The organism is Syntrophorhabdus sp. (assembly GCA_012719415.1).
Lineage (GTDB): Bacteria > Desulfobacterota > Syntrophorhabdia > Syntrophorhabdales > Syntrophorhabdaceae > Delta-02.
This window is the reverse complement of record JAAYAK010000204.1, coordinates 1-57,671: the sequence shown is the minus strand read 5'-3', so window position 1 is coordinate 57,671 and position 57,671 is coordinate 1. Positions and strand designations below refer to the sequence as shown.

The window sequence follows — 57,671 nt, the reverse complement described above, 5'->3', positions numbered from 1 at the left end:
CGATCTTTTTCATGTATCCCTCGGGGCCTATTTTATTATTTTCATTGCCTGAAGCAATTTCTTGAGCAGGTTAAAGAACCCGTAATATTTGAAGTAGAAGGCTATGCTGTTGGGGTTTCTCAACGCGAGCAGGACGCTTTCCCTCAGAAATATGGCAAATGTGTTGAGGTCTTCGAGACCCGCGGGCGAGTAGATATGTTCTTCCTTGCTCTTCGACAGAGGCATGACGAACTTGAATATGCTCTGAGGCATGTAATCCGCGGAAATCTCCCCGTCCCTCACGAGTTCGTTGAATATGGGCGTGCCGGGTATGGGAAGGAACTTCCCCAGGATGATGGCATCGATCTTCGACTTCCTGATCAACCGTATCGTCTGCCTTACATCATCCCTCGTCTCGCCCGGATAACCTATTATGAAGAAAGCCCTCACATCAAGACCCTGTTTCTTGATCCTCTTTACAACACCGGGCACCTTGTCGGGATCAAGGGTCTTTCTCATCCTCTTCAGGGTCTTTTTGGAGCCGCTCTCGGGGGCGATGGACAATCCCTTCCATCCGGCCTTTTTCATGAGCGCGATCAGTTCATCGTCGAGACTGTCTATCCTCACGCCATTGGGTGTCGCGAAATAGATCTTCTCGGAAAAATGCCCTCGTTCCCTGAGATCGATAACGGTCCTGCAGAATTCCTTCGCGTAGTCCATCTGAAAGGTGAAGTTGTCATCCACGAGGGCGAATTGCCTGATGCCATGCTCCCGGTACAGATGATCGATCCAGTTCATGATGTAGGGTATCGAGTGGCGCCTGATCTTTTTCCCGTTGATAAGTGATGCCGAGCAAAAACTGCAGCCGTAAGGACACCCCCTCGTTATCCATATCGGCGCGCTCTTTCCATAAAACCCGCCGTAGCTGTACCCGTTCCTTATATACTCATCGAGACCGATGTGTCTGTAATCAGGGTACCTGATCATGTCGATGTCCGCCTCGAGGTTGATGTCGTTGAGGACCACCCGGCCGTTCCTGCGGTACCCCAGCCCCTTGATGCCATCGAACCCTTCTTCGGTCCCCAACCGGTCCAGAAAGGCACCGAACATCAACTCGGCCTCCCCCCTGAATATGAAATCAAGATCTTCGTTCTCCATGACCTTTTCGCCGAAGATCGAAGGGTGGGCCCCTCCCATGACGGTGGCAATATCCCTGCTGACGGACTTGACCTTGCTGACGATGCGGACCGCCTCGCTGTATGTCTGCATCGATGCGGACACGCCCACCACATCGGGCCCGTACTCAGCGATCTCGCGCAGGAGGTCGGGAGAATCCGAAAACACCCCCTTGAGAGAGCAATCGTAGATCCGAACGTCATGATGGTCCGGGGCGTTGCTCTTGAGGAAACCAAGACCGAGCGGCAGGATGTAAAAAGGCAGGTTGCCGGCCGGTTCGATAAGGAGCACCTTCTTCCCTCTTATGCCCTGCATGGCCGTCACACTCCTCCCGCTGCTGTAGTCATATCTTCGCGTGAGAGCATCTCGCGGGCCAAAAGCAGGAACACGAGGACGATGCACAGGTATGCCAGGGCCGTCGCCGGGGCAATTCCGGGAGGCCTGAAGGTGAGCCTGACCACCGATACCCCCGCCGGCACCACAACGGCCTTGAAATTCTTCAGGGCCCTGAATATCATGGCATCCTTGCCGTTCACCGTCGCCTTCCAGTAGGGATGATACCCGTCACGAATGAACAGCAGGGCCGTCCCGTCCGTGCTGACATTCAGGTTTACCGACGAATAGGTCCTGTTCTCCTCCACCTTCCCGTCAGCAAACACTGCGGCCCTTTCAGGCCCGGGGTCCAGCCGCCGGTCCGATACCGATGCCATCTCTGGAACCTCTCTCTCCAGAGCCAGCGAACTGCCACGTGTCGCTTTTTCGAAATCGGTCTTCGAAACATCCTTCGAGACATGGGCATTTCCAAACAAGGCATAACGAGGCAGTTTATCCAATGTGATCCCTTTCTGCTGCAGATCCATGAGGGAGGACAGCGACAGTGTCGTATCGGCCTGTCCGTTGGCAACCCGGAAGGAAACGCCGATCCTGTCCGGGTTCTGGGCGTCGAAGCGCGAAGCCGCCCCCATCCTGGGGAAATGCGGATTCATCACCTGCCTGACATGCATGTGCGCCATCGTAGACACATCACACAGGACAAGCACCAGGAACATCCCTGTGATCGCATTCCTGTAGACATCGTCCTGTCCCCTTCTGAGCCAGAGAAGCACGATGACTGAACAAAATGTCATGAGCGCCCAGAATCCCATAAGAAAACCCAGGATCACAGGATTGTCCTTGCTCAGAAGCAGATAGATCAGGAACGAGACCGCCACGGACGCGATGAGCGTGAGCAAGGTCTTCCTGTAGAGATCGGTGCCTTTCAGCAGCGCCTCCAGTCCCATGCCCGCCCCCAGCACCAGCAGGACAAAACCACCGCTCCGGTAGAGCACGTCGTTGAAATGGCTGTTCTTCGTCAGAGGCGTATTCAGATTGAGGACCATAAGGAACAGGGGGCTATAATTGGCGACCATGACGACCCCGAAGAAAAGGATCAGCAAAATGAGGATCCTTAGCCTCCAATCGGACCTACCGTGGAGAAGACCGATGATGAGAAGGGGGATCGTCATCAACCCGAGATAGATATATCCCATGTACCCGCTCCCCACCACAACGGGATAATTGACGTAGGGTCCCTTACCGGTGTTCCTGCCGAAAAATCCCACTCCCGGAGTGCTCGACATAAGCGCCTCCAGAGGGTTCCCCGGCGAACCTTCCATATGCAGATACCTGTTGTCTTTCTCGGCGTACGTGGTCGTCCGGACGATGTCACCCTTCTGCAGGAGGGTCAGGAACGGAGGGGACAGGCAGACAATGACGAGCACAGCGACCACCGCCCACTTCCATTTTGAAACGCTCTTGAAGGTTTCCGATATCCTTGTCCTTGACCCGCGCGGGACCATCATCACGAAGAAAAGGGCGGAAAGAAAGAGGAGGTTCCAGATGATCAAAGCGTAGTTGATCGTAACGGCAAAGACGAGAAGCATGAGGACGAAGATCAGGAAACTCCTGTTCCCCGGTTTTTCAACAAACTGGATATATGAGGCCCCGAGCAGCAAGCCGTAGGCGGCGGCCTCCAGCAGACCGAGGTCACCGAGGTTGAGGAGCACACCCGGGGAAAATGCGGTGACTATCGCTACGAACAGTATGGCCGTCGTGGATGTGAGGATCCTTCTCGCGAAGAACCAGACCGACAGCGAGAATACGAAGGGCACTATAGCCCCGAAATACCAGATGTAAACGGGCATAATGTTGGTGACGTAAATGCCGAGCCTGCCGAGGGCCCAGAAGACCGCCGCGAGCGTGATGAACACGGGACTCAGGCAGTTCACATTGCCCAGGATGGAGTAGAAATAACCCGGGAACCCGAATTGATTGTGCGGGAACCACCAGGCGGGCGTGCCGAAGTAGTTCAACGATTGGAGATTGTCGTGAAAGAGACTGTAAAAGGACACGTTGTCATGAAAGGGAAAACCATCGAGAAAGAAATAGCCGCAAAGGGACTGAAAGCTGAAGGCCGTGAGAACGACGATCGCGTAATACTGCTTCAGCGTCGAAGAGACAACGTCTTCCCTGGCGCGGGAGCGAGCGAGGAAGGCCAGACCGACAGCCTTTCCAATGCAAAGGAACGCAACGGTGACCAGCAAAATCGTCAGGAAAGGTATCGTCCCGGGCGGAGATGACAGGACGATCCCGCCGACCATGAGTACAAGGCCCGCTGCCAGGCATATGATGCTTTTCGTGCTTGCTTTCAAATCAGTCTTTTCAACTCACTTCTGAAACTTAACAGCCCGTTGGTAAAGTGGGCCATCGCGCCCTATTCACACCCGATCGTCAGTCCTTCGCAGTCTCGGTCAGTCATTCCGGCGAAGGCCGGAATGACGTGGAAGCTTTTCCTATCAGCGGTCGGTCCTAGAGACCGTTAAGAAGCTTGCAGAACTGGAGGATCTTCGTTTCTTCCAGATCAGGGTAATTTCCGATGTAGTACCCGAAGAAATGAACGTGGTCGATCTCCGGATATTTCGTATATTCTCCCTCGGGCACGATCCCTGCCAGATATGGCTGCCTCAGCTGATTGCCTCCACCCGAGCTTCCCCTGCGGAACTCGACCCCCGCGCTTCTCATGGCGTCTTCCACCCTTTTGCGCAGTTTCACATCCGGGTTTTTCAGGACAAGGTTAAAGGCGTAGTTGCTGCTGCCCGTGAGGTCGAAGTCGGTCCGGTACTTCTGAGGGTCGAGATTGTCGAGGAACAACCTGAAATTTCTGCTGCGCTTCACGTTATTGTCGTCTAGCCTCTTCAACTGGCTCCTGCCGAGCACCGCCCCTATCTCCGTGTTGCGAACGTTATAGGCCGGATAGGCGAAGATAAAATCAGGCGACAGGTCCGGGTGTTCCCTCGTATATTTCCTTTTGGTCTTTTCGCTGGAGGCCTCCCTGACCATGCCGTGGGACCTCAGCATTCTCACGGTTTCGTAGATATCCTTGTCGTTGGTGCAGACCATGCCGCCCTCGATGGTGCTCATGTGATGGGCAAAATAATATGAGAAATTGGACACCATCCCGAATGAGCCCAGTCTCCGCCCTTTGAAGGTCGCTCCATGGGATTCACACACATCCTCGACGAGGGGGACGTTCTTTTTCTTGAGTTCCTTAAGGAGCTTGTCGCTGAGTCCATTGAAACCCTGCACATGGGTCAGGAAGACCGCCCGTGTTCTCTTGTTCACCTTGCGCAGCACCTCGTCCGTATTCATACAGAGGTTCTTCGGATCTATGTCCACAAACACGGGCTTCAAACCGTTCTGGATGACCGACGCGATATCGGAGACCCATGTCAGCGTGGGAACGATGACCTCTCCCGGTCCGAAGAGGTGCCGCACCGCCGCCATGGTGATGAGGTTGGCGGAAGCCCCGGAGTTGACGAATACACTGTACCGCACACCCAGCCAACGCGACCACTCCGATTCAAAGGCCTGGACGTTGCCTGATTGCGTGAGCCTGGGTCTTTGCCTGAGAAACTCTATGAGGACATCGATGTCCTCATCGGTGATGTTGTTCTCCATCAGGGGCCAGTTCAGCTCCATAGATCAGTCTCCCTTATAATGAACGGTTTTCAAAATGGCCTGCTTGATCTCATTCCTGTCTATATAGAAAGCATCCTCAAGCTCACATGCGGAAGGCGTGGGCACGTCGGGACAGGTGACGCGGGCTATGGGCGCTCTCAGGGAACCATACGCCTTTTCGGCGACCACGGCGGCTATCTCGGACGCCACTCCCCCCGTCCTCCAGCCGCAGTCAACAACGACCAGTCTTCCTGTCTTCGCCACGGAGGCGAGTATGATCTCCTCGTCCAGGGGCCTCAACGTCCGGGGGTCGACTAGCTCCACATCTATCCCCTCCGACTCCAGCTCCTGGGACACACGGAACGAGTCAATAACGAGGTGGGACATCGCGACCACCGTAACATCCCTGCCTTTCCTCCTGATCGCCCCTTTTCCGATGGGCACGTAATACATTTCCTCCGGCACCGGGCCAATCTGCTTGAAGTTGAAACGGTGATCTATTATCACGACTGGATTGTTGTCCCTGACAGCAGAGATGATGAGGCCCTTCGCGTCAAAGCATGTGCTCGGCATGATCAGTTTCAGGCCGGGAACGTGAAAGAAGAAGGCTTGAAGCGCCTGCGAATGCTGGGCAGCCGACCCCCAGCCGCGGCCGATGCAAGCCCACACGACAAGCGGCACAGAAACCCTTCCACCAAACATGTAGTACCACTTCGACGCGTGGTTCACGATCTGATCCATCGCGAGCGTGAGAAAGTCGGGCCTGTTGTGGAAATAGACGGGTCTCATGCCGGCAAGCGCCGCCCCCACGGCTATACCCGTCAGGGCCGTCTCGGATAACGGCGTGTCGAACACCCGGTCCGTCCCGAACTCGACATGAAGGTCTTTGGTCGTTCCAAACATGCCCGCGGGGTCATCAACCCCCTGGCCCATCACGAAAACCCTCCGATCAAGGGCCAGAGACTGCCTCAGGCCCTCACGGACCGCCTCGGAGTACGGTATCCTTCGTCCCTCTTCCCGATGATCCTTCAGGAATTCAGGTTCGTGATCTTCCGGTTTTATCTTTGACCAGGGCATCGCTCACTCGCAGAAAAGGTTCTTTTCAAGATCGCCCGAATCGGGTTTCGGGCTGTTCTTCGCGAAAACAAAAGCTTCTTCTATCTCTCCGGCAACCTCCTGTTCCATGCCGGCAACATCCTCCGGAGACAGGATGCCGCCCTCCACCAGGTCCGTCTTCAGCCTCTCCACGGGACACCGCGACCTCCATGCATCTATCTCCTCCTGGTCGCGATACCCGCTTGCATCCTGCGCTGCGCACCCGGCATGGGGCAGGATACGATACGTGAGGCACTCCAGGAACGAGGGCCCAAGTCCCTTCCTCGCTCTCTCCACGGCCTCGGTCGCCGCCTCGTAGACGGCCAGAGCGTCGTTCCCGTCTATCAGACCCGTAAACAAACGGTCCGGCGGGGCATAATGAAAGATGTTCCTGCCCTCCTGCCGCGCGGAGACACTGGAACACACCGACCACCCGTTGTTCTCCAGGATAAAGATCACGGGCAACCTCTTAAGCACCGCAAAGTTTATGCTCTCATAAAGGACGCCTTCATCCGCGGCCCCATCACCGAAAAAGACGGCACAGACCTGATCCGTCCCTTTCATCTTGATCGCGAGTCCCAGGCCCGTTCCTATGGATATGCATCCCCCGACTATCGAGGAGCTTCCCATGTGACCGACTGAAGTGTCGATGAGATGCATCGACCCGCCGAACCCCTTCGAGCATCCGTCCACCCTTCCGTGCAGTTCGGCGACGAGGGCCTTCAGATCGCCGCCTTTTGCAAGGTAATGCCCGTGGCCCCTGTGATTGCTCGCTATGTAGTCCTCACGTGTGAGGGCGGCACACACACCGGCGGCAATGGCCTCCTGGCCGACGCAAAGATGCACCGGCGTTTTCATCTCGTCCTCAAGATAACGGGACTCAATGCCTTCCTGGACCATCCTGATCCTCAGCATTGTGTGAAGGAGCATCTTTTTTGTCTGCGGAGATATCGTCATCGGAGAAGCTCAGTCCTTTACCGCCCCACCGTTCATGTGCTCGGCTTGTTCCTGTCTTTGTGAATCGCGGTCCTTTTCCACTTCACTGTAATCCTCTTCGGGAGGATCGTAGAGTATTATCTGGCTCCCCTGTGATTCAAAACGGAAAGGCACCAGAATGAGGTCGCTGAGCGCCTTCCTCACCCTCGCCTGCTCCGACACCGGTACGAAGAGCAGGAGAAATCCTCCTCCCCCGGCACCGAGGATCTTGCCCCCGATGGCCCCGTTATCGCGGGCCAGTTCGTAATACCCATCGACAACACCATTCGTGATCTCCGGGCTGATCTGCCTCTTCAGCATCCACGACTCGTGGAGCAGTTCGCCGAACTCATGGACGCTGCCGCTGTATTGAAGGATCTCGATCCCGTCCTTCACCATCGCCTGCATCTTCCTGAGAATGCCTTCCTTTTTCGCGAGATCGTTCACGTAGTTGCTCGCGACATCGGAGGCAGTCCTCGCAATGCCGGTATAAAAGAGCATCAGGTGCGAGTTGAGCTCTTTTTTCCTCGCAGATGTGAGTGTAACGGGTTGCGTCCTTATCCTGCCGCCCTCTCCAAAGATTATCCTGTTGAAACCGCCGTAAGCGGCCGCGATCTGGTCCTGGGATCCGATCGTCTCCTTCACCATGTTCTGCTCTATATGGATGCTCTCCATGGCCAGCTTCTCCTTGCTCACCATGACACCCTTCAGGGCGTAAATGGCATGGAGGAGGCAGACGGTGAAGGAGGAACTGGAGCCCATTCCGCTTCGCGCCGGCAGGTCTCCATCGTAGTGGATCTCGAGTCCCCTGTTGAAGTCCAGAAAGCGCAGGATCTCCCGCGCCGCCGGATGTTGGATCTGCCCGTAGGTCTCGCACAGTTCGATCTTCGAATAGGAAAGGCGGATACGATGGTCGAAGAATGGAGGGAGGTACCTCAGGGTAATGTAGCAGTACTTGTCTATCGTCGTTGACAGAATATCTCCGCCATTCTTCAAATACCACGAGGGGTAGTCGGTCCCTCCCCCGAAGAAGGATATCCTGAACGGTGTCCTGCAAATGATCATAACAATCCTTTCTGTTCTTTAATGGAGCCCCTGCCCGGCAGAACATCTGCCGCCAGGCGGTAGGACTCGGGGGTCCCTATGTCGATGAATCTGCCCGCCCAGCGATAGCCATAGAAGGAATGACCGATCAATCCGGGCAATACATCCCTCTCCAGGGAAACGGTCACGTCGGGAATAATCCCGGCCGCGATCTCTCTCTTCATTATGTAAACTCCGGCGTTGATAAGACCTTCGCCGGTGTCCTCACCTTTTTCCCTGAACGATGTCACCGAACCGTCATCTGCGATGGTCACCCTTCCATAGCGGCTCACATCGTCAACAGACGCGAGCAGCAGCCCCAGGTCCCTCTTCCGCTCATGGAACCACCGGAAGTATGCCGGCAGGTCGACATCAGCATAAGAGTCACCGTTCATAAGGACAAAAACATCGGATCGAACATGCCGAAGCGCGTTCCGTAAAGCACCTGCCGTTCCAAGCGGTCTCTTTTCAGGTGAATGGGTTATCCTCAGCGGACCGTACCCCAACCCTATCTCTCCAAGCACCACGTCGGCCATGTACCCTGTGCACAGGACAACATCCTTTACCCCTGAAAGGACTATCCGGTCAAGGAGAAAGGTTAAGAAAGGTCTTCCGTTCACCTGCGCCAGCACCTTCGGTCTGTCGGACACAACGGAATCGAGCCTCGTTCCCCGCCCGCCCGCAAGGATGACGCACGTGGTCCCATTCATCTCGAGGACCTGCTCAGACATTCGCGAAGGGGTTCACTTTCAATATCCTGTAGACCTTCAAGAGCTCGATGATGCCGTCGTCCAGCGAATGGTCCGGTTTCCAACCCACGGATTCGATCTTGTCGTTGCTCACGATGTAGTCGCGCTTGTCCGGATCCTCTCCCACCGGGGCAGAGTGAATGTAAAAGTCGGGCACGTGTTCCTTGATCTTTTCGCAGAGCTGCCTTTTTGTAAGATTCGCCGAGCTGAGCCCCACATTGAAGGCCTGGCCTTTCATCTGATCGTAGTGAGATATCCCGAAAATGAAGGCCTTGGCCACATCCCTTACATGGATGAAATTCCGTCGAAAATGCTCTTCAAAAAGAATGATGAAGCGGTCCTTGTATGCCCGGTAGGTAAAATCATTCACGAGAAGATCCATCCGCATCCTTGGGCTGGCCCCGAACACCGTCGCGAGGCGGAATGTCACGGCGTTTCCCCTCTCAAGCAGCTCCTTTTCAACGGCGACTTTCGTTATACCATACTCCGAAATAGGATTTAAAGGCGTCTCTTCGGTGCAAAAATCATCCTTCTCACCCACTCCGTACCCGCTGTTCGTATTCGGGAACAGGATCATCTGCGCCGGCGAGATCTTGTTTATGATGTTCATGTGAGCTTCGTAATTCACCAGGTTCGTGAGAGACGGGCTCACCTTGCATGCCGGCGCACCGACAAGGGCGGCAAGGAGGATAATGATATCGTGCTCCGGCACCAGCGTCGACATGAGGCCTTCATTGCAGATGTCCCCCCTGACAAAATCAAAGTTCCGGTTCGGGCAGCAATCGAGGAGTGAACTTTGATTGAACAGCAGCGAATCGACAACGGTGACCTTGTAGCCCTGCTCCAACAGTGCCGGGACCAGTATCGATCCGACATAACCTGCACCGCCTGTCACAAGAATCCTTTCCATCGTCATATTCTCTCCTGATTAATCATTGTGTACGCTGTACTGCCCATCCGATACCTGACACCCCTATTCCTTGCGAGCACGAACACGCAAGGAACCGATCATAGACATCACTCTCCATGGAAGCGAAAAGGGAGGAAATCTCGCTATAAACACGGACAGGCGAAAGCGATGACGTTTGTCAAGAAGCCCCAGGAATTCCTTCATCGCCATCAAATAAGCGAACCATTGTTTGAGAACCACCCTCTCAGACCTGAGGACGACCGAGTAATAGTCTCTGAAGCACCATTCAAGCAAGAGCGACAGGTTGTCCTGGAAATCCTCCTTCAGGGTATCATCCATGAGAACGGCCACGCTCTTCGTAATCAAATCATGTTGTGCCGAAAGGTAGGCATCAAGGTCCGCGCTGGTATACGAAATGGAGTTTGCATGGGTCCGGAAGAATACGAGTGGGACATCGATCAAAACGACGGTCTCACACAGGGCCTACCTGATTGCGAGCAAATTGTCGGAATACGGAGAGAAACCATTGCCCAGTCTCTCCATACCCCCGATCTTCCGCAGGTAGTTCGTGTCAAACAACCCGTAACAGCCTATTACCTTGAAGGAACGCTTCAGGTAACCGTTCAGAAACCTCCTCCCTGAAAGCACAAGAACCCGCGAGGACAAGCCTTCGCTCTCGACCTTGGGAGGTGTTTGCCCAATTGAGTAACCGGTGAAAAGCACCGGCGGAAAGTTCTGGCTCTTGAGCACGGCGTAAGCCAACGCAAGGAACTCGCGCGCGTATGTATCATCGTCAGCGAGCCACGTAAAATAGTGTCCCCGACTCTGCTCCAGTAAATGCCTCATGTTCCCCAGTTCACCGAGATTCTCGGCGTAGTTCAGAAAACGGGCCCTGGGGTCGCTGATACCGAGCAGTTCGTGCGAGATCCTTAGCAAAGGGTAGTCATTCCCGACGATCACCTCGAAATCGGAAAATGACTGGCTGAGGACAGAATCGATACACTCAGAGATGGTCAAGATCTTTCAGACACCCTCCAAGGGTTTTTAAGTGGTTTGGCCGCTTCAAGTTTCATACCGCCTCTCTCGCCTCCGGCAGCGTGGTCAGGTACACTTCGTCGGGCGTCCTGTCGCCAAGACCCTGATGGCGCCGCCGTGAGTTATAGCGTTCAAAGTACATCTTCAGTCCCTGCCTGACATCGGCTATGGAGCCATATGCCTTCAGGTATATGTCCTCGTACTTGACGGTCTTCCAGAGCCTCTCGATGAAGATGTTGTCCATCCAGCGGCCCCTGCCGTCCATGCTGATCCTTATGCCGTTCCGAGAAAGAATGTCCGTAAAGTCGAGGGAAGTGAACTGGGTTCCCTGGTCGGTGTTGAATATGTCCGGTGTTCCGTACCGTGTTATCGCCTCCTCCAGGGCATCGATGCAGAACGAGGGATCGAGCGTGTTGGAGAGCCTCCATGACAGCACCTTCCTGCTTGCCCAGTCCATGACGGCGGTGAGATAGCAGAAGCCCTTCGCTATGGGGATGTAGGTTATGTCCGAGCACCAGACATGGTTCGCATTCGTGATATCAAGCCCCTTCAGGAGATAGGGATAGATCCTGTGCCCCGGGTGGGGCTTCGAGAGGCGGGGCTTTTTGTAGATCGCCTCGATGCCCATCCTGCGCATGAGGGTCCTGACGTGGATCCTTCCGGATATGCAGCCTTTGTTCTTAAGCTCGCTTTTCATGCCCCTCGAACCGAGCCAGGGCATCTCGAGATGGATCTCGTCGATCAGGCGCATGAGTTCCCTGTCCCTGTCGGAGAGAGGGACAGGTGTATAGTAGACGCCTGACCGGGAGAGATCGAGCATCCTGCACTGTGTCGTCACGGGCAGGACATGTTCCCTGTCGATCATCTCTTTCCGCTCGGATCGCCGATGCGCCCGAGCGCTCCTGACAAAAAATCGTTCTCCATGGCAAGTTGCCCTATCTTCGCGTGGAGTTCCTTGATGTCGGGGCTCTTGTTGCCGGTCCCCCTGTCCTTCGAGAAGACATCCGCGGCGTGTTCCAGGAGCTGTTTCTTCCACTCCGTGATGAGGTTCGGGTGGACCTGGTAACGCTGGGACAGTTCAATGATCGTCTCTTCTCCCTTGAGGGCATCCAATGCTACCTTGGCCTTGAATGCCGGCGAGTGGTTCCTTCGTGGTCTCTTTGTCATCTTCGTCTGCTCCTTTCTGTTGTCATTATAGAGCAGCAAAACCACTTAAGTCGATGTCCGAATTTATTGTACCAGCTCTCCCAACCAGCATTTCCGTGCGGTTGTACGTGGTTACCCCAATGGAAAAGAAGGGTGCGGACGTCACGTCACACACCCTACTTCTTCGCCGATCGAACCATGATCATCAGGTCCCGGTCCCCTTTCCACCGATAGCGGGAGATCTCCAGTTCCTCAAAATCAAGGTGCCTGAGGATTCCACGTATCTTTCCAACCGTGTACGCATTCCTGTGAAACTGGCCTTCCCCGTTCTGGCTACCGAAGATCATTGCCATCAGGTAACCCGATCTTAAGAGGTTTCTCAACGAAAAGGGTGTGGGAGCCATGATCCATTATCCCCTGCCTGTTCATCTCCAGCCTGCATATCGGCGTCTTGTTGATGGCCGGTCTTCTCCGGTTGAGTTGTCGGGTAATAACTGCAGCTGGTCCGGCATAAGAAAGACCAGGTCCGCCGCCCGAAACTCCTCCTGCACATCCGCAAAATCGTTGAAAGGCCTATACCGGAAGACTTTCCTGTCGGGAAACTCTCCCGTCAGATATCTTTCGGCTATGTAGAGCGCCGGCGGAATGTCGGCCATGATGTACCGGACCCACGGCATCTTTCGGAGAAAGACGTAAGCGGTACGTCCGTACCCACCGCCAATCTCCGTGATAGTCCCTATATGACCAGTATCTGGAAGTCCTCGCAAAATAGAATGATACTCAAGAACTGAGTTTGCGAGGTCCTGTGAGATTTTTCTTCCATGCAGTTCTATAGCCGGTGGGTTTCCGGCGGCTGGCTCCTCCAGTTCCTGGAGCATCTCTCCTCCAACTGTCCCCCGGGTAAACTCCCACAGAAGATACGTCATCGTGTCGAAGAACGTTGACTGTTCCCTCGTCATGAACTCATGCGAGGGAAGGTTCTGTGCCCTCCTCCTTGCATCGGCAACGAAGTGTCCGGGCAAGTTGGTCGTGAGAAAGACCGCCTGAGGATCTTCCTTCCCCACAACCCACGTGAAGTAGTTAAGAGCAACAGTCTGCTTGAAGTTCTCGTATCCCATATGCAGCAGTTGCACAACATTCTTCCTGCACAGAATCGACCAATAGGCGGATGTGATTGTGGCCTCGCTCCTCCCGATGAAATCAATGAGCATGAGCTTGAGCCTGGGATCCATCCTGCTGTCACCGAGACAGAGATCCCAATCGGGGAGGTCGTCCGGCGGTGCCGGCTGAACGGACTCAGCGCCTCTCAGCCGATGATACAGGCTACTCAACCTTCGGAACATTTCTTCACTCAGCAAGGCGCGTGCCAATTGAGCTACTGATGACTTTAATGACATACGCTCAGGACCTCACCGATCTGAAAACCCTCCGCACCATGCGATGGAGCAGAGCCTCCCACCTTCCGAGACGATCCGAGGCGGCTTCCCGATCCTCTTCAAGGCGGCTGATAATGCCGTTGAGCCTAGCCAACTCCACTGTCTCCAAAAGTCGGATGAAGAGATTCGCACCAATCTGCTCCTCCATAAAACCATCTACCGCCGAGCCTGCCGGCCATATGACGCTGAGGCCATTGTGGATGGGAAAGGTCAGGATCTTCAATGCCAGATCTGTTGCCTGCACAAAATCCTCCGCTGCTGTCAGCACGCCGTTGCGTGGGCCCCCTTCCCTGTCCGCGTTCGCGTAGGGGTAGTTAATCATTCCGGCGACAAGGTCTTGCGACCACGGGGAGACTCCCTCCCAGTGATAAGTATTCACGGCGTCCACGGGAAGGCCCGAAGGGTTGTAATACATATCACGCCTGGCATAAGGCCACCCCGTCGCCCTGAGAAAGATGACGGGAAAAAACGCCCCGAGACGTGCGGCCATTGCTTCGATCCCAAGCAGATCATGGTAAACCGCGTAGTAATTCAGATCGCCCTCGAGCATTACGGCATCAACAGCTCCACCGAGAATCGACAAGGCATCATGACTGGTTCCCTCGAACAGCTCGATTCTGTCCGAACGGTCAACGATCTCCCGCAAAGAGGGTAAGACGGTAGGTTCGACTACGGTCAACCGGCCGGCGTGCAGGGCGCAGTATCCTTCGAGAAGGCGTGTATTATCCCCACGGTACGCCCCAATCTCCAACAGATTGAGGGCATTGCTGCAACGAAGGAGTGGTTCCACAAGATCCGGCCAAAAGAGAGAGAAACCACTGTTCGGATCGACCTGACGAAGAAACTCTACCTCTTCGTCGGAACGTTCATTGAAAGCTGGCGAGAGATACGAAATCATCGGAAACCCTCCATAAACTTGCGTTGAAAATTGTACTGACCCGACTCGACGAAGCGCCGAAGTGATGCAAGTATTTGGCCATGTCGGGACAACGAGAACTTTTCCATGAACCTTGCATAGCTTACCGATCCGTACTGTTGGTAGTAACCGCCTATCTCCTGAATGAAGCTATCGTAATCCTCAAACAACCAATCCTTCACGTTGTGCAGGAACGCCATATAGTAATACTCGTAGACTTCATTAAGGTCTATGTCCAACTTCTGGGCGGGAAGGTTCATAAGCATATCTCTGTACTCCTCAATCGAACGGGGATGTTTGTTGAAGGAATAGCGAATACGCGGGTTGCACAAAGATGCGTTAATGACGGGAATCCCGAGTGCGGCGTATTCGAACCCTATGGTCCCGTACACAGTGAGCCCGAAATTGATCCCTTCTTCCACTAGCTGAAGGTGGGACGTGTCGGAAGGTATCATTCTGAACCTCGGATACTTGCTTATGAACTCCTCTATGATAGGGATATTCCCCGGAAGAAAATCAGGATGCGTCTTGATGTACCATTCGTAATCGGTAATCTCCGATATGTCACCAAGGAAATAAAGCCATTCGTAAAAGTCAGGGAAGAGATTTACTCCGAAAGGGTGTGGACTATCGAAGAAGCAATGGGTGGCGACGAGTATCTTCGTCTTCGTGCCCTCGTTCAGCACCCGGTTTCTCCCGACCTTGCCGTAGGCCGATTTGGTGGAATAGTGCATGTCCACACCCACCTCACCGGAAAACCTTTTCTCCAGCCGCTCCTTTGCCAGATGGAGACCCTCCTCGCGCATCTCCTCCGGCAGTTCACGGAACTGCTCCGGATAGTAGAAGAACTCGTCATAGGCCCAAAGATCTTTTTCGGTCAGGTAATGCAGGTGGGTGGCGTTCGCATGATAGACGGGTATCTTACGTTGAACGGCCAGCCTCGTAACGATCCCCGAGGCAACATAAACGGTATGGGTAACGATCACACACCGGACATCGTGGGTGTCCAGATAATCGCGCCAGAAGACGTAGAATCCTATGGCACTTTTCAGCGACTCGTGAAAGCGCGGGTCCTCGAGAAGGACAGTGGGTACCTTGTATCGCATGCAGTGTGAATCGTAGAGGAGGTCTCCGATCCACACTCTCTCCAGACGGAGATCCTCGACGTCGCGCTTGGACCTCAAAGACGACAGGGCCTCAGCGAACAGGTGCTCCATCTCCCTCCGCTGGGAGGGTCTTAATTCGTGGTAGAGACACTCCGAGACATTGAACGACCGGTAGATCCTGTTGACTTTCCTGTTTGACCACTCGGTGATCATGTTTCTGCGACCTGCTGAGTACGCCACTATCCTGGTATGGTGGAGCATGGCCAACAAGTTCGCCAGGTAGCTGAAGGCGATGATGCTGGTCGACATCCTCGTCAATTCGAGAAGGATCTCACCGCCGTCGCGCTCTGCAGGATAGCCTTCCCAGACCTTCTCGTTATGCCTGATGAACGCCTTTTCCCTCTCGTCGAGACGGTCGGCGCCCAACACTGCCCTTGCGATATTCATGACCTTTCTCACGTTCGCCAGACCCTGTTTAATCATTTCTGTCCCATTTCCCGGCGTTTTCTGAACAGTGCCGAATGTATGACGTCGACCTCGACCCCGTCCAGTAGGGCCTGGCGTATGCGACGGCCGTCATCGGTCATTCCCGACTTCTCCATAATACTGAGCATCCCCTTGTTGGCGGCAAGCGTTCCAGCCGTCACCTTTCGGATACCGGCCTCGTCGAGCAAATAGCCGCATATCGCCCTCCAAGCCTCGAGCCCGTAACCCTTTCCCCACAAGGCACGCTCGCCGATCAGGATACCCACGTCGGCCACTGAATTCATCCTGTCCACATAGGCGTTTATGTTTCCGATGTGCCCCACCACGGGATCGAGTCCCACGATCGCCCAGAAAAAGTTGGGTGTGCCTGCGAATGACAGCCAGTACTGCCTGCACGAATCGAGGGTGTGCTTTCTGTGCCGTTGCTCACTGTACCGGACGACCTCGGGGTCATTGAGCCAGCCTGCATAACGTGGCGTCAGGTGCTTTTCAGAGAAGGGTTCGATACTGAGCCGTCCCGTCTCGATGATCCTTGACTCCGCCATCACACCATCCAGGCCCTTGTCATCGACGAACCTTGACGTGGTCTATTCACAACAAGGTTCTCTATAAACGCGGCTGTCCTGCCGAGAGGCCCGTAGGGGAACCTGGTCTCGATAAGAGTCACAGAATTACTTTCTCTTTCCTTCAACGACCTGGACAACACCTCACGGCGCTCTTTTCGCATCGGAATTCCCGCTGTAATGCCTGCCCTGACGGAAGGCATTAGCGTTGTTCCTCTCTCACGTCTTTTCGGGAAGCGCTTGACCGCTTCATCATTTGCTTCACCGGACGCCGTATCCATCGCGGAAGGGATCTCCAGACCCTGCCCAGGAGCATCACGCCCTCGGCTCGGACGAATTCGGCAAAGGACTCCAATGAAGCACCCGCTCTTTCACAACCTGAGAACACATCCGTACTGTAGATGGTTCTCTGCAGCATCAATTCCCTGTCCACGTAGGGAAACAGTATCTCGAATTTGTTCTCTATACCCAATGTCCGAGCAATATTCTTTATGCTTGTCGACGCCCCGCCCCAGCGTTTCGTCATAAGCGGCCTCGCTATCGTGACGAAGTCACCGTACAGGCACATACTGGAAAGCAGTATGTGGTCGATCGTTATCTTGTTTTGCAGCGGCATGGACCTCTCAAGGACATTGCGCCGGTACAGTCCATAAAACAGGCCTCCGACATACTTCCCCGCGTGTATGATCGACTTGTACTGCCTGAAGCGTTCGCGGGGAGATAATCCGGCCGTTGACAGACCGGTGTCGACGACAATGACCACATCGGTCAGTGGATCGATACACCTGCACAGGGTACCGGCAAGGACAACCTTTGCATCCTTTTCCAGCGCCTCGACACAAACCCGCAGGTATTCGGGCTCCCAATAGTCGTCATGTGCCGCCCACATGTAATACTTCCCTGAAGATAACTCGAAGACACGATTGTAATTCCAGACAGGCCCCATGTTCCGTTCATTGCGAAAATACCTGACCCGGGGGTCCCGGGAAACATATGACCGGCATAGGTCACCCGTTCCGTCCGTCGAGGAATTGTCCGAAATGATAAGCTCGAGATCACCGAAATCCTGTGACAGGATCGAATCGATCGCATGCGCCAGATATGCCTCGCCATTAAAGACAGGCAGCCCGACGCTCACGACCGGTGCACGGTTTGTCTTACCGTCGGGCATTGACCTGTGACGCGCCTTTCCCGGTCATAGCTTTCTCAGCCATGCCCCCGGCCAGTGGGTTATGTTCCGATCGAGAGCGCTTTCGTTGAAAGTCCAGGGAGGCTGCTCCAGCACAAAGTCGGAACGGGTCGCCAGGAAATCCCGGGCCGCCTCGAAGGGGTTATCGAAGGACCACTCCTTGCTGCCCCTGGGTACATCATGGAGGTCTTTCATTATGCCATCGGTCGCCACGATATATGACCCCGGGGACACGATGTCGCAATAAGCCTTCAACTCCGCGAGCACATGTCCCTTCGTATGGTTGGAATCGAGGATGACAAGAACCCTCTCATCCTTCCCTATACCGCCCTTTACCAGGGAAACGATCCCGGGATCGATCGAGCTTCCCTCGACCAGGGTGATGTAGGAGAACAGTTCGTGGTCTTCGATCGCCTTCCTATTGTGGGGACGGATTTCAATGTCGATCCCCACGACCCTGCCTTTACCCATCGCCTTACAAAGGCTGGCATAGAAGATCAGGGAACCTCCATGGGCCACACCCGTCTCGACTATCACATCGGGCTTTATCCTGTAAATGACCTCCTGGACCCTCATGACGTCTTCGGGAAGCTGAATTATGGGCCGGCCCATCCAGGAGAACGTGTACTCGTGCTTCAGACTCCACCCCAACCGGACCCACTGCATGCTCAGAAGCTCGAATGCCTCTTTCGAGTAGAGGTCGTAGATCGCCTCGTTGCCTGCATCGTCATATCGGACCAGCCTTTGCTCCGTCGTATCGATCAATAATCTCATATCCCCTCAGCAGATCAGATGAATGTTTATATGATTCTCCAGCAGCATGGCGCGTATTTCATCGTGATAGTTGGGGTTCATCAGGATGGCGCTCCTGACGTTCCTCTCCGGAAGATCTCTCCAGTCGACTATGGGATGCCCTGTACCGGGAACGTATCCACCCTGTTTTCCCGGGTTTATATCCACGACACAATCTATGAGCGTCACGTCAGGGTCCACGAGATTGGCCAGTGTAACACCCTTCGCGCCCGCCCCCCATAATGCGACCCTGCCCTTCCCGACAAGCTCCTCGATCTTATTTCTCCAGCTTTCGATCACACCCTGCTCGGCCTTTCGGAACTTTCCCGCCAGATCGGGCACCGCGCCCGGGTCGCAGGGCACGTCCGCGCCGACGGACCCGTCGGTGGCCTCGGCCCACAGATACTGTCCGTTGAACGTGTGCCTCAGTTCCTTCACCTCAAAACCCGCTCGCCGCAGGGCAAACCCTAACGACCCCGCCGTGAAGAGAGAGCAATGCTCGTAGAAGAAGTCCCATATTACCCTGTTATGGAGTATCCATTCCACACAGGGCGTCTCGAACACTATGAGGGGATGCTCGGCGGCTCCAATGGCAGCCCGGATCGCCCCGAGAAGCGTCATGGGTTCCGGCACATGCTCGATGACATGGCGGCAGATCACGACGTCGGCCCCGATCTCTCCCTCGTCGGGACCGTAGAAGCACCGCCTGAACTGGAGGCGTCCATCGCACAGGACCTCTTCTCCCTCGTAGCTCGGATCAAAACCATATCCCGTGTTCCCGGCATCAAGCGCTATGAGCCTCTTCAGGAAATCGCCCTTGCCGCAACCCACCTCCACGATCCTCTTGTTCCGCACGCCCTTCTCGTTCACCAGATACCGGGCAAGATCATCTACGTATCCCGCAAAGCAGGCGGAGCACGATTGCCTGTTATCGTAGGTCTCGCCGTACCGCATACGCGATCCCTCATAGGACCCGTTGAACACAAACCCACAGGCCCCGCAGAAATACATGGCGAGACTTCCCCGCTGTGAGTCTTTCGCGACCGCCATATCCCGCACGACCAGGTTCTGATGGACGGGAACACCTTCCCTCAGCAGGAAAAGCTCGGTAAGCGACCCCCCGCAGACAGGGCATGTACCCCTTACTTCCGTCCCCGTCATGGCCTTCCGCCCTCACCTGCGTTGAGCCACCGGATCGTCCTGTCTATGCCTTCATCGAGCGTGAAGCCGGGCGTGAAGCCCACCTCCTCCGACAATCGCCGGGTATCGCCAAAGACAACGGGCGCCTCATCCTTCGGCGACGGGATAGCGCCGAGCCGGATCAGTTCCCTTTTGCCCAGGGCATCGGCTATCCTGAAGATGATGTCCCTCACCCGCAGAGGGTCCCCGGACGCAATATTCACGGCTCCCTTCACATCGCTTTCCAGGATGCCGACAAAGGCACGCGCCACATCCTCCACATAGAGGTAGTCCCGTATCTGATTCCCGTGGGAGCAGTTCGCGTTCTCCCCGCGCAGAAGGTTTCGGATCACCGAGGACACTAGCCGCTCCGGCGCCTCGCGCGGCCCGTAGAGAAAGAACACGCGCCCCCAGGCGGCGCTGAGACCAGTCTCCTCGCAAAACGCCTTCAACAAGCCCCGCAATGCATTCTTGCATGTGCCGTAAAGGGACTGAGGGCCAAGAGGGGTCATGGATTCCGAGCAATACCCGTATCGCCAATCGTATTCCGCACAGGTACCGGCCATGACCGCACGCCGGCCTCCGTTGTCGCAAAAAGCGTTCATAAGGTTTATCCCGCTCTCGACCCACCTGAAATTCTCCCGTGATGTCCAGTATTCACCGGGCTTAGCGTACCACGCGAGGTGAAGCAGATGCGTGGGCGCAACCGAAGACATCAATCTCCCGACTTCCGCCTGGTCCAGAAGGTCCACCGTGTGCACCGACACATCTTTCGGCGGATCAGTCCAGGGACCCAGGTCCACGCAATGTACCTCGTAACCCTTCGATCTCAGGATGTCGAGACAATGGGACCCGATAAAACCTCCCGCACCGGTCAGGAGTATCTTCATACGGTCACCCGCCGGTCGCATTTCATGGAACCACGCTGACCTCAGGCACTGGCACGACAAATCTTCCGCCCCATTGCCGTATATAAGCAAGCTGTTCCATGATCTCTCTCTGGATATTCCAGGGCAGGATGATGACATAATCCGGCATTCGGGCCTTCAGAATATCTTCGCCGACCACAGGGATGTGGCTCCCGGGAAGGAATTTTCCCTGTTTGTAGGTAGACGCGTCGACGACGAACGATATGAGGTCCTTCCTGACACCACAGTAATTCAAAAGGGTGTTCCCCTTAGCAGCGGCGCCATAGGCCGCAACGGTCTTCCCACCTCTTTTCGCTCCGATGAGAAATTCCAGGAGATCGTCCTTGATCCCATCCGCCCTCTTCTGAAACCCGCGATAGTAATCCATGCCGGTCATGCCCAGCGCCCCTTCCCGGGCAATAAGAGCTGCCACGGCCGGACTCTCCGGTTTTGAGACATCCTCGGCATGTTTACCGAATATGCGCAGCGAACCGCCGTGTGTCTCCAGTTCCTCGGCATCAAAGATATCTAGCCCGTGGCGCTGGAATATCTTCCGTACCGTCGTGAACGACAGGTACGAAAAATGCTCGTGATATATCGTGTCAAACTGGTTCTGCGCCAGGAGCTGCATCACGTGGGGAAACTCCATGGTGATCACGCCGTCATCCTTGAGGATGATCCGGAGCCCTTCAACGAAATCATTGATGTCAGGCACGTGGGCAAGGACATTGTTGCCGATCACAAGGTCCGCCAGCCTGCCCCGGGCCCGAAGGTCTTCGGCAAGGGCCGTTCCGAAGAAATCGACTATCGTCTCGATCCCCTTCTTCCTGGCCTCCTCCGCCGTTCCTCCCGCGGGCTCGATGCCGAGGCAGGGAATGGCCCTGCCCTGAAAGAACTGGAGAAGATACCCGTCATTGGAGGCTATCTCGATAACCTGACTCCTGCCATCATAACCGAACCTTCGCAGCATCATTTCCACATATTTCTCAGCATGTTCGAGCCAGGTACGTGAGAAGGACGAAAAATACACGTAGTCATTGCTGAAGATCTCATCAGATCTCTTGTATTCGTCTATCTGGACGAGGAAACAGCCGTCGCAGACGTACAGCTTGAGGGGAAAGAAGACTTCAGGCTCGTTGAGCTGCTCTAAGGTCAAAAAGGAATTTGACGGCGGGGCATTCCCAAGGTCGATGAATTCCACGGAAAGCTCTCTTCCACAGAACCGGCAATTCATTGAGCTATCCCCGTGAAGTCCTCGCCCAGCATGGAGTAGCTCATATCTTTTCCGGACACGAGTGTGACCGGCAGTGGCCACCTTATGGCGAGCCGCGGGTCATCGAATCTCAAACCCCGCTCGTGTTCGGGGCTGTAGAACTCCGTATGGTGGTATATCAAGGCCGCGTTGTCCGCGAGCGCCTGAAAACCATGGGCGAACCCTTCCGGTATATATGCCATCCGCATGTTCTCCGCCGACATCTCGAACCCATACCACTTCAGGAACGTGGGGGAACTTGCCCGGAGATCGACCATCACGTCGAATACGGCGCCGTTGACGCATCGGATGATCTTCGTCTCGGCCGCCGGCGGGACCTGAAAGTGCATGCCCCGCACCGTTCCCCGCCTCGCGCTGATCGAATGGTTCACCTGGACGATCCTTCCGGTGAACCCGATGGCTGCGAACTCCCTGGCACAGAAGGTGCGTGCGAAGGTGCCCCGTTCATCGACAAAGGGGTCGAGCTCGATCACATACGCTCCGCCGAGCGGTGTTTCACCGAATCTCATCCACCACCCACTCGATGCCCTTCAACGCCGCGTCGTTGATATAGTCCCGCAAATGACCCTCGCTTTCCGTCATTCCCGACTCATAGTATGCCCGATACCACGCAACGGTCTTCTCGACGGTCCTCGCCGTATCCCAAACGGGTTTCCAGTGCAGCTGACTGCCCGCCTTCGTCGCGTCAAGCATCAGAACCTGTGCCTCGTGCGACCGGGTGGGGTCCTCGTCCACCCTGAAGGCGACCTTCGGCCACAGCCTCTGTATCTCGCCGACTATGTGGCCGACGCTGACGTTCCCCTGTGCATCAGGACCGAAATTCCATGCTTCGGCGAATTGCGCCTTCCCTTCGAGGAGCCTCTGCCCGAGGAAGAGATATCCGCTGAGAGGTTCGAGCACATGCTGCCACGCGCGGATCGCCCGGGGATTCCTGATACTCACCGTCTCCCCGGCCGCCGCCGCCCGCATTATGTCGGGAACGAGACGGTCCGCAGCCCAGTCCCCGCCCCCGATCACGTTGCCCGCCCTCGCGCTCGCCACGATAACCGCCGGTTTGAAGAAGGAGTTGCGCCAGCATCCCGTCACTATCTCGGCGCAGCCTTTTGATGCGCTGTAGGGGTCGTAGCCCCCCAGAGGATCTCCCTCTTTGTATCCCGTCCGCTTTTCCACGTTCTCGTAACATTTGTCACTCGTCACGTTGACGATCGCACGGACGCTCGGCGTCCGGCGGGCCGCCTCAAGAACGTTCACGGTTCCCATCACGTTCGTGGTGAAGGTCCCCACCGGGTCAGCGTAGGAGGACCTGACGATCGGCTGCGCCGCCAGATGGAAGACGATGTCCGGCTTCTGCTCTGCGAATGCGCGGTTGAGGTGGTCTTCGTCCCTGATATCGCCGATAACAGAGCGCATGTCCAGCCGGTGGAGGTCGAAGTGATTGGGCTGCGTGGGGGGCTCCAGGGAGTATCCTGTGACGCGGGCCCCCAGCTTCAAAAGCCAGAGGATGAGCCACGATCCCTTGAAACCCGTATGGCCCGTTACAAGGACATTTTTCTGCTTGTATATATCGGAGAACATAAAAACTGTGGAAGGATCATCCCGGCGGGAATGTTATTTCCATACCCGCCACGGAGCCATCCCGTCATCCCACATCCTGTTCAGGTATTCCATGTCCCGCATCGTATCCATACACGCCCAGAAGCCCTGATGCTTGTAGACCATCAATTCCCCCTGACCCGCTATCGTTTCAAGCGCCCCGATCTCGAGATCGCAGGAATCGTCGGTACTGAGGTAATCGAAGATGCGCCTGCTAAAGACAAAGAAGCCGCCGTTTATCAGCCCTTTCGTGTCACCGGGTTTTTCGGTGAAGGATTCCACGCGGTGGCCGTTGATCTTCAACTCGCCGAAGCGGGAAGCGGGGTTTATCCCGGTGACCGTCGCAAGTTTTCCATGAGAGATGTGGAAGTCAAGCAGCGAATCGATATCAACGTTGGCAATGCCATCCCCGTATGTCATCATGAACGTGTCGTCCTCGATGTACCTCTCCGTCTTCTTGAGGCGGCCGCCTTTAAGGGTCTTCTCCCCCGTATCGGCCAGCGTGATCTTCCAACCGCCTTCATCATGGGAATGGTGGATATGCATTCTCTCGGGTTGACCCAGTTCGATGGTCACGTCGTTGTTCATCAACTCGTAATGGCAGAAATAGTTCTTTATCATCTCCCCCTTATAGCCGAGGGCTAGAACGAATTCCATGTACCCGAAATGGGAATAGTATTTCATGATATGCCAGAGGATGGGGCGCGTCCCGATGTTGACCATCGGCTTGGGCCTGAATTCAGTCTCTTCCCGCAACCGCGTTCCCGTTCCACCGCACAGTATCACAACCTTGGTTCTCTTGTTCATCGGATGCCCTCACTGGATCCTTTTTTTACAGCAGCGTAGTGCTTGAATTGAAAACCAGAAAATCTTTAGACCCTATGAAATTGTCCAGGCAGGTGAGAATCCTCTGATACTCTTCCGGGGCAAGTTCATCAAGGAGCTTCTCCTAGGCAACGGATTTGATCTGGCGCACGAATCCCCCGCGTCAACCTCGACCCCGTTTTCAACCTTTTTCAACCTAGTCCTTTTGAGGCTTTTCTAGTCCGTGCTGGCGAGCGTTATGGGCCAGCCGGTTTCTCTATGATAATTATGGATATCCAGTTTGCCGGGTTTCCCTAGCACCATCGTGGTATCATTATTCCTAACCTCATAACAGCAGGAATAGTCCTTTGCCTTCTCGTTCTTGTACCCAAGAACGAGGGCAAAACATTGTACCTGTGGCGGGCATAGATCTTCATGATGTGCCGGAGAACGGAACGGGTTCCGATATTGACCATTGGTTCGGGGCAGGATTCGTCTCTCTTCTCAGGTATGTCCCAATTCCTCCGTAGTGTATGATAACTCGGCATTTCTTGATGTTATGGTTCTTCCCTTCCACAGAAGCGCTATGGTCTTGAATCGCCTACCACTCCCCTGACCTCTTTGATTCAGCCCAAAAAGTCTTGACGCTCAAATTAACGAGAAGTTTTCCGACCATAAAACCAAAATCATCACCGTACAATCCTCTGGCTTCATTTAAGACCGAGTCCATTTTCTCTTTATCGTAGCGCAGAGTATAGTCGGTTTTTCGATTATACTCGATCAGTTTCCTCTTGGAGTCTGAGCTATACCAGTCAGAAACATCGTACTCCAACACCAGATTAGCTCCACCAAATGACCGATCAAATGCGTTTGAAACTTTCCGTGCGGCACTTACCCATGCTTCCGCTGCCCTGAGTGCCTCAGATTCGTCTTCATCAAGCTCAGCGATACTGCCCAGCATAAAATAGCTTAAATGGAACATTTCATCGCTCTTAGTCAGCAGTATCTTGGTAATGAACTTTCTGAGTAGATTGTCTCCAAGATCTCCTCTGAGTAGCTTGTCGTAATTACCGTTTCTATCAAAGTAGTCATATACATCTTGTCTGGAAGAGAATAATTCCTGTTCCGTTTCGTTCTTGAATTCCTTGTAGATCTGCGATATTTCCGTATCACCCTCCTCCACCGACCGCCATAAGGCATAGAGATAATCGTAGGCAGATATTCCGAACTCCTTAAGGTGCATACGAATCACATCAAACTGCTCGCTGGAAAGTAATGCAACCAGGAAAGCAAATCCCCTGCATTCCAAGTACTCCGAAAACGACATAGTGTTTGTCGATGTGCAGACCTCCTCTATTTCATAACATGATTCTCCTTTATACTTTCCAAATTGTCTTGGGATTATTCTAAAACCTGTACGATACGCATAGAGCGATCTGCAATCGTCGTGATCTAAATAGGTCGCTTGCAAAAGCATGGTAGTGTAAACAACGAACTGTTCTACGCCGGATTCGAATAAAAGCTTTATGCCCTGTAAAAAAGTTTCTTTTGACTCCAATGGCATTGGGATAATCAATCCCACCGCCGACATCATCTTCAGATCCTTGATTTCCTCAATCAGGGCCTTGTAATCACCAAAAGCGATATTGTGCCGTTTTATGATGTTTAACGTATCCGGGTTCATACTTTGCACTGAACACGCTACCTTCATGGTATTCTTGAGTTTCTTTACTATCCCGATTATGCGATCGTATTTGGCTTTACCGGTAGTTACATCAAATGCATTAGGCCAACCATATACATCCTGCAAATGCGAAATATGTTCGGCTATCTCTTCATCTTCCGCATACATTCCAAAATTCGAATCGCAAATCGATAAGAGTACATTGGGGTATCTCTGCATCCGTATCGCAATGTAGTCCAGATCGGCCTTGATCCGTTCTACGCTGAATCTTGCTATCGGGCTACACCAACTCTGCCCGGCATAGCAGTAACCGCATGTGAAAGGGCACCCTCTCGCAAATTCCATTGAAGGAGCATATTCACCGTTAAAGAACTGATCCATCAAGCCCATCAAGTAGGGTGATGGTATTTCATCCAAAGATTTCAGTTTCGGAACGGGCTTACCTACAAGGAGCTTGCCATCGCTATCTAAATGCATGACTCCATCGTGCGCAACGCCCTTTAACGGTTGTTTGTTGAGGATTCTATTGACCAAATGGGCGAAGACAATTTCACCTTCCCGATAAACATAAAAATCTATTTCCGGCCTTTCCTGGAGATACTGCAGACATTTGTGTTCTTCTGTTGGAAAATCAGGTCCGCCCGAAATGCACCAGGTTTGAGGTTTTTGCCTTTTTGCGTATCTGTAGACAAGACACGATACGCTACTATTCCAGCAGTAATTTGATAATCCGATAACATCTGGCTTCCATTTATCTATATCATCCAACAGGATATCTGGGTCATCGTAGAGTCTCAGATCGATGCTGTTTTCTGGTAAATTCCCGAGCAAATAAGCCCCAATAAAACCAATCCCAATAGGCATGAAAACGGAATGCCTTCCTGTAGTCCTGTGACGAAGATCCCCAAGAGCGACTTTCAGCTTCAACATGTTTCCTCCATCAGTGGCATTGTCATAGCTCGTGTACCGAAATCTCTTTTCGCAAATTGTAATACTTCGATTCGACAAAGGATTCATATCCTAGTAGCATTTTCACATGTTTCCTATGCCTGGCTTCATCACTGAACCGGACCACTTCGGAATTCTTGAGCCAGCCCAAATAACGGAGCGTCAGGCACGATTCAGGAGAATGCTTCTATCCTGATCCGGGGCGCCTCTATGACCCTCGACTGTGCCATCATATAACACCCGACTCCTGCACGGACGGGCCTTCATGCGATCTGTCAATGATAAGGCTCTCAATAAACTCAGCCGCCCTTCCGAGAGACCCGTATGGGAACATGGCCTCGACAGCCTTGAGAAAATCATTTCCTCTTTCACTCATCAAACGGGGCAATACTTCCCTAAGATCCTTTCGGGTCGCGACGCTGGGTGTGATGCCTGCCCTGACGGTAGGAAGAGACATCTTTTCTGACTCCCGCGGCACAATGGATAGGGTCCGAGTTCCGACGATGGCGGCTTCCTGGAGAAGCATCGTCGTCATTCCAACTACAAGATCGGCAGTATAGACAAGTTCCAGGGACGGTTCGGCGCGGCTAATCTGATCAAACTCCCACAACAGCGATCCGAAGTCTTCTTCCCTGTTCTTCGGGTGCATTCTCAGGACCAGGTATGGCCTCGGCTCTAAACCGGCTGATGCGTCAAGGAATTCCTCGATGACAATTCCCGTTCGGTCTGTCCTGTCGCCTCGACCTTCCAAGGTATAATCCGACGATTTCTTGTATTGATCGGGGCCAAGCCCCGTAGACACCTCCGAGACGAACACGACTACCGACGATGCCTCGGGACAACCGGGAAAGAGAGAAGCCTTTGATTCAGCGGTGCCGACGTCTTCCAGCCTGTTTCTCGTATCGTGGACACGGTCGTAATGCGGGTGGCCGCACACTATCGTCCTGCCGGCAGGGTGACCCAGGTCCACGTACGCTTTCTTTGTCAGTTCATCGGGAACGATAAGCCAGTCGGGAACATGACTGAGGGGATCGGGTGAGTTTCCTCTGAAACGATGTTGAGCGTTCCCGAAGGCATCGACGGCCCCCACCGTGATCATCCGGTTCCTCTTTGCCGCAGCAACGAGCTCGAAGGCCAGGGTCTCAGTGTTTTCCGAAGTGCCCACGACAACCACTTTGGGCGATAACCGCATCAACAGATCTTCAGCCGACACGGACTCTGGCACGTCTCCCGCCTCCACCTCCATTCCCTGCAGATGGGAATGACCAAATCCTCTTGCGGCGAGATACACCTTCCAGCCGAGTCTATCCAATTCGGACGGCAGGCCGGCAACATAGTTCGCCGCTCCGGGATCTTCGACATAGATGAGAACATCAACACTCACAACGCCGGAACCCTTTCCGCTTGGTGCGGTCTCATAGAGAACTCAGTTCCTCGATCCTTTCCCAAACCTTGTGAAACGCCTCGACGATATGATCGACGTCGTCATCGCTGTAAGCATTGATGCACATACCGATACCCATATGCTTTTTGTCCTGAAGTGTCTCCGCAATCGGGCATATCCCTTTTTCGTAGGTAACATTCCCCTTGTAGATATCGGAAGTCCAGGGAAAACCTTTCTTCCCGTAAGCTATCCTCTGCTGATAGACGGGCAGGAGATGTATGTTCACATACCGGTCCGCAATGGGCACGCCCTCTGCGACAAGCGCCTTATGCACGTGTTCTCGTGCAACTCCGGTAACATCGGGGTTGTACAGCAGGGGGTATACATAATAGACATGGGAGCAGCGGGGTTTGACCACCGGCGGGCGCAAACCGGCGAGGTTTGCGAGGCCCCCGGTAAGCCTGTCGGCCACTTCGATCCTTCTTCGCGTCAATTTTCCCAGCTTTTTCAACTGTTCGATACCTATCGCCGCTTCCACTTCGGTCATCCGGAAGTTGAAACCGATCAAATTGGAGAGGTCGAGAACGCCTTTTTCGCCCGCCACGGCTTCAGCGTGATTGCGTATCAACTGAAGGCGCTCTGAAATATGTTCGTTGTCTGTCACGCACAGCCCGCCTTCTCCCGTATGGATATGCTTATGGTAGTTGAGACTGAAAACACCGACGTCCGCAATGGTGCCCGCATATCTTCCGTGATAAAGGGCTCCAGGCGCCTGTGCGCAGTCCTCTATCACCCTGAGATCGTGCTTCTGCGCGATCGACATTATCGCGTCAAGGTTCGCAGGATGACCGAATATGTCGGTAACGAGTATGGCCTTTGTATACGGGGTGATGTTCTTCTCTATCGACGCGGGATCGAGGTTGTACGTTTGATCCTCAATATCAGCGAAGACGGGGATAGCATTCCACACTAGTATCGCCGTGGCAGTAGCCGACATTGTCCAGGGGCTGACGATGACTTCATCACCCGGCTCGATACCTATCGCGCCCACAGCCGCAACGAGGCCCGAGGTCGCCGAGTTGACGGTGACGGCATATTTTACCGAGAAATAGGTCGCCCACGCCTCTTCAAAATCCCTCACCTTGTCTCCGCCGTAGAAATCCGGGTCCCACGAACCCAGAAACCGGGAAAGCACACCTGTTTCTACAACCTGGCGCGCGGCCTCTACCTCTTCCGCGCCGATGCTTCTGTATGGCTCGAATGGTCCCGCGACCGCCTTGTTTCCACCGAATAACGCCAGCTTGCTCATAGTACCCCCTCGTTCAACTGGCCGCAGACACACTCGATGACCTCAAGTGTCTGTGTGGCGCTTGTGCCATCCGAATTAAGCGTTTCCCCACATGTCAGGTGCCTGTAGAGAGCTTCAAGGACATGCAACTGATATCGTCTCAGGTCGGTAGGCACAACCTTGGTCTCGGGGGAAAGCAGCATATACCCCTTAAACAGCGGGCTCGGATAGGTCCTGCGAACCTCAATCAGGTTTCCGGAATCAGCATAGACAATAGAGCCTCTCTCGCACATCAATTCCATTTTACCGATGGAAAACAACTCTTCACGACCCGCCAGAAGATAGATCGGCACTCCGTTAAATTTGAGGCACAGATCGGGTTCAGGATCCGTTCCATTCCATTTTCTGCCCTGATCGGTGATCTTCACTTCATCAACATCACCAAGCCAATAGCGAAGAAGGTCAACGAAATGGGAACCGTTGTTCACCAGCCCTTTGCTGTACCAGACAGCCCCTTTGAATACTTCTCCCAACTCCCGCTCAGCGATCGTCCGCCTTACCTCGACACTTCCAGGTTCATAACGGCGCATATAATTGACCGCAAGAGCGCACCCGCATTCTTCAGCCATCGCCTGCATCTTCCGGCCGTCAGCCACCGATGCTGCGATAGGCTTCTCGCATAACACGGCAGCGGGACGGTATCGCATGATATCGACGAAAACTGAAAGATGCTGGGCTGCGGGAGTAGCGATGGAAAACACCTCAGGGTTGCTTTCAGCCATCAACGAAGACATATCGACAAAGGAAGGTCGCCGGAATTTCTCCTCGAACCTTTTTCGCTGCGCACCATCAGGGTCAACGGCCCCAACCAGTTCATAACCCGGGTGATACGTATACCCTGACGCATGAGTGGCGACCACTGCGTCGTCCAAACGGTCGTAATCGAAACCCTGGCCAATCTGGCCAAGGCCGATTATTGCGGCTCGGTATTTCTTCACGGGCGTCCTTCCACGGCAGATGTTCCCCGCAGCTATCGGATCGGCTTATCCTGAATGTGCCTGTTGATCTCGAGCAACTCGGGGTGGGCCTTCAAGAGATCGATGATTTCGTACACTCCAAAATCGGGCTCGATGGGATACAATTCTTCGAAGATCCTCTCGATCAACAAGAAATCCTCATCGTTGTCAACTGTCAAGCGTATGTCCCAGTACCTTCTGTCGAGGTTGTTCTGAAAATGGTAGATGGAGAAAGACTCGGGGTGCTCCCACACGTAAAGTGTCACATGCTCCCTGTCGACAGGGTCCTTCGTCAGACTGTCCACCCTCTCCAGGGTCTGCCGCCGAAAGATACGGAGCCCCAGTCCTGGGGGATATGAACCGTCGAGACGGTTGGCCATGAAATCATGGTCAAGGTAGTGGTAGGCCTTCAACATATCGTCAATTTTTTTCGATTCAATGAGCGGACAGTCACCCGTTATCTCCACGATCACATCCGCATTATATTCATGGGCCGCTGACAGAACCCGGTCAAGAACGTCCTCTTCGCTGCCCCTGAAACAACCTACACCGAGTTTTTCAGCCAGTTCTACAATAGGGTCGTCTGACCCGGAAACCGTCGTTGCGATGACAACTTGGTCAAGACAACGGGATCGCTTGATCCGTTCCACCAGCATTTCGAGCATGGGTCTGCCCAATATTGGTTTCAGGACCTTTCCCGGAAGTCGGGACGATTTCATACGCGCTTCAATGATAGCAATCCTCTTCATGTGTCTTTCCTCAGGATACTCTTGTCTTGCTTCAGGACTTCTTCTCTGTCAGGTAGTGCTGGGGCCTGAGCCAAATACCCTCGTCTCCCTCCATGGGCTCAAGAGTCCGGGGGTCGTAGACACCACGTCTCATGCGGTGCTGTTTCATTGCCTCAGAGTCAGCGGGAACTTTTTCTCCAGTCCCGAGCGCCGCTTCGATGTTGCGGACCTGGCTTACCATTTCGGCGAATTCATCCATCGTCATCGCGAATGAATGGTCTGGCCCCGGAAGATTCCTGTCAAAACTGACATGCTTCTCTATTACGGAGGCACCAAGGGCAACAGCAGCGATAGGCACCGCGGCACCGGGCGTATGGTCTGATATACCGACAGGCGTCCCAAAGGTTTCCCGCAGGGTCACAATGGACCGCAGGTTCATCTCGGACCACTGCGGCGGGTAGTTGCTGACGCAGTGTAGCAGCGTGACAATTCCGGTACCGGCCCTTCTTAACGTGTTCAACGCGTTTTCCACATCTCCAAGCGAACTGCCCCCGGTGGAGAGAATCACTTTCTTACCCGTTGTCCCGACGGCTTCGAGCAAAGGTCTGAAGGTGATGTCTCCGGAGGCGATCTTATAAGTGCTAACCCCAACACGCTCCAAGAGATCCACCGCTTCAAGGTAGAATGGGGTCGACATGAACTCTATCCCCTGCCTTTCAGCCTCTTCCTTGAGGGCAAAGTGCCACTCCTCGACAAGTTCGAGATTGGAGAACCCCTGGTAAACAGGGTTGTCCGATGGATGACCCTCCGTCCAGAGCATGGGCGCAACGAGTTTGTCCTTCTTAAGCGTCTGGAATTTCACTATGCTGGCACCGCAAACCCTGGCAGCCCTCACATATTCGATTGCCCTGTTCAGGTCTCCGTCATAGTTGGAACCAATCTCCGCTACTATCTTCACTCTATCCTGCACTATCTCGTCCCTCCCCTGCGGTTTGTGTTCTACCGAACATTAACGCTTTTTGAAAAAGCAGGCTGGATTTCCGTACCATACCTCATTATCCGGTACATCATGGCGCACCTGGGAACATGCGCCGATTTCCGAATTCTCTCCGACGGTCACCCCGGGCATAATAGTCACGCTGGCACCGAAACGAGACCCCTTCTTAAGCGTTCCCACGCTCTTCACCTGTTCCTGTCCGACTATAGGGGTATCGGTCACGACAAAAGCATATTTCATTATCACATCGTCCTCGACGACCGTTCCCGCTGAAAGCGTGCCCCGGCTCCCCATAGAAACGTTGTTGCCTAACCTGCAGTTGTCCCTTATCTCGCAATACGCTGTAAACCTGCAATTCTCCCCAACCAACGCGCTTTTGCCGACTTTTGAGTAGGTCCCTATCTTCGTTCTTGATCCTATAGTGCTCCCCGATAGCACCACAGCATGCTCTTCAAGCGTGACATTGTCCCCCAGTCTGGCCCCCGACCTGATCACGACAAAACTCTCGACCGTGACATTGTCCCCGATGACCACGTCCTGCTCAATCTTCACAAATGAAGCGCATTTGAAGTTCTTTCCATGAACCAGATCTTCTGATATTTCGCAATATCTACCTGCTTCCATGTGCTTACCCCCGTCAATGTGAGAATGCGGAAACTACTCTCCCCGGTAAAGGTAATCGGCCCCTTCGAGCTTGCGGATCACACCGAAATGATTGTCCCAGCCGATTTCTTTCTTACCGATACAAATCGTGCAAACGCCCAACGGCGGAACGCCTTTCAGGCGAAGGTCATCGACCACCACATCCTTAATTCCATCCAGTTCCGACAATAATCTTGTCGTCCCAGTCCCATGAAGGGCGTTCATCTCGTATATCCTGATCGACTTGCTAACCTCCCGTATTTTTTCCCTGAAGACTTCTCTTTCAGCCTGGCTGATAAGATCGATCTTGGTGACAACCGCTATGTCGGCCAGCGACACCATCGGCCCCATCTTGAGAGGCGAATTCATCCCACCAAGCATACTCAGGACGACAACGCCAAGGCCCTGATTGAGATAGGGGGAGCAACGAAGGCACAGCCCCGCGCTCTCCACCATGAGCATCTCGCTCCCGTTGGTCTGAGCCCACCTGACGGCATCTTTCATGACCATGACGCTCGCATGGTCGGGGCACAGGTCGCCGGCGTAGACCACCTTGATGGGCAGATCGGGAAATTCCTTCTCCAATTCCTCCTTTTCAAAGGCCACAACCACGTCAATCTTCAGATACGATACCTTCACCTGCGGGTACAATGCCCGAATGATGTTCTTGATAACGGCTGTTTTCCCGGCCGATGACGTCCCCGCGAAATTGATCAGCTTCATGAATGGCTCCTTCCGCACTTGTACATCACAGTGAAATGACCTCCCCTCTCCTCACCCTTTCACGAACAACGTTGAGCATGATGTCCTGCTCTATTATCTTCTTCCTGGCCTTCTTTTCCATTTCGGTCGTCCTGTGGACCTTTACGATACCGCCGTTCTTCATAACCAATCGAATGTCACACAAAAGGGCAACCACCGGGTCATGCGTTACGAAGATAATTATCTTCCCTTCCGACCTCACCATCTCCATGGCTTCTTTCTTGAATATACCGGCATTTTCTATCTCGTCGAGAAGAACGATCGGAGCCTGGCCGATCACGACCGCGTCCGCTATCATCAGCGCTCGAGACTGCCCTCCCGACAAAGTTGTCATCTTCATCTTCTCACTGACCTTTTCCCCAGTCAGTTTGTTGGTCAGGAAGATCGTCCTCTCCACGGTCTCCGAAGAGCGTATGTTCCTGGCTCTTGCGTGTACGGTCAGAAATTCGTTCACCGTCAGGTCTGCAAGAAAGTTGGTGTGCTGGGTTATCAACACTATAGGGTTTTGCGATGCATCCTGCCTGTATGACATCGAAGGAGCCTTGCCGTTGATCTTCATTCTTCTCCCGGTGATCGTGTCCCCCTGGGTCAGCATTTCGATGTCGTTTACAAAGGAGGTTTTTCCGCTCCCCGTCGGACCGACGATAGACACGGTATTACCTGCAACAACATTCAGGCGGTCAAAGCTCTCTTTTATCCCGTCCTTGTCGTGACCGGCAAATATGGTGATCCTCTCTATCTTCATATCATATCCTTTGAGCTTCTAACTGTCTCAACCATGTCCTCGAGTCTCGCGGGCATATCATCCGTTGGACGGTATCCGAAAACCTTCTTCGCGCGAGTGTTCGATATGGAGTGCTGGACGATGTTCTTCTGCCACTTCACGTCCCTGTGCTGGATCTGAACGTCACAGATACCTGCTATCATTTCGGCAACATCAATGATCCTTGTTGTCTTGTCGGAGCATATGTTGAAGGTGTTACCCGATAACTTCCCTGTATAGAAGATAGCCTTCCGCAGTGCCTCCACTACGTCCCCCACAAATACGAAATTCCTCTTCTGCTCACCCTTATTGTGGACCTCGATGGAGCCTTTCATCAGCGCATCCTCAACCATCACTGATATCACACCTGGTTCATTGTCAACCTTCCACCGTCCTGAAGCCGGTCCCACTCCATAGACGTTGGACATCCTCAATGTAACTGTATCAAGCATGTACTCATAGGCAAACATCTTGCTGTAATATTCTTGCGATATTTTCTGGTGGTAGTACTGGTTGATAGGGACAATAGGTTCATTCTCCGACAACCTGCTTCCCGGCGACTCGACGTACACACCGGACCACGAACCGAGAACCACCCTCTTCACCCCGCAAATAACGGAAGCCTCAAGAAGGCGCCGATACCCTTCCACATTTTTCTGCCATCTTATGACCTGCGGACGCGTTGTGGTGGAACGTTCTGAATAGACCTTCCTTTCCTTCTCCTCGGCCAGATGCACAACAACATCCATCACCTCGAGTAACGGTACCATATTTTCAAGGTCGTAGAAATCGAACTCAAAAAAGACACAGCTGTTCCCGGAACCTTGCTTGCCGATGGGCTGCTCGAAAGATCTGCGGCTCGTCGAGAAGAAATTGTCGACCGCATAAATATTCACCTTTTCCTGCGCCCTGCACAATGCAGCGACAAGATTATTGCCAATATACCCTGCTGCTCCCGTGATCAGAACATTCACGACATTTCCCCTTATATGATCCTTATGTCTTCAACCCTTACGTGAAGCCCGTAAGATTTCTCGAGAACCATGTTTACAACACCCGTATGGGTCAGGTTCATCATGCAAAAACCAGGAAGGAACCTCTGGCGTCTGCCGAATTGAGGTGCTCTTTGGACAACCTCTGCAATCCCCTCAAAACCAAGCATGACGTAAGCTTCCACGTCGAACACCTTCTTGTTCCTGGAAAATTCCGGTCCAACACACCATGTATCCAAAACCCCCGTCACCTTGCTGGCCTTGATCACCTGCAAAACATGCTGAACGGGACAGCCGGCACTCATTGGCCGGCCGACAACAATATCTCCTTCATTGATTTTCCATTTTTCGACAAGGTCAGGTCTGAAAGGACTGACGATCTTCCTTGCCGAGACCTCGCCTGGCAGGGAACTCAACAAGAAATCGTAGGTTTCTCCAAGAATGTCGACAGAACCAGGTCTTATCGACGGCCCAATCCCTCCTTTCGCTGACTCAACACCCTCGCGTTGATAAAAGACACACATTTCGAGCTTTCTTTCCCCGGCTTTGACCAGTGCAGTGAATTCCTCACAACTTCTCACCCCGCAAAGGCCGCAGTTCTTTCCCGGTGGTTCCCACGACTTAATTTTCCTCCCTGCCACGATCGCTCCTTTCACCCTGACTTCGATCCGGATCCTGTCGCCGTATCGGCATTCGGCGGTCTGCGGAATCTTTCCTTGTCCTTCAAGCGAAGCACCATGTTGATCTCGATCCCTGCATGCCTCGTCCCCATTTTCTCCAGGCCTCTGATCATCGCAAGGTTATTGATGTTGGAACCGAAATACCCGTACTTCATCCTTTGTTCGCGGTACCACTCATTCCGACAGGCAACAAGAGCAAGGGCCACTCCTGTACCTGCAGCCCGCGGATGAACGATCAGTCCCTGCGACAGATGGTTGACGGCAATTTTGAGTTCTTTGCGGATATCGGGATCTATAATGCCGTTCAAGGCCCCGGCAAACTTTCCCTTCCACTCTGCCACAAACACCCTTCCAAGCTTCTCGTGGACTTCACGGTAACGCTTCACGTAGAGTCTCGTGACCTTCTCCTTATCGAACTCCGGCTCATAGAGGAGGTGGTTAGGGAAAGGGGTGTGCTTGTAGGCGTATGCTATCTCGTCAAAATCCGATTCAACGGGACCGCGCATAATCAGGTCGTCCCGCAGGAATGCACTGTAGTCCTCATCAACAAGGGCTGTCACGTGCCGGAACCCATCGGCATACCGGAACCCCGCTTCTTCAAGTGCACGGATCCACTGATATGTCTGCGAAGCGGCGGTGGTCGTCATGAATGCAACACCCGCATTTTCCGCCACCTTCCTCAAATGACCTGCAAAAAGAATGAAACCCTCGGCATTGGAGGCCTTCTCGTCGCAGAGAAACGCCTCATTTCCGATTCCCGCAACCTCAACGCCAAAATGGTCCGAGAGGTGGGGTGTTCGCCTGACCTGGGCGGCACAGAGCACACGCCCACGGCCATCTACCGCGGCAAAATGTGCACCCGGATTCTGAGCGACGGAACGCTTAACCAGTTCAAAGCGGTATTCCTGAAGCCGTTCATCGACTATGGGAGACCCGAAATAAGGCGGGTAAGGAAAGGTTGTATACAACCTGTGCAGCTGCTCTTCGTCAGTATCTTGCCAGTATATGATCTTTGCGCTCATTTCATGATTTACCGGTATCTTTTCGTTACGAGAGAAGGGCTTCAGTTACACGACCTGCGCCACGCCCATCCACCAGTGATGCCCCTTTTTCAGACATGTCCTTTCTGCGCGCTTCATCTTCCATCAGGGAACTGGTCTCCCTTAGAACATCTTCAGGCTTCAGATGGGCGATCACTCCGAGGTTGACCCCGTATCCCCGCTCTTGCCATGCCTTGCATACAGGGACCTGATTGTCAGCTATCTGAAGCATGAGAAGAGGCACGCCCAAGGCAGCCATCTCGAAAACAGTGGTTCCTCCCGCCGTAATCCCGAGGTCGGCAGCTGCCATATAGACTGATACATCACTCGTATCGAACACGGCTGTCGTTCTGTTTCCGGGATCGTCGCACCATTTTCGCACGGACCTTTCCTGTGATGTCCCGCTGTTCATCACGACGGTCTTTGAGGCATCGATCGACTTTATCGCATTCAGACACAGCATGGCCGCTCCTGCGTCATCCCCGCCCCCGAAGGTCAGAAGGATTCGGCGTACGTTGCCTTTGATCGCCTTCGGTCCGCTCTTTTCCGCAAATTCCCGGCGAAGGACCGCATATCCCGGTCCAAGCAACAGGCGAGCCTCTTTTCTTATAAGACCATCATAGAGACTCCTATTGGCTGCCGGGCTCATGTTCAACACCCAGTCGGCCCAGAACGGATGACTCGCCCGGCCGTCGAACTGCAGCCATCTTACGCCGGCTTCATAGAGGACCTTTTGATATTCCTCATTGGCTCTGTAATGATCGACGATCGCAATGTCTATCCTCTTTCGAGCACAACACTTTGTCACGTGTTTAGCATCCTCAATCGGGTCGAGCGACCATTCCATGTATTCGGCCTCATTCTCGATCGTGGCCATCAGGCGTGATAGGAACGACCGGGTATCGGCGCGGCAGATAAAATAGACCTCATGTCCGCGCTTCTTCAGCTCTTCGGAAAGGGTCACGCAACGCTTCAGGTGCCCAAGGCCTACCTGCACAGATGCGTCCATGCGCAGCAGGAATCTTTTCATGTTCTCTACGTGAGGCGGTGAAAACCTGTATGGGCCACGGGGCCCTTCAACCTGGCCGCAACACTCCCTTCATCCACTGTCTGCACGAGTATGGGAAACACTTCCCGCACTGCCGACAAATAAGAATCCACGTGGTTCCCGGTGTGCGCGTATGTGGCATAAAAGGCCTTTGCCGCCAGAAATCCCCTTTCGAGCATGAGTTGGGTAAAAAGGGTGGAAAGCGCCTGGCTCTCTTCGTACTGAAAAGCAATGTGACTGACAGGCGGGATCCCTCCAATATCTACCTTCAGACCGACACTGTCCGCTGCCTGGCGCCAGCCTTCCTGAATGCTCTTTCCTGTATCTATAAGATGGTTTGCAACATCCTCCCTGCGATGTTTCAGAATTGTGGCGATGGCAGCCGAGGGCCCGATCCTTTCGGTCCAGTACGTGCTGCTGATGAAAGTGCTTTGCGCAGCCTCCATGATACCGGCTTTGCCTATGACCGCTGCCATCGGGTAACCGTTACTCATCGATTTGGCAAAAACGGCCATATCGGGTGTGAGTCCGTAAAGCAAATGGGCTCCCCCGGTATTCATACGGAATCCCGCCGAAACCTCATCTACAATCAGAACAGCACCCGTTCTATCGGCATAATTACGCACGCCTTCCAGGTATCCGGGTGCCGGGTCGTTCCTCCTGACGGGTTCGATAACGATGGCAGCAAGGGCAGATCCATGCTCTGCCACAATAGTTTCCAGTTCTTCGATGTGGTTGTACCTGAACGGCATTGACGTCCCTAACAATCCTCGGGGCACTCCTTTCGGTTCGAGCCCCGGCAGAAGGTGCCCGTCGAGCGCGCTTTCCTCTGCCAGATTGGCAGCCAGATACCAATCGTGCCAGCCATGGTATCCGCTGAAGGCTATCAGGTCACGCCCGGTGAAGGCCCTCGCAATACGCACCGCCACGGCTAGGGCCTCGCCTCCTCCCCTGGCATAGCGGACCATTTCCGCCCACGGGTGCAGTTCGCACAGAAGCTCCGCCAGTTCAACCTCTTCGGGACAATTCAGAGTGGACATGGACCCGTTGTCTATCGCAGCCTTGACGGCCGCATCCACATCGGGATCACCCGCCCCCAGTATAGATGCCCCGACGCCATTGAAGCTCATATCGACATAATGGTTTCCGTCGAGATCCCACACATCTACGCCCTTCGCCCTGCTGTAATAGCTTGGCCATTGTTCGGGCAGGTGCAATTCCGGCCTTTTTGACAGGAGCTGCGTTCCTCCCGGTATTCTTGACTTCGCCTTTTTGTACAACAGCTGTCCCTTGCCTGTCATGGTCCTCCCTTACCCTTGCCGCGCGCCTCTTCCTCAAGCGACTTGGCATATCCCTCGTTGCGCGAGATACCAGCGTTGATCGTGGTGATTTCGGGATGTCTGTCAAGGAGCTCCAGAACATCCCTCATACCAAAGGGCTTTTCTCCGAGCAAGGCATATACCCGCCTCACGAACTCGAGATCCCTTGGTTCGTCCACCGTCCAGCGGTGATTGGACAAATCCTCGGTATTACGGATGCTCTTTTTCCGAAAAAGGGATGGATTCTTATGGATGTAAGTCGTGACATGCTCCCTGTCCGACCTGAGCGTCGCTTCGCGCCATGTCTTTTCCAGTGTCGTCATCGGAAACGCCGCCGCGTCAAGGCCGTCGGGAAATGTCGTCTCAAGGCCTCCCGATACAAAGTCGGCTTCTCCCTCGAGGAGTGTCCTTACTGTCATGTCGACGACATCCGGATCATGGAGCGGACAGTCGGATGACAGCCGAACGATGATATCGGCGCCAAAGTGTTCGGCAGCACGGTAATACCGGTCAAGCACATCATTTTCGCTACCTCTGAAGCAGGGGATGCCCGCGTCCGTGCAATAGGACGCCAGTATATCGTCGGACTCATGGGTCGAGGTGGCAACCGCGACGAGGTCGACCGTCTTTGCTCTCCTGATCCTCGAGACCACATGATGGATCATTGGTTTTCCGGCAATATCCGCCATGACCTTCCCGGGGAGCCGTGAAGAACCCATTCGTGCCTGAATGATAGCTACTATTTTCAAATCATTCTTCCTTCTTCTCGAATTCTTCCCTGAGCAGCCCCAGGAGAACGGTATCCGTATATGAACCTTCACAGAAGCGATGCTTGCGCCTGACTCCCTCGAGGACGAACCCGTTGTTCTTGAACGCTTTCTCGGAACCTTTATTGTCAACGTAGTATCCCGCTGTAACCTTGTGAAGGTTCAGTCCCTGAAAGGCCAGCTTCACGACCAGGCCGATGGCCTCGGTGGCATATCCCCTTCCCCAGGAACTCTTGTCTCCTATAAGCACACCGATGTCTCCGAGCTTATGTATCCAATCGATAGGTCCCAGTTTGACATTGCCGATATGTTTTTCCTCTTCCTTAAGTATGATGGCAAGGAACACGCTGTTGCGGTCCTTTTGTCTTTGTACGACATATTCCTTCAAGGACTCCGTATCGTTGGGGAAAAACCTGCTCTCGAGGTATCTTGTGACTCCGGGATCGTTCATCCAGTGATAATATTCCTCGTTGATATCGGAAACGCGCACTTCACGCAGATAAAGGCGCCTGCCCTGCAGATACGGCGAATATTCACTCTTGTAGCTCATGGCCTTCCCACCTCTTCAGTACAATGGAGCAGTGGTACCTGCGTAGTTATAATGCCAGCCCCTCAATGATGGAGCCTTATGGGTACGCCTGCATTCTTAATGTGCGACCTCACCTGCATGGTGTTTTCGTCCCTGAAACAAAAATAGGTTCCTGCAGATACTGCGTCGGCGCCGCCACGCACGTAGCCGTCGACGAAATGCGCGGCGAGTCCGCAGCCACCCGAGGTGATGACAGGTACGGACACATTCTCGACAACCCTCCGGGTAAGTTCAACATCCAGGCCCATCCGGGTCCCGTCAGCGTCTATGGAGGTAAGCAGAATCTCACCGGCGCCTCTTCCTTCCCCCTCTTTCGCCCACTCCACGGGATCGATACCGCATTCCACGGTCCCTCCCCTGGTCCACACGCTGTACTTCCCACTGTCATCCTTGCGATAATCAATACTCAGGACAACGCATTGCGACCCCAGGGCTGATGCCGCCCTGTCTATCAACTCCGGAGATTCCACGGCCGCTGTGTTGATACTCACCTTGTCGGCTCCATTCGACAGAAGTGTCACGAAATCATCAACCGTCCTTACGCCTCCTCCCACGGTAAAGGGCATGAAGATCACCTCGGCCGCCTTGCGGACCACGTCGACAAGCGTGCTCCGGCTTTCCGTGGAGGCATCGAGGTCGAGAATGATGAGCTCGTCGGCCGCCTGAGCCTCGTAGATTTTCGCCTGCGACACAGGATCGCCTATCTCGACGTATTTGCCGAACTGGTAGGTGGTCACAAGAACGGGCCTCAAACGGCCGCCCAATTTGAGCGTCCTGATCTGGAGTTTTGGTATAAGCCGGCGTTTGAGCACTATTTCACGGCTGCCATGACAGGAAATTTCGAATAATCTTCAAGCCATAATCCTGGCTCTTTTCAGGATGGAACTGGGTGGCGACAATGTTGTCCTTTCCGACCGCCGCTGTAACGGTGCCGCCGTAATCACACGTGGCAATGACATTTTCCCGTCTCTCACACCGCATGTAATAAGAGTGAACAAAATAAAGGTCCGGCGCCTCCGGCAGGCCCCCGAACAACTCACAGTCCCTTTGGAACGTCACATCGTTCCAGCCGATCTGGGGAACACGGAGCGAAGCGTCGTTCGGTACCAGTCTCACAACATCGGCCTCGAACCAGCCAAGCCCATCGTACTCTCCGCCTTCGAACCCTCGTTTCGCCATCACCTGCATACCAAGGCAGATGCCGAGTATCGGTATTTTCTGTTCCAATACGAGCCTGTTCAAAGCGTCCACCAATCCTCTTTCCCTGAGGTTTCGCATACAGTCACCAAAGGCTCCCACGCCTGGCAGGATGATCCTTTCCACGCCCCCTATTTGATCCGCCGAAGTGCACATAACGATATCTCCACCAGCCATCTCAACCGCATGGCATACGGAGAGTATATTACCCATCCCGTAATCAATTATCCCGACCGTTCCTCCCGACACCGGCGACAAACCTCACCTTTGCTTTTCGCGCCACCGGTTAAGAAGCTTCTGTGCTTCTTCACGCGGCATAGCTTCGTACCTAGGCCATGAGTCAAAGTCGTGCACCTTCTTTCCCGGTCTTTCCTTTGCTGGATCATGGACATAGGGAGATATCCCATGCCCGAGGGATATCTCCATGAATTCTTCCTCCGTGAGCCCGATGTAACTGAGGAATACCTCCAGGCTTGGAGGCCGCTTTCCCTCGTATGTGCGGATCATTTCCATGGCCTTCTCACGGCTCAGGCGGTTGTTCCGAATATCGATCGTTGCCAGGTGGCACGGCCGGGTGTATCCCCGTTTTATATATTTGATGTAATCGCGCACACCCTGGAGGTAGCACTCTATCTTCTCATACTCATAGCCTGGTGGAACATTCTCCACTTCATCTCCCTGCCACCCAAGCTCCCGGCGAATAACATCGTACTGTTTCTTCACGTCCCAGAATATGTACGAACCCAAGCAGACGGAGCGATAGTTTATCCTTCGGAGCTCTTTAAGGGGAGGATAATGAAAATGCTGCATCTCCCTCTCATCGAAATCCCCGCCGAGCCGAATGTACATGTCATCGGCGCTGATGCCCAGATTCGTATGACGGTTGAATCGTTTCTCGTCCACCTCTTCCGGCTGGTCGTAGCTGTAAAAGGCCGTGTACTCCGCGGACGGTTCACCCCAGAAGATCAAGGGAACCTCGTTGCGAATCGCTGCCCACATAGGGTATGCGAATATTCCTGTATGACAGTGCCAGCAGAAATCCCCTTTGTCGAGGAAGCTCTGGAGCATCAGCTTCTGGACGACCTTCCAATTCGGCGTGTACACGTGGAGGTCCGCTCCGAGCTTGCGCATCGTGCGCCGCGTGTTCTCCAGAAGGTTCCTCCGGAAGAAACCGTGGTCGTAGCAGACCACCAGGGGTTTGAGACCGTATTCCTTTATAAGGTAATAAAGGGTCCAGGTGCTGTCCTTGCCCCCGCTGAATGGCACGATGCAATCGTACCGGTATTTTCCGCGGTAGGTTTCGATCAACTCATCAAGTTCCCTCTTCTTTCCGTCCCAATCGATTCTCGACTGCTTGTATTCCTGTCCCCTGCAAACATTGCAGACACCCTCTTCATCAAAGATTATCGTTTCGTGGGTCTCCGGCAGCACGCATCTCGTGCATCGTCTCAATTCCGTCATCCGTCAAAACCTCCTGAGTTTCAATGGAGCCACCTGGAGGGGTTGAGAACTGAATCATCCAGTTCCGGCTCAAGTCTCTCGATTTCCTCCAAAAGACTACCCGGGACATCAATACGCCATTCCTCGGCATTCTGCCTGACCTGATCGACGGTCTCCGCCCCGAATATTACCTTCGCATCCCGGAACCGATCCCGCAGGTATATCAAAGCTATTGAACTGCGCGTCAGCCGGTATCTAGAAGCTATCCTGTCAATTTCCTCAAGCACCCCCACCACCCCCTTCAGGCCTGCCGGCACATCATCCGCATCCATCAGAAGCAGCCCCTGAAGGAAGGCGCTCCTGACATAGATCTCCTTCCCCCGTTTCCGTCCGAACTCGAATATGCCGGAGTCCCGAAAACGCCGGTCAAGTATGCTCGTTGGGAGATGCACCACCTGAAAGAGATCCAGATCCAGCGCCTGCCTCGCCCGCTCGGGGGAATAGACCGAAACGCCAAGACCCCGGGTGTAGCCCTTACGCCGAATCTGTTCCAGCGCCCCGGTGAAACCGTTTTCCAGAGTATCCATCATTTCTTCACGGTGCAACAGCAAAGCCTCGAGCTGTTCAACCCCAAGCCTTTTGAGACTCTCCTCCACCGACCTGACAAGGAAACCTTCATCAGACCAAGGGAGTTTGGGGTCCAATTTAGTTGTCACCTTCACATCGGAGGCTATCCCAAGCTCCCTGAAGGCCTTTCCGAGGATAGCCTCGCTTTCACCGTACGCCTGAGCCGTATCGAATTCCCGGATTCCTTTCTCGTAAGCGGTCTTCACGATGGAGACCGCCATGTCCGCGTCGGGCTTTCCGTTTTTGTTCGCTATACCGTAGGTGAGACCAAGTTGCACCGTGCCGAGAACCAGGCGAGAAGACGGGAACATCACCTCATTCACGGACAATCCTCTTCACCGCTTCTATCACTTCGTCCACCATATCATCGGTCATGGCTGGAAATACAGGAAGGGTAATGATCTCTTCATAGGCATGTTCTGCATTGGGACACAGCCCCGGCCCCGTTCCGAAACGTTGTCGGTAGAAAGGGTGAAGATGTACCGGTCTGTAGTGAACATTGACACCTATCCCCTCAGCCCTGAGACCCCGGAATATCTTCCCCCTCGCATCACCCGGCACCCGAACTATGTACAGGTGGTAGGCATGATCGACCCCCTCACCCACCGCGAGGGGGCGCACCAGGTCAGTATTCTGAAACGCGGCGTCATACCGTGAGGCTATTGCCCTTCTTCTCATAACCCATTTGTTGAGTTTCTTCAGCTGGCTCAGACCAAGGGCGCACTGAAGGTCGGTCAGGCGATAATTGTATCCCAGGTCGGTCATGTTGTATTCCCAGGATCCCTCTAGCTCCCTCTGATAATGGTCGCTGTCTATGCCATGGTTCCTGAAAAGTCTCATCCTTGACGCAAGCGATGGATCATCGGTAGTCACGAGCCCTCCCTCCCCCGTCGTGATGTGCTTGACAGGATGGAAACTGAAGGTATTCAGGCCCGCCAGTGATCCAACAGGCCGACCGTGAAAGCTCCCCCCGAGGGCATGACAGGCGTCGTCGATGAGAAAGAGACCACGACGGGCGGCTATATCATTCAAAGCATCATAGTCACAGGGATGTCCGGCATAATCGACGGAAATGATGGCCCTGGTCCTATCGGTGATCAGCGCCTCAACCCGGGAGGGATCGATAAGCAGGTTCGAAGGCATGACATCCGCAAAGACCGGGGTACCCCCCTGGTAAACAACGGAATTTGCCGTTGCAGCAAAGGTGATGGTCGGGACAATCACTTCGTCTCCGGGCTTTATGCCGACTGCAAATATCGATGCGTGGAGAGCCGCAGTGCCGCTGTTCACCGCCACTGCGTATCTCGCACCAACATGTTTGGCGAAAGCCTCCTCGAATTTGGCGACCTTCGGGCCAGTTGTAAGCCAGTCGGAGCGGAGGACCTCTATGACTGCACTAATATCGTCTTCATCGATGAATTGACGCCCGTAGGGGATCATATCGACCCTATCATCTCCCTCATCTCATCGACCGTGAGGCGCCAGTGATTCGTATCTGAACCATACTCAAAATCTTCGGGTACGGCCTTGCCCCCGTCACCGTTGTAACGGCGTTTCCAGAATCCGAAATCAGGCTGAATGATATAGTAATCTTCGAATTCGATCGTCCTTCTCGCGTCATCCCTGGGGATCATCACCTCGTGGAGCTTCTCACCGGGCCTGATGCCGATGATCTCAGTGTCGCACTCAGGGGCTATCGCGTGAGCGAGGTCCATGATGTTCATGGTGGGAAGTTTCGGGACAAAGAGCTCGCCGCCAACCATCCTCTCAAGACACTTCAGGACGAAATCGACACCCTGTTCCAGGGTGATCCAAAACCTTGTCATGCGAGGATCGGTTATTGGCAAACAGCCATTCCCTTTCGAGGCTTCGAAAAAGGGGATGACACTTCCCCGGCTGCCTACTACGTTCCCGTAACGCACAACACTGAAGACAGTGTGCTCGTGTCCCACGTACTGATTGCCCGCTATGAAGAGCTTGTCGGAACAAAGCTTCGTGGCACCGTAGAGATTGATCGGATTCGCTGCTTTGTCGGTTGAAAGAGCGATGACCTTTGACACCCCTTGATCGATCGCTACATTAATGATATTCTGCGCTCCCAAAACGTTTGTCTTTACAGCCTCGAAGGGATTGTATTCCGCCGCGGGGACCTGTTTCAGCGCCGCTGCATGGATCACGTAGTCGACACCGTGGAACGCCCTGTTGAGGCGCTCCTTATCACGCACATCACCGATAAAATATCGAATGCAATCATATCTTGAAATAGGATATTTCTGCGCCATTTCAAATTGTTTGAGTTCATCGCGGCTGAAGATGATCAACCGTCTCGGCCTGTATTTCTTCAGAATGACCTCTGTGGCTTTTTGCCCGAACGAACCTGTTCCGCCGGTAATTAAGATCGTCTTTTCATTCAACATTTCTTGCACCTTTTCTATTCAAGTGATTTCTTGTAATTGCCATTCGAACTGAGGGCGCAATGCAACCGAATAATCGATATGGACATTATTATAACCGTGAAACTTGACGTCGAAGCTCAAGATCTTCTGCAGCACTATGTGCTCCGTCTTGGGATACTCTAGATGAATTGAGAGATAAAACGTCCTCCCTCCAAAAAGATTCGGAGGTATTTCACATAATGCCTCGTACATCCCTTCGCCAAGGCGGCGAAAGGCCTTGACCATTCCTGGCCAATCCACTTGTTGCGACAGCAACAGATCATTACCCTTTTCATCGGTAAAGTAGACGAAAATATGCATGTCGTGAATTACTTTGAAACATTGAAAAGCAATCTTCAGTCGTATCGATTCGTTGGAATAGAAAGCCTTCTTTGCCTCTCCATTCGCATCATACAAACCAACCTCAACAAACCTGATGTGAGGGTTGTTCCTCAATATTACCCCTTCCATCCTGGCCTCGATCTCTTCCTTCCCGATAACAGCCTTCTCCATCGTCTTAAGGCTCAGGTAATGAGCGAGCCCCTCGTCGGCGCTGCCGTCCACGACAACCTTACCCTCGTCAAGAAGGACCGCGCGTCTGCACAGATTGCGAATGGCGCCCATGTTGTGGCTCACGAACAGGACGGTACGTCCTTCTTTCGCAACATTGTCCATCTTTCCCAAACACTTGTTCTGGAACTCTACATCCCCCACGGCAAGCACTTCATCCACCAGGAGTATCTCGGGCTCCAGGTGGGCTGCTACCGCGAAAGCAAGTCGTACGTACATACCGCTCGAATAACGTTTGACTGGCGTGTCGACAAAGAGCTCGACCCCCGCAAATTCGACGATCTCATCGAACTTGCGGTTTATCTCACCTTTGCTCATCCCCAGGATCGCTCCGTTTATGTATATGTTTTCCCGTCCGGTCAGCTCAGGATGGAAGCCGGTTCCCACCTCGAGAAGGCTGGCTATACGGCCCCGCACCTTAATGACGCCGCGCGTAGGGGCCGTCACACGCGAAAGAATCTTTAGCAGAGTCGATTTGCCCGCACCGTTGCGCCCGATAATGCCCACCGTGTCTCCCTGCCTGATCTCCAGATTGATGTCTCTCAGCGCCCAGAAATGGTCTTTGCCTTCGACACGCGCGAGCGGCTTCGAACCAATCATGGAATTCGGATCCTCTTTCCCACGGATCCGCGCCAACCAACTCTGAACATCCCGATAAAGCGTGCCGTGGCCTATGGACCCCAGGCGGTACTGTTTGGCCACACCTTCTATCTTTATGACTGTTTTGCTCATGGTTCGTCAGATCCTGTCCATGAACGTCCGCTCGACACGATTGAAAAGGAGGATCCCCACACTGAGAACAAAAATGGTAACGGCGACGCTGATGGCGCTGTAGAGCGGCCTGACGGCGCCCGCACCGAGAAAGGCGTAGCGGAAGGTCTCAATGATCGACGCCATGGGGTTGAGGATGAATAGCCATTGCCAACGCTCCGATACCTGCGATATGGGATATACGACAGGCGTCACGTACATCCAGATCTGTATCCCGAAGGACGTGACAAAAGTAAGGTCTCGGTACTTGGTGGTCAGCGAAGATACGAGGATGCCGAATCCGAAACCGAGCACCCCCATCTGCACAATGAGCAGCGGTGTAAAAAGAATCGCAAGGTTAGGCCTTACCACGGCCCCCTTAAGAACGAAGAAGAGCATGAAACACAGAAAAAGTGCAAACTGGACGAAAAAGGTTATCAAGTTGGTGATCACTATAGACAGGGGAACTGTCAAGCGCGGGAAGTAAACCTTCCCGAAAATGTTCGTATTGGCAATAAAGGTATTCGACGTCTGGGACAGGCAGTTGGCAAAATAGTTCCAGACGACGATGCTGGACAGATAGAAGAGCGGTTGAGGGAGCCCGTCGGTCGGTATGTTGGCGATCCTGCCGAAAATGATGGTGAATACCAAGGTATAAAAGACGGGCTGGAGAACGAACCAGATGGGCCCGAGTACCGTCTGCTTATAAAACGTGACAAAGTCCCTGCGTACGAAAAGAAGGATCAAATCGCGGTAACGCCACAACTCCCCCAGGTCTATATCCAACCAGTCCTTTCTGTTCCTGATGATCGTCGTCCAACGCTTTTGACTCACTGACATATTCTGTTCCGACCTACCTTCCCGAAGGATGCTGCTCTCAACCCCGATCCCGGTCCCATTCCTTCAGCAAATGCTTCACCGCCACCAGGAGATCCGGAACGACAAATGAGGCCTTCGTACTCTCCCTGTGCTCGTTGCCGTAACCGGTGAGCACCAGATAAGTCCTCAGCCCCAATTTGTTCCCGGCATCAATATCGCTGTTCTTGTCTCCGATCAAGATGAGTTCTTCGATACTATAATTACGCTCCCTCATCACCGACTCGAGGAGCAGGGTGTTCGGCTTCCTGCACCCGCATGTCTTCGTATATTCAGGGACAATTCCCTCCGGGTGGTGCGGACAGAAAAGCGTGTTTTCTATCGCCACACCCTCCCTCCGCAGCAAACCGTCCATGTGTTCCGTGAACACCCTGAAATCTTCCTCCGTGTAAAGACCCTTGGCGATACCGGCCTGGTTCGTGATGATGAAGATACTTATGCCTCTCTCGGTGAGCAGTCTGAGACCTTCGACGGCCCCCGGCAGGAACTCCAGGTCCTCACATCTGAAAACGTGACCCTTCTCGACATTGATCGTACCATCACGATCCACAAAGACTGCCTTAATCATCCTTGCACAGTTCCTGTTCCACCAGTTCGGCTATAACGTGTTCTATGAGAAGATGTGCTTCCTGAATGCGGGGCGTATTGGTCGATGGCACCGTTATTACCAGGTCGGCCAGCCCCCCGGCAGTCTGCGTCTCCCCGGTCAACAGGATAGTCCCGATACCTCTTCTCCCAGCCTCGGCAAGGGCGTTGAGCACATTCACCGAATTCCCGCTCGTACTGATGCCAAGCAGAACATCCCCTTCCTTACCCAGGGCCCTTACCTGACGCTCGAACACGTCGGCGTATGAATAATCGTTGGAAATGGATGTGAGGACCGACGAATCGGTGGTCAAGGCCACCGCCGGCAGCGGCTCCCTGTTCTTGAGAAACCTGCACATAAATTCTCCGGCAAGGTGCTGGGCGTCGGCCGCGCTGCCACCGTTGCCGCAGATCATGAGCTTGTTGCCCTTCCGGATGGAATCCGTGATCGCCGTCGAGGCCTGAAGGATCAACCCGACCCTTTCATCATCCATGAGCGACTCGAGACATTCCATCGTGCTCTCTATGGCACTTCTGATCACTTCAGCATCCCTCATGCCTGCCTCCATGGCCGGATCCTCCGCTCATCGGGAAACAGCCGATCACTCATGATTCTCGGATTCAATTCTGAGCTCATCGATCTCTCTCCGCAACCTTTCGTACTCCTTCATTTTCAGCTGGAGGAAATACTGCGTCTGACGGACCCGCTCGTTGATACCCTTCGGTGTGAGGACATAGATATATGCCGCTTTGTTGTTGGAGTTCTTGAAGCGCTGTGCCTTGACGTAACCCTTCTTGATCAGTTCTTTCAGGATGAAGTTGACGCTCCCCAGGCTGAGCCCTATCCTCTTCGACAGGTCTCGCTGGGATATCTCGCTCTCCGAGGAAAGCTCCCGGAGAGTTCTGAATTGGGCCTCATTCATGGGGATCACGGATTTTCGGGTAAGCTACCGCCACGGCGGTTGAAACTTTCACAGTGAATTGGAGAGATTATTGATTTGTTCAACCCCTGAACAGACACATCATCTCAATTGCACGCCCATATGTCAAGGGTTTTGTGAGGTGAAGAAAACAGCTTTGCAGGTGTGAAGGCTTGGTAGAAACGTTCAAATCTTCCCTGACAGTCAGTCCCTCTTATGTCTTTGACTCGAAACGCCCAACCCGGAACCCGCAACGGTCTTCTCCTTGAAACCTGAAGCCGTCTTCTCACGTTCCGCTTATCTTCAGCCCTTCCACGTAGATCGACGGTGAACCCACAGGGCCGTAGAAAGTGAGGTCGTTGCCCGTTTCCCTGATATTCATGAAGATGTCGAAGACGTTTCCCGAAAACATGACGCCCTGGAAGGGTTCCTTTGTACCGTTTCTGCAGATGTGACCCAGGCAGCCGAGCGAGAAATCCCCGGTCACCGTGTTGGCGGTGTGGGTTCCCATGAGGTCTTCTATCACTATGCCGTTACTTAGCGGCGCAAGTATGTCTCTCGCACCTTTCTCGACATACATGCCCCGGACCCCGCATTTTGGCGGGCTCTTGAGCCCGCTCCTCACGCTGTTGCCCGTCGAGGCCTTTCCAAGCTTCTTAGCGAAATACGTATCGTACAGGAAAGTGTGAAATACCCCGTCATCCACAACAGTATTCTTAAGGGATGGCGCACCTTCACCGTCGAAGGCGAAGGCATCGGGTCCGGCCATCCCCGAATCTATTATCTTAAGCCCTTTCGCGAAGCACCGCGTACCTTCCTTCCCCTTCAACTGCGTCTTGTCCTTGTACAGGTTCTCCGCGAGAAAAGACTCCGACAGGACGCTGAGCAGGTCCGCGGCCGCCCGGGGCGTCAGTATACCTTCATACGTCCCCGTGGGTATCTGCTTCGCCGACAGCATGGAGACGACCTTTCCTGCAATGTCGAGACCCATCCGGACCGGGTCGATGCCCGTGAGGTCGTCCGACCAGCGCCAGTCATACCAGGACACCTCGTCATCGCCCTGTCCCGCGACGGCCATCGCCGACCAGACGAAGAGGGTCTTTCTGCCTTCCACGAGAACGCCGTTCGAATTCCCCAGCGCCGCCTCGAACTCAACCTCATGGAACTCGCAGTTCCTGACCGCCGTTATCCTGCTGTCCTGCTCCCTGATCGTCTTCTCCATGGCGATGAGCATGGACCTCTTCTCATCGTCGCTCACGCCTATTCCGGCCGAATCGTACAGCGGGGCGACAGGATATCCCCCGCAGACGGGAGCGAAAACACCGTATTCATCCTTCTCCATGAGAGGGAGCAGGGCTTCCACATTCGTGATGAGTTTCCCGGCCGGGTCCGTACGGTCATAGGTATAGGCAAAGGCCGGCCTCGCGTCCTTTATGACACGAAGGGCGTATCCTTCCTCTTCCTTGAACTCGGCAGCGCAGATCTCCCCATCCCTGGCCTCGATCTTCTTCCCTTTTTCACTGAGATAGAAAATCTCAGTGTGATCGAAGCGACCAGCTACCCTTTCGATGATATCCTTCATTGATGCTCCCTTCATGGATCTATCGTTAATCATCTCCGCACGTGCGAATGTTTCTTGCTATCCCCGACTGTATCGGCAATGCAGACCCTGCCCCGGACCCCCATCTTTCCTGGATCCAGGCCTTCGCCGGAATCACGGCAACGAAGCCTGACACGCACCTGAATGACGACAACGGAGCCCCCTGTTCATCCTTGACGCTCAAGCCATTCAAGCGGCTCAAGCGATTCAAGCCGCCCTTCATATTTCCCTTATCATCGCCGTTTCGTCGCACTCAGGGAATTTCGCGCATTTGATGCAATCGGACCAGATCTTCTGGGGGAAGATCTTCTTGTCGGTGACGACAAAACCGCATTTCTGGAAAAATTCCACCTGGTAGGTAAGAAGAAAGAGCTTATGTATGTCATAGGTCTTCGCCTCTTCCACGCAGGCGTCGACGAGGGCCCTTCCCACACCCCTTCCGCGGGCGGCTTCGCCCACGCATAGTGAACGGATCTCGGCGAGGTTCTCCCAGCAGATGTGCAGGCCGCCTGTTCCCGTGACGACATCGTCATGAACATGGACAAAATAGTCCCGCAGGTTGTCGTAGAGCTCTCCGAGGGACCTCGGCAGCATCTCGCCCCGTGACGCGGATTGATTGATCAACTGGTGTATCTTCTTCACATCCTCAATTCTTGCTTTTCTGATCATGATTGCAGCATCTCCCGGGCTCTCTTTATGGTTATGTCTGTTATGGTTGCCCCACCCAGCATTCGAGCGAGCTCCTGCACCCGTTCCTCGGCCGCGAGTTCATGAATGGCCGTTGTGGTTCGACCGTCCTTTACCTGTTTCTCCACCAGAAAATGCCTGTCTCCGTAGGCGGCGATCTGGGGAAGGTGCGTTATGCACAGGACCTGGTGCGTGCCGGAGAGGTCCTTGAGCCTGCGTCCGACCATGTCAGCCACCCGCCCGCCTATGCCGGCGTCCACCTCATCGAAGATGAGGGCCTTCTCTTCCTCCCCCCCGATCACCTTCTTTATGGCAAGCATGATCCTCGACAGCTCACCCCCGGAGGCTATCTTTCTCAGGGGTTTCAGGGGTTCGCCGGGGTTCGTCGATATGAGAAGCTCGATATCGTCGCGTCCATCCCGCTCGACGTAGCCTTTGTCGGTTACGAGCACCTGGAATTGAAGCCCTTTCATGGACAGGAAGCCCAACTCCTGGACGATCGTCCTGGCGATCCCGGGCGCCCCTTTCCTGCGCCTCTCCGAAAGCCTCGACGACATCTCCTCCACCTCCGCCGCGAGGCGCTCCCTCTCCTTCTCAAGGGCGTCGATCCCGTCCGTCAGCCCCCTGAGGTAGATGAGCCTCTCCTTCGCCCTCCGGCTGAACGCCTCTATCTCCTCACGGCTGTTGCCGTACTTGTCCTTGAGCCTGAATATCTCCGAGAGCCGGTCCTCGACACGCATCATCTCCTCTTCGTCGAAGAGGAGCGTTCTCTCCATTCCTCGTATATCCAGGAGAAGGTCCTCGATCTCGTAGGATACGCCTTCCACTCTCTTCCTCAACGCCTCCACTGCCTCGATGGGGCCGAGGGCCCTGAGCATCGCGGAGTATCTCTTCAGAAGGGCCTGGGCCGATTGTTCGGACCCCTGAAGGCCCTCCGTCATCTCTTCGCAGACCTTCCCGATCCTTTCGGCCCCCTTGAGCACCTTGAGACGCTCTTTAAGGGTCTCTTCCTCGTTCTCACCGATATTCTTCTTCTCTATCTCCAGCGCCTGGAACTCGAGAAGTTCCATTTCCCTGTCTTTTCCCTCGGCCTCCCTCTTCCTCGCGGTGAGTTCGGCATTTATCTTCCTCAGCTCCTCCACCTTCTCGGAAAGTCTCTCCCTTTCCTGCTCAAGGCCGAGAAGCCTGTCCACGATCCCCGTGTACTTGTCCTTCTCCAGGAGGTGCTGGAACTCGTTCTGACCGTAGACGCTTACGAGCGCGGCCCCCAGCGCCTCCATCCGCGCGAGTGTGATGGGCTCATCGTTCAGGAACGCCCGCGACCTGCCGGAATTCCCGATGACCCTTTTCAAGATGTATTCTTCCTCGCCGCTCATGAAGTGCCCAACCACCTCGGCCTGAGCGGAGCTGGACCTGACGGCGTCGGGGGCGGACTTCGCGTTCATGAGCGTGGCCAGCGCGTTGATGACTATGGACTTGCCCGCGCCCGTCTCGCCCGTTATGACGTTGAACCCCTCCCCAAACTCGATCCTGAGCTCGTCTATGATGGCAAAGCCCTTGACGCCCAGATAGGTCAGCATCCTCTAGCGTTCACCCCATTTCAGCTTCGTTCTCAATATTTCGAAATAGCCGCGCGAGGAGGACTTCACGAGGTGCACCACATGACTCGACTTCTTCACCGTCACCTCGTCCGCGTATTCAAGCGGGAAACCGACCTGCCCGTCAAGGGTCAAGATGACCTTTTCATCCTCCGACTTCAGGACCGCCCGTATCACGACGGATTCTGGCAGGATTATGGGCCGGTTGGTCAATGTATGGGGGCAGATGGGGGTGACGATGAGGTTCATCAGCGATGGATAGATGAGAGGTCCCCCGGCAGCCATGGAGTAACCCGTCGCTCCCGTCGGCGTCGACACGATGAGGCCGTCAGCCTTGTACGTCGTGAGGTACTCCTCGTTTACGTACGTCTCAATATCGATGATCCTGGCCAGGGCGTCCTTGGTGATGACGGCATCGTTAAGGATGGTGATCTCGAAGATAGGGTCGCCCCCCCGGTTGACCCTCACATCGAGCATGATCCTCTTCGAAATGCTGAAATCTCCGTCCAGGACCTTGGTGAGGGTGGTCGCGAACTCTTCCGTGGACGTCTCCGTAAGAAAACCGAGGCTCCCGAGATTGACCCCTATGATGGGAACCTCGGAACCCTTGCCATGGCGTGAAACGGAAAGAAGGGTCCCATCACCACCGAGGACCACGATGAAATCGGCCCCTTCACCCACGTGCTCCATCTCGAAGGTCGCGCCATACCCCATCTGGGCGGCCGCCTCTTCCTCGATCACGATATTGCTCCGGTCACCAAAACGTCTCACGATCTCACCGGCGATGTCCAGCGCATCCTTCTTCTCGCGTTTACAAACGACATGGATCGTCTTCATGCAATACACCTTTCCTTCAGGCGGTCCGACAGTTCACCGAGGAGACGAAAGGCCCCTTCGACGGTTTGCGTCCTGTCGGGATTGAGGAGGTTGCAGGTGGCAGGCGCGAGCAGACTCCTCCCGGCGATCTCCGATAGGGTCAGCCCTTTCTCCGTCAGCGGTCCCCACATCATTAGAAGTCTCTCCGCCATCGTCTCCGCATCTTCCCTCGCGAACTCCTCTTCGTACGTGGGTACGATGCCCCAGCTTATCGTTCCGCCCCCCCTTACAAAATCCTTCACCCTGTCATAGTTAACGAAAATATCACCAAAGCCGTAGGCATTCAACGAAATGATGTCAATATTGAGGGACAGGAGAAAATCCCAGTCGGGATTTCCGCACAGATGCAGGCCCCGCGGGCCCTCGACGCCATCGTAGAACTCGCGCATTTCATCCCGTGCCTTAATGTGGTCATAGCCGCTCATGGCGTTAAAGATAAACTCCAGACCAGGGTCATCGATCCAAACGAACGCATGCTCATTTCTCGTTGCAAGCTCCCTGTACTGGACGTTGAGCCTTTTCTGGACGAACGAGAACGCGACGGTACGTATGTCATCATTATAAACTATCGGCAAGCCATTCTCATCCACAATCTTCAGGGTGAGACTGACCGGGCTGATCACCTGCCCGTGGACCGCCCTGTACCCGGAAAGGTCACGATCGAGGAACCGGTGGTACACCAGCGAATAGCCTTCGGACAGAGCGAAATACCCTGCGTCGCTCTCGTGGGAGAAGAATTCGTCCAGCTCCCGGTAGAACCGCGCGGTATCGATATAGCATCTGGCGGCCCCCTCGTCAAAGACGGCACCGGGAAACCTCTCCAGCGCCTGGACGTACATATCTTCGTAGAAGGATAGCTTCGGGAGTTGCGGCCAGAACGGAATATCAAGTGACAGTGCAAGCTCGAGGGCTTCATCGACATCCTCGTGGGGAAGGATCCCCATCGCTGTCGTTGCCAATCCTGCCTCGAAGGATATTCCCCGTATCATCCAACATCTGTAACAAATCACCGGGTCCATGTCAAACGTCAGGCGTGTCGCCCTCTCCAAAAATGTGCCATTTACCTCCTGTGCATTATACCGCTATTAGTCCCTACTTTCCAGTAGTTAGACGGCATATTGGGTACAAAATGGATTGACATCCCATCCCGACATGGGCTATAAAAACAGCCATGCACCGTAAGCTATCACATATCATTGTCATAACGATCTTCTTCGTCGCAACTCTTTATGTGACGAACACGTTCTCTTCGACGGGCATGCTCCTCGAGGACGATGGCGCGGAGAAGGCATCGATCATAGAGAAAACCATCGCCTTTCTGAAGGAACGAAAACCAGGTGTATCCGATGACAGGATAAAGGTGATCGCCAACAGCGTGTATGAAGAATCGAAGAAATACGATCTCGACTACCGTCTTATCCTCGCGATCATGAAGGTTGAGAGCAACTACAGGAACGAGGCCGTCTCCAGGCGCGGGGCCCGCGGTCTCATGCAGATCAACCCCTCCTCGGCACGGATCATAGCCCGGGAGTCCGGGGTCGAGGTAAAAGGGGCCAAATGCCTCCATGAGCCCGAGAAGAACATCAGGATGGGCGTGAGCTACCTGTCAAAGATGCGCGACATGTTCGACAACATCGTATCGGCCCTCCATGCGTACAACGCCGGCCCCGGCAAGGTTAAAAAACCCAGGGGCGAAGAAAAGGCCAAGACCACCTCTTTCACGAGGAAGGTCATGAGCGAGTATCGCCAGATCTCCGAAGTCCTGCCCGAACCCGACGAAGAGTAACGCGGAAGAAATCACCAGATCAGACTGTCTTTCCCCCTCACGCTTCTGTTATAATAGTTCCACAATCCAGGAACACTAAACGATGAGGAGGCGCGACATGGCAAAAAGTCTTATGGAGTTCTTCAACAAGCAGCCTCGCCTGGGAGTTCTCAGCACGGCCAACAAGGCCGGCGAGGTCAACTCGGGTTATTTCGGTTCCCCCCGCATGGTCGACGAGAAGACCATCATCATGGCCCTCGGCAACAACAGGACCCTCGCCAACCTGCAGGAGAACCCCAATGCCTGCTACATGATCATGGAGCCCGGCAAGGCCCTGCCTGATTGGAAAGGCGTAAGAATGTACCTCAAGATGACGGAATGCCAGACATCGGGCGACACCGTCGACACGATGCGCAGGCAACTCGTCGAAAAGGCGGGAGAAGCCGCGGCAAAAATGGTCTACGCGGCAGTGACCTTCGAAGTGACGGCGGTGAGACCGCTGGCCGACTTCGGCCAGGGCTGGGAAAAATCCGTCTAAAAGACATTATCTCTCGCCCGCTTCGCTCGAGTTCGCAGAGGTCGCAGAGAGAGACCAAAAGAGAGAAAAGACTGCCGCCGGATTTCGAAGCCTTCCAAAATCCGGCGGCCTTCTCGTCCCGCCGTCCCGGCGGGAGAGAAAGAATATAGTGTTTTTTATCCTGAAGGAGTT

Annotated in this window: 56 protein-coding genes and 2 pseudogenes (1 of these 58 running past the window's edge); 2 read left to right on the top strand and 56 right to left on the bottom strand. The window is 54.1% G+C overall.

The annotated features are described in order from the left end of the window. From GXX82_11750 to GXX82_11475, 56 genes and pseudogenes are all read right to left on the bottom strand, one after another. A pseudogene (locus tag GXX82_11750) lies at positions 1-13 on the bottom strand (glycosyltransferase family 2 protein); it reaches 940 nt to the left of the window's first position. A gap of 14 nt (positions 14-27) precedes the next feature. After that, a complete protein-coding gene (locus tag GXX82_11745) occupies positions 28-1,470 on the bottom strand; it encodes a B12-binding domain-containing radical SAM protein (GenBank protein ID NLT23710.1) in 1,443 nt (480 codons plus the stop codon). Between the two features lie 5 nt (positions 1,471-1,475). Then, on the bottom strand, positions 1,476-3,845 hold the full coding sequence (locus tag GXX82_11740; GenBank protein ID NLT23709.1) for a hypothetical protein: 2,370 nt from the start codon (positions 3,843-3,845) through the stop codon (positions 1,476-1,478). Between the two features lie 157 nt (positions 3,846-4,002). Continuing rightward, positions 4,003-5,172 (bottom strand): DegT/DnrJ/EryC1/StrS aminotransferase family protein, encoded by a 1,170-nt coding sequence (locus tag GXX82_11735; protein ID NLT23708.1) that lies wholly within the window; start codon positions 5,170-5,172, stop codon positions 4,003-4,005. Positions 5,173-5,175: 3 nt separating this feature from the next. Further along, positions 5,176-6,228, bottom strand: a complete 1,053-nt coding sequence (locus tag GXX82_11730; protein ID NLT23707.1) for an alpha-ketoacid dehydrogenase subunit beta — start codon at positions 6,226-6,228, stop codon at positions 5,176-5,178. 3 nt (positions 6,229-6,231) lie between these two features. Beyond that, positions 6,232-7,203: a thiamine pyrophosphate-dependent dehydrogenase E1 component subunit alpha gene (locus GXX82_11725; GenBank protein NLT23706.1), complete on the bottom strand. Its 972-nt coding sequence runs from the start codon at positions 7,201-7,203 to the stop codon at positions 6,232-6,234. A 9-nt stretch (positions 7,204-7,212) separates the two neighbouring features. Further along, positions 7,213-8,286, bottom strand: a complete 1,074-nt coding sequence (locus GXX82_11720) for a kinase (GenBank protein NLT23705.1) — start codon at positions 8,284-8,286, stop codon at positions 7,213-7,215. Beyond that, on the bottom strand, positions 8,283-9,014 hold the full coding sequence (locus tag GXX82_11715; GenBank protein NLT23704.1) for an NTP transferase domain-containing protein: 732 nt from the start codon (positions 9,012-9,014) through the stop codon (positions 8,283-8,285). The genes GXX82_11720 and GXX82_11715 overlap by 4 nt, the downstream gene beginning before the upstream one ends. A 13-nt stretch (positions 9,015-9,027) precedes the next feature. Next, a complete protein-coding gene (locus GXX82_11710; protein ID NLT23703.1) occupies positions 9,028-9,969 on the bottom strand; it encodes an NAD(P)-dependent oxidoreductase in 942 nt (313 codons plus the stop codon). A 477-nt stretch (positions 9,970-10,446) separates the two neighbouring features. Next, positions 10,447-10,980, bottom strand: a complete 534-nt coding sequence (locus GXX82_11705) for a glycosyltransferase family 2 protein (protein ID NLT23702.1) — start codon at positions 10,978-10,980, stop codon at positions 10,447-10,449. A 52-nt stretch (positions 10,981-11,032) separates the two neighbouring features. After that, positions 11,033-12,165: pseudogene (locus tag GXX82_11700) on the bottom strand (IS3 family transposase). Between the two features lie 155 nt (positions 12,166-12,320). Continuing rightward, a complete protein-coding gene (locus GXX82_11695) occupies positions 12,321-12,548 on the bottom strand; it encodes a hypothetical protein (GenBank protein ID NLT23701.1) in 228 nt (75 codons plus the stop codon). A 21-nt stretch (positions 12,549-12,569) separates the two neighbouring features. After that, the gene (locus GXX82_11690) at positions 12,570-13,376 is read right to left on the bottom strand and encodes a putative sugar O-methyltransferase (GenBank protein ID NLT23700.1); all 807 of its coding nucleotides are present in this window, start codon (positions 13,374-13,376) and stop codon (positions 12,570-12,572) included. A 169-nt stretch (positions 13,377-13,545) separates the two neighbouring features. After that, on the bottom strand, positions 13,546-14,478 hold the full coding sequence (locus GXX82_11685; protein ID NLT23699.1) for a class I SAM-dependent methyltransferase: 933 nt from the start codon (positions 14,476-14,478) through the stop codon (positions 13,546-13,548). Next, the gene (locus tag GXX82_11680) at positions 14,475-16,085 is read right to left on the bottom strand and encodes a hypothetical protein (protein ID NLT23698.1); all 1,611 of its coding nucleotides are present in this window, start codon (positions 16,083-16,085) and stop codon (positions 14,475-14,477) included. The genes GXX82_11685 and GXX82_11680 overlap by 4 nt, the downstream gene beginning before the upstream one ends. Next, positions 16,082-16,633: a GNAT family N-acetyltransferase gene (locus GXX82_11675; protein ID NLT23697.1), complete on the bottom strand. Its 552-nt coding sequence runs from the start codon at positions 16,631-16,633 to the stop codon at positions 16,082-16,084. Before GXX82_11675 ends, GXX82_11680 begins: the two co-directional genes overlap by 4 nt. A 220-nt stretch (positions 16,634-16,853) precedes the next feature. Continuing rightward, positions 16,854-17,822, bottom strand: a complete 969-nt coding sequence (locus GXX82_11670) for a glycosyltransferase family 2 protein (protein NLT23696.1) — start codon at positions 17,820-17,822, stop codon at positions 16,854-16,856. 24 nt (positions 17,823-17,846) lie between these two features. Beyond that, the gene (locus GXX82_11665) at positions 17,847-18,614 is read right to left on the bottom strand and encodes a hydroxylase (GenBank protein ID NLT23695.1); all 768 of its coding nucleotides are present in this window, start codon (positions 18,612-18,614) and stop codon (positions 17,847-17,849) included. 6 nt (positions 18,615-18,620) lie between these two features. Then, positions 18,621-19,793 (bottom strand): methyltransferase domain-containing protein, encoded by a 1,173-nt coding sequence (locus tag GXX82_11660; GenBank protein ID NLT23694.1) that lies wholly within the window; start codon positions 19,791-19,793, stop codon positions 18,621-18,623. After that, positions 19,790-20,701, bottom strand: a complete 912-nt coding sequence (locus tag GXX82_11655) for an NAD(P)-dependent oxidoreductase (protein ID NLT23693.1) — start codon at positions 20,699-20,701, stop codon at positions 19,790-19,792. The genes GXX82_11660 and GXX82_11655 overlap by 4 nt, the downstream gene beginning before the upstream one ends. Positions 20,702-20,723: 22 nt before the next feature. Next, positions 20,724-21,953, bottom strand: coding sequence for a class I SAM-dependent methyltransferase (locus GXX82_11650; protein ID NLT23692.1), 1,230 nt, complete (start codon positions 21,951-21,953; stop codon positions 20,724-20,726). Next, on the bottom strand, positions 21,950-22,501 hold the full coding sequence (gene rfbC / locus GXX82_11645; GenBank protein ID NLT23691.1) for a dTDP-4-dehydrorhamnose 3,5-epimerase: 552 nt from the start codon (positions 22,499-22,501) through the stop codon (positions 21,950-21,952). Before rfbC ends, GXX82_11650 begins: the two co-directional genes overlap by 4 nt. Beyond that, a complete protein-coding gene (gene rfbG / locus GXX82_11640; protein ID NLT23690.1) occupies positions 22,488-23,567 on the bottom strand; it encodes a CDP-glucose 4,6-dehydratase in 1,080 nt (359 codons plus the stop codon). Before rfbG ends, rfbC begins: the two co-directional genes overlap by 14 nt. Before the next feature lie 33 nt (positions 23,568-23,600). Continuing rightward, the gene (gene rfbF, locus GXX82_11635) at positions 23,601-24,392 is read right to left on the bottom strand and encodes a glucose-1-phosphate cytidylyltransferase (GenBank protein ID NLT23689.1); all 792 of its coding nucleotides are present in this window, start codon (positions 24,390-24,392) and stop codon (positions 23,601-23,603) included. A gap of 598 nt (positions 24,393-24,990) precedes the next feature. Beyond that, positions 24,991-27,003 carry a radical SAM protein gene (locus tag GXX82_11630; GenBank protein NLT23688.1) on the bottom strand — a complete coding sequence of 671 codons (2,013 nt, stop codon included), beginning with the start codon at positions 27,001-27,003 and terminating at the stop codon, positions 24,991-24,993. A 247-nt stretch (positions 27,004-27,250) separates the two neighbouring features. Then, on the bottom strand, positions 27,251-28,405 hold the full coding sequence (locus tag GXX82_11625) for a hypothetical protein (GenBank protein ID NLT23687.1): 1,155 nt from the start codon (positions 28,403-28,405) through the stop codon (positions 27,251-27,253). Positions 28,406-28,436: 31 nt separating this feature from the next. Next, entirely contained in the window at positions 28,437-29,714 is a 1,278-nt protein-coding gene (locus GXX82_11620) for a DegT/DnrJ/EryC1/StrS family aminotransferase (protein NLT23686.1), read from the bottom strand. Next, on the bottom strand, positions 29,711-30,691 hold the full coding sequence (locus tag GXX82_11615) for a Gfo/Idh/MocA family oxidoreductase (GenBank protein NLT23685.1): 981 nt from the start codon (positions 30,689-30,691) through the stop codon (positions 29,711-29,713). Before GXX82_11615 ends, GXX82_11620 begins: the two co-directional genes overlap by 4 nt. A 32-nt stretch (positions 30,692-30,723) precedes the next feature. Continuing rightward, positions 30,724-31,458 (bottom strand): NTP transferase domain-containing protein, encoded by a 735-nt coding sequence (locus GXX82_11610; GenBank protein NLT23684.1) that lies wholly within the window; start codon positions 31,456-31,458, stop codon positions 30,724-30,726. A 31-nt stretch (positions 31,459-31,489) separates the two neighbouring features. Further along, a complete protein-coding gene (locus GXX82_11605; GenBank protein NLT23683.1) occupies positions 31,490-32,395 on the bottom strand; it encodes a hypothetical protein in 906 nt (301 codons plus the stop codon). A 51-nt stretch (positions 32,396-32,446) separates the two neighbouring features. Further along, entirely contained in the window at positions 32,447-33,058 is a 612-nt protein-coding gene (locus GXX82_11600; protein ID NLT23682.1) for a transferase, read from the bottom strand. A gap of 33 nt (positions 33,059-33,091) precedes the next feature. Beyond that, on the bottom strand, positions 33,092-33,799 hold the full coding sequence (locus GXX82_11595; GenBank protein NLT23681.1) for a cobalamin biosynthesis protein: 708 nt from the start codon (positions 33,797-33,799) through the stop codon (positions 33,092-33,094). Between the two features lie 25 nt (positions 33,800-33,824). Beyond that, complete coding sequence (locus tag GXX82_11590; GenBank protein NLT23680.1) at positions 33,825-34,583, bottom strand: ATP-binding cassette domain-containing protein; 759 nt, start codon at positions 34,581-34,583, stop codon at positions 33,825-33,827. Continuing rightward, positions 34,580-35,575: an NAD-dependent epimerase/dehydratase family protein gene (locus tag GXX82_11585; GenBank protein NLT23679.1), complete on the bottom strand. Its 996-nt coding sequence runs from the start codon at positions 35,573-35,575 to the stop codon at positions 34,580-34,582. Before GXX82_11585 ends, GXX82_11590 begins: the two co-directional genes overlap by 4 nt. Before the next feature lie 11 nt (positions 35,576-35,586). After that, on the bottom strand, positions 35,587-36,219 hold the full coding sequence (locus tag GXX82_11580) for a Fe-S cluster protein (protein NLT23678.1): 633 nt from the start codon (positions 36,217-36,219) through the stop codon (positions 35,587-35,589). Positions 36,220-36,245: 26 nt separating this feature from the next. Beyond that, a complete protein-coding gene (locus GXX82_11575; GenBank protein NLT23677.1) occupies positions 36,246-37,295 on the bottom strand; it encodes a GNAT family N-acetyltransferase in 1,050 nt (349 codons plus the stop codon). A 25-nt stretch (positions 37,296-37,320) separates the two neighbouring features. After that, positions 37,321-38,343: a UDP-2,4-diacetamido-2,4,6-trideoxy-beta-L-altropyranose hydrolase gene (pseG, locus tag GXX82_11570; protein NLT23676.1), complete on the bottom strand. Its 1,023-nt coding sequence runs from the start codon at positions 38,341-38,343 to the stop codon at positions 37,321-37,323. Between the two features lie 5 nt (positions 38,344-38,348). Beyond that, positions 38,349-39,662, bottom strand: coding sequence for an aminotransferase class III-fold pyridoxal phosphate-dependent enzyme (locus GXX82_11565; protein NLT23675.1), 1,314 nt, complete (start codon positions 39,660-39,662; stop codon positions 38,349-38,351). Next, positions 39,659-40,429, bottom strand: a complete 771-nt coding sequence (locus GXX82_11560) for an NTP transferase domain-containing protein (GenBank protein NLT23674.1) — start codon at positions 40,427-40,429, stop codon at positions 39,659-39,661. Before GXX82_11560 ends, GXX82_11565 begins: the two co-directional genes overlap by 4 nt. Before the next feature lies 1 nt (position 40,430). Further along, positions 40,431-40,997 carry a GNAT family N-acetyltransferase gene (locus GXX82_11555; protein ID NLT23673.1) on the bottom strand — a complete coding sequence of 189 codons (567 nt, stop codon included), beginning with the start codon at positions 40,995-40,997 and terminating at the stop codon, positions 40,431-40,433. Between the two features lie 62 nt (positions 40,998-41,059). Beyond that, complete coding sequence (hisF, locus tag GXX82_11550) at positions 41,060-41,848, bottom strand: imidazole glycerol phosphate synthase subunit HisF (GenBank protein NLT23672.1); 789 nt, start codon at positions 41,846-41,848, stop codon at positions 41,060-41,062. A 4-nt stretch (positions 41,849-41,852) separates the two neighbouring features. Next, a complete protein-coding gene (gene hisH, locus GXX82_11545) occupies positions 41,853-42,446 on the bottom strand; it encodes an imidazole glycerol phosphate synthase subunit HisH (protein ID NLT23671.1) in 594 nt (197 codons plus the stop codon). 48 nt (positions 42,447-42,494) lie between these two features. Beyond that, positions 42,495-43,694, bottom strand: coding sequence for an N-acetyl sugar amidotransferase (locus tag GXX82_11540; GenBank protein ID NLT23670.1), 1,200 nt, complete (start codon positions 43,692-43,694; stop codon positions 42,495-42,497). Positions 43,695-43,714: 20 nt separating this feature from the next. Continuing rightward, a complete protein-coding gene (locus GXX82_11535; protein NLT23669.1) occupies positions 43,715-44,623 on the bottom strand; it encodes an aldo/keto reductase in 909 nt (302 codons plus the stop codon). Next, positions 44,616-45,740, bottom strand: coding sequence for a UDP-4-amino-4,6-dideoxy-N-acetyl-beta-L-altrosamine transaminase (gene pseC / locus GXX82_11530; protein NLT23668.1), 1,125 nt, complete (start codon positions 45,738-45,740; stop codon positions 44,616-44,618). Before pseC ends, GXX82_11535 begins: the two co-directional genes overlap by 8 nt. After that, on the bottom strand, positions 45,737-46,717 hold the full coding sequence (pseB, locus tag GXX82_11525; protein NLT23667.1) for a UDP-N-acetylglucosamine 4,6-dehydratase (inverting): 981 nt from the start codon (positions 46,715-46,717) through the stop codon (positions 45,737-45,739). The genes pseC and pseB overlap by 4 nt, the downstream gene beginning before the upstream one ends. Positions 46,718-46,735: 18 nt before the next feature. After that, positions 46,736-48,037 (bottom strand): ABC transporter ATP-binding protein, encoded by a 1,302-nt coding sequence (locus tag GXX82_11520; GenBank protein ID NLT23666.1) that lies wholly within the window; start codon positions 48,035-48,037, stop codon positions 46,736-46,738. 6 nt (positions 48,038-48,043) lie between these two features. Continuing rightward, positions 48,044-48,895 (bottom strand): ABC transporter permease, encoded by an 852-nt coding sequence (locus GXX82_11515; GenBank protein ID NLT23665.1) that lies wholly within the window; start codon positions 48,893-48,895, stop codon positions 48,044-48,046. A gap of 37 nt (positions 48,896-48,932) precedes the next feature. Beyond that, the gene (locus GXX82_11510; protein ID NLT23664.1) at positions 48,933-49,499 is read right to left on the bottom strand and encodes an HAD family hydrolase; all 567 of its coding nucleotides are present in this window, start codon (positions 49,497-49,499) and stop codon (positions 48,933-48,935) included. After that, on the bottom strand, positions 49,492-50,073 hold the full coding sequence (locus GXX82_11505) for an SIS domain-containing protein (GenBank protein NLT23663.1): 582 nt from the start codon (positions 50,071-50,073) through the stop codon (positions 49,492-49,494). The genes GXX82_11510 and GXX82_11505 overlap by 8 nt, the downstream gene beginning before the upstream one ends. 45 nt (positions 50,074-50,118) lie before the next feature. Further along, on the bottom strand, positions 50,119-50,439 hold the full coding sequence (locus GXX82_11500) for a MarR family EPS-associated transcriptional regulator (protein ID NLT23662.1): 321 nt from the start codon (positions 50,437-50,439) through the stop codon (positions 50,119-50,121). Positions 50,440-50,722: 283 nt separating this feature from the next. Next, a complete protein-coding gene (locus GXX82_11495; protein NLT23661.1) occupies positions 50,723-52,018 on the bottom strand; it encodes a TldD/PmbA family protein in 1,296 nt (431 codons plus the stop codon). Between the two features lie 237 nt (positions 52,019-52,255). Beyond that, complete coding sequence (locus tag GXX82_11490) at positions 52,256-52,705, bottom strand: N-acetyltransferase (GenBank protein ID NLT23660.1); 450 nt, start codon at positions 52,703-52,705, stop codon at positions 52,256-52,258. After that, a complete protein-coding gene (locus GXX82_11485; GenBank protein NLT23659.1) occupies positions 52,702-54,303 on the bottom strand; it encodes a DNA repair protein RecN in 1,602 nt (533 codons plus the stop codon). Before GXX82_11485 ends, GXX82_11490 begins: the two co-directional genes overlap by 4 nt. A gap of 3 nt (positions 54,304-54,306) precedes the next feature. Continuing rightward, positions 54,307-55,158, bottom strand: a complete 852-nt coding sequence (locus GXX82_11480) for an NAD(+)/NADH kinase (GenBank protein NLT23658.1) — start codon at positions 55,156-55,158, stop codon at positions 54,307-54,309. Next, positions 55,155-56,186 carry a hypothetical protein gene (locus tag GXX82_11475; GenBank protein ID NLT23657.1) on the bottom strand — a complete coding sequence of 344 codons (1,032 nt, stop codon included), beginning with the start codon at positions 56,184-56,186 and terminating at the stop codon, positions 55,155-55,157. The genes GXX82_11480 and GXX82_11475 overlap by 4 nt, the downstream gene beginning before the upstream one ends. Before the next feature lie 182 nt (positions 56,187-56,368). On the opposite strand from GXX82_11475, the gene GXX82_11470 reads away from it, so the two are divergent. Next, on the top strand, positions 56,369-56,983 hold the full coding sequence (locus GXX82_11470) for a lytic transglycosylase domain-containing protein (protein ID NLT23656.1): 615 nt from the start codon (positions 56,369-56,371) through the stop codon (positions 56,981-56,983). Between the two features lie 97 nt (positions 56,984-57,080). Next, positions 57,081-57,500: a pyridoxamine 5'-phosphate oxidase family protein gene (locus GXX82_11465; GenBank protein ID NLT23655.1), complete on the top strand. Its 420-nt coding sequence runs from the start codon at positions 57,081-57,083 to the stop codon at positions 57,498-57,500. The last annotated feature ends 171 nt before the right edge of the window (positions 57,501-57,671 follow it).

Excerpts from the sequence above, each read along its gene's own strand:
- GXX82_11745 (NLT23710.1), bottom strand. The coding sequence starts at position 1,470 with ATGCAGGGCATAAGAGGGAAGAAGGTGCTCCTTATCGAACCGGCCGGC.
- GXX82_11735 (NLT23708.1), bottom strand. The coding sequence starts at position 5,172 with ATGGAGCTGAACTGGCCCCTGATGGAGAACAACATCACCGATGAGGAC.
- GXX82_11730 (NLT23707.1), bottom strand. The coding sequence starts at position 6,228 with ATGCCCTGGTCAAAGATAAAACCGGAAGATCACGAACCTGAATTCCTG.
- GXX82_11725 (NLT23706.1), bottom strand. The coding sequence starts at position 7,203 with ATGACGATATCTCCGCAGACAAAAAAGATGCTCCTTCACACAATGCTG.
- GXX82_11720 (NLT23705.1), bottom strand. The coding sequence starts at position 8,286 with ATGATCATTTGCAGGACACCGTTCAGGATATCCTTCTTCGGGGGAGGG.
- GXX82_11715 (NLT23704.1), bottom strand. The coding sequence starts at position 9,014 with ATGAATGGGACCACGTGCGTCATCCTTGCGGGCGGGCGGGGAACGAGG.
- GXX82_11710 (NLT23703.1), bottom strand. The coding sequence starts at position 9,969 with ATGACGATGGAAAGGATTCTTGTGACAGGCGGTGCAGGTTATGTCGGA.
- GXX82_11695 (NLT23701.1), bottom strand. The coding sequence starts at position 12,548 with ATGGCTCCCACACCCTTTTCGTTGAGAAACCTCTTAAGATCGGGTTAC.
- GXX82_11690 (NLT23700.1), bottom strand. The coding sequence starts at position 13,376 with ATGGATCCCAGGCTCAAGCTCATGCTCATTGATTTCATCGGGAGGAGC.
- GXX82_11685 (NLT23699.1), bottom strand. The coding sequence starts at position 14,478 with ATGATTTCGTATCTCTCGCCAGCTTTCAATGAACGTTCCGACGAAGAG.
- GXX82_11680 (NLT23698.1), bottom strand. The coding sequence starts at position 16,085 with ATGATTAAACAGGGTCTGGCGAACGTGAGAAAGGTCATGAATATCGCA.
- GXX82_11675 (NLT23697.1), bottom strand. The coding sequence starts at position 16,633 with ATGGCGGAGTCAAGGATCATCGAGACGGGACGGCTCAGTATCGAACCC.
- GXX82_11670 (NLT23696.1), bottom strand. The coding sequence starts at position 17,822 with ATGCCCGACGGTAAGACAAACCGTGCACCGGTCGTGAGCGTCGGGCTG.
- GXX82_11665 (NLT23695.1), bottom strand. The coding sequence starts at position 18,614 with ATGAGATTATTGATCGATACGACGGAGCAAAGGCTGGTCCGATATGAC.
- GXX82_11660 (NLT23694.1), bottom strand. The coding sequence starts at position 19,793 with ATGACGGGGACGGAAGTAAGGGGTACATGCCCTGTCTGCGGGGGGTCG.
- GXX82_11655 (NLT23693.1), bottom strand. The coding sequence starts at position 20,701 with ATGAAGATACTCCTGACCGGTGCGGGAGGTTTTATCGGGTCCCATTGT.
- GXX82_11650 (NLT23692.1), bottom strand. The coding sequence starts at position 21,953 with ATGAATTGCCGGTTCTGTGGAAGAGAGCTTTCCGTGGAATTCATCGAC.
- rfbC (NLT23691.1), bottom strand. The coding sequence starts at position 22,501 with ATGAGATTCGGTGAAACACCGCTCGGCGGAGCGTATGTGATCGAGCTC.
- rfbG (NLT23690.1), bottom strand. The coding sequence starts at position 23,567 with ATGTTCTCCGATATATACAAGCAGAAAAATGTCCTTGTAACGGGCCAT.
- rfbF (NLT23689.1), bottom strand. The coding sequence starts at position 24,392 with ATGAACAAGAGAACCAAGGTTGTGATACTGTGCGGTGGAACGGGAACG.
- GXX82_11630 (NLT23688.1), bottom strand. The coding sequence starts at position 27,003 with ATGTTGAAGCTGAAAGTCGCTCTTGGGGATCTTCGTCACAGGACTACA.
- GXX82_11620 (NLT23686.1), bottom strand. The coding sequence starts at position 29,714 with ATGAGCAAGCTGGCGTTATTCGGTGGAAACAAGGCGGTCGCGGGACCA.
- GXX82_11610 (NLT23684.1), bottom strand. The coding sequence starts at position 31,458 with ATGAAGAGGATTGCTATCATTGAAGCGCGTATGAAATCGTCCCGACTT.
- GXX82_11600 (NLT23682.1), bottom strand. The coding sequence starts at position 33,058 with ATGGAAGCAGGTAGATATTGCGAAATATCAGAAGATCTGGTTCATGGA.
- GXX82_11595 (NLT23681.1), bottom strand. The coding sequence starts at position 33,799 with ATGAAGCTGATCAATTTCGCGGGGACGTCATCGGCCGGGAAAACAGCC.
- GXX82_11590 (NLT23680.1), bottom strand. The coding sequence starts at position 34,583 with ATGAAGATAGAGAGGATCACCATATTTGCCGGTCACGACAAGGACGGG.
- GXX82_11575 (NLT23677.1), bottom strand. The coding sequence starts at position 37,295 with ATGAGCGCAAAGATCATATACTGGCAAGATACTGACGAAGAGCAGCTG.
- pseG (NLT23676.1), bottom strand. The coding sequence starts at position 38,343 with ATGAAAAGATTCCTGCTGCGCATGGACGCATCTGTGCAGGTAGGCCTT.
- GXX82_11565 (NLT23675.1), bottom strand. The coding sequence starts at position 39,662 with ATGACAGGCAAGGGACAGCTGTTGTACAAAAAGGCGAAGTCAAGAATA.
- GXX82_11555 (NLT23673.1), bottom strand. The coding sequence starts at position 40,997 with ATGAGCTACAAGAGTGAATATTCGCCGTATCTGCAGGGCAGGCGCCTT.
- hisH (NLT23671.1), bottom strand. The coding sequence starts at position 42,446 with ATGGGTAATATACTCTCCGTATGCCATGCGGTTGAGATGGCTGGTGGA.
- GXX82_11540 (NLT23670.1), bottom strand. The coding sequence starts at position 43,694 with ATGACGGAATTGAGACGATGCACGAGATGCGTGCTGCCGGAGACCCAC.
- pseC (NLT23668.1), bottom strand. The coding sequence starts at position 45,740 with ATGATCCCCTACGGGCGTCAATTCATCGATGAAGACGATATTAGTGCA.
- pseB (NLT23667.1), bottom strand. The coding sequence starts at position 46,717 with ATGTTGAATGAAAAGACGATCTTAATTACCGGCGGAACAGGTTCGTTC.
- GXX82_11520 (NLT23666.1), bottom strand. The coding sequence starts at position 48,037 with ATGAGCAAAACAGTCATAAAGATAGAAGGTGTGGCCAAACAGTACCGC.
- GXX82_11515 (NLT23665.1), bottom strand. The coding sequence starts at position 48,895 with ATGTCAGTGAGTCAAAAGCGTTGGACGACGATCATCAGGAACAGAAAG.
- GXX82_11510 (NLT23664.1), bottom strand. The coding sequence starts at position 49,499 with ATGATTAAGGCAGTCTTTGTGGATCGTGATGGTACGATCAATGTCGAG.
- GXX82_11505 (NLT23663.1), bottom strand. The coding sequence starts at position 50,073 with ATGAGGGATGCTGAAGTGATCAGAAGTGCCATAGAGAGCACGATGGAA.
- GXX82_11500 (NLT23662.1), bottom strand. The coding sequence starts at position 50,439 with ATGAATGAGGCCCAATTCAGAACTCTCCGGGAGCTTTCCTCGGAGAGC.
- GXX82_11495 (NLT23661.1), bottom strand. The coding sequence starts at position 52,018 with ATGAAGGATATCATCGAAAGGGTAGCTGGTCGCTTCGATCACACTGAG.
- GXX82_11490 (NLT23660.1), bottom strand. The coding sequence starts at position 52,705 with ATGATCAGAAAAGCAAGAATTGAGGATGTGAAGAAGATACACCAGTTG.
- GXX82_11485 (NLT23659.1), bottom strand. The coding sequence starts at position 54,303 with ATGCTGACCTATCTGGGCGTCAAGGGCTTTGCCATCATAGACGAGCTC.
- GXX82_11480 (NLT23658.1), bottom strand. The coding sequence starts at position 55,158 with ATGAAGACGATCCATGTCGTTTGTAAACGCGAGAAGAAGGATGCGCTG.
- GXX82_11475 (NLT23657.1), bottom strand. The coding sequence starts at position 56,186 with ATGATACGGGGAATATCCTTCGAGGCAGGATTGGCAACGACAGCGATG.
- GXX82_11470 (NLT23656.1), top strand. The coding sequence starts at position 56,369 with ATGCACCGTAAGCTATCACATATCATTGTCATAACGATCTTCTTCGTC.
- GXX82_11465 (NLT23655.1), top strand. The coding sequence starts at position 57,081 with ATGGCAAAAAGTCTTATGGAGTTCTTCAACAAGCAGCCTCGCCTGGGA.